This window comes from Zongyangia acetica, from assembly GCF_038739695.1.
Lineage (GTDB): Bacteria > Bacillota > Clostridia > Oscillospirales > Ruminococcaceae > Zongyangia > Zongyangia gallinarum.
This window is the reverse complement of the sequence record NZ_JBBEWN010000012.1, coordinates 1-54179: the sequence shown is the minus strand read 5'-3', so window position 1 is coordinate 54179 and position 54179 is coordinate 1. Positions and strand designations below refer to the sequence as shown.

General features: G+C 45.3%; 70 protein-coding genes and 1 pseudogene (1 of these 71 running past the window's edge). 36 read left to right on the top strand and 35 right to left on the bottom strand.

Annotation, left to right across the window (positions count from 1 at the left end; all coding sequences use genetic code 11):
* The 10 genes from WGC32_RS11550 to WGC32_RS11505 form a co-directional block, all read left to right on the top strand.
* Positions 1–388 carry the 3' portion of a flavodoxin domain-containing protein gene (locus tag WGC32_RS11550; RefSeq protein WP_342682111.1) on the top strand. 149 nt of this gene lie to the left of the window's left edge, so the window shows 388 of its 537 coding nt (coding positions 150–537); its start codon lies off the left edge, out of view; it ends in the stop codon at positions 386–388.
* A 111-nt stretch (positions 389–499) separates the two neighbouring features.
* On the top strand, positions 500–1297 hold the full coding sequence (locus tag WGC32_RS11545) for a class I SAM-dependent methyltransferase (protein WP_342682110.1): 798 nt from the start codon (positions 500–502) through the stop codon (positions 1295–1297).
* Between the two features lie 31 nt (positions 1298–1328).
* On the top strand, positions 1329–1778 hold the full coding sequence (locus WGC32_RS11540; protein ID WP_342682109.1) for a GNAT family N-acetyltransferase: 450 nt from the start codon (positions 1329–1331) through the stop codon (positions 1776–1778).
* 43 nt (positions 1779–1821) lie between these two features.
* Positions 1822–2793: a DUF3658 domain-containing protein gene (locus WGC32_RS11535; protein WP_342682108.1), complete on the top strand. Its 972-nt coding sequence runs from the start codon at positions 1822–1824 to the stop codon at positions 2791–2793.
* A 17-nt stretch (positions 2794–2810) separates the two neighbouring features.
* Positions 2811–3266, top strand: coding sequence for a flavodoxin domain-containing protein (locus tag WGC32_RS11530; RefSeq protein ID WP_342682106.1), 456 nt, complete (start codon positions 2811–2813; stop codon positions 3264–3266).
* A 43-nt stretch (positions 3267–3309) separates the two neighbouring features.
* Entirely contained in the window at positions 3310–4833 is a 1524-nt protein-coding gene (locus WGC32_RS11525; protein ID WP_342682104.1) for a Y-family DNA polymerase, read from the top strand.
* 62 nt (positions 4834–4895) lie between these two features.
* On the top strand, positions 4896–5240 hold the full coding sequence (locus WGC32_RS11520) for a YolD-like family protein (RefSeq protein ID WP_342682151.1): 345 nt from the start codon (positions 4896–4898) through the stop codon (positions 5238–5240).
* Positions 5241–5634: 394 nt separating this feature from the next.
* Positions 5635–6273, top strand: a complete 639-nt coding sequence (locus tag WGC32_RS11515) for a CPBP family intramembrane glutamic endopeptidase (RefSeq protein WP_342682103.1) — start codon at positions 5635–5637, stop codon at positions 6271–6273.
* A gap of 87 nt (positions 6274–6360) precedes the next feature.
* Positions 6361–7017, top strand: coding sequence for a VanZ family protein (locus WGC32_RS11510; protein ID WP_342682101.1), 657 nt, complete (start codon positions 6361–6363; stop codon positions 7015–7017).
* A 50-nt stretch (positions 7018–7067) separates the two neighbouring features.
* Entirely contained in the window at positions 7068–7781 is a 714-nt protein-coding gene (locus WGC32_RS11505) for a hypothetical protein (protein ID WP_342682100.1), read from the top strand.
* An 84-nt stretch (positions 7782–7865) separates the two neighbouring features.
* On the opposite strand, the gene WGC32_RS11500 is transcribed toward WGC32_RS11505, so the two are convergent.
* From WGC32_RS11500 to WGC32_RS11470, 7 genes are read right to left on the bottom strand one after another with little or no spacing between them, the layout of a single operon-like run.
* A complete protein-coding gene (locus WGC32_RS11500) occupies positions 7866–8276 on the bottom strand; it encodes a GntR family transcriptional regulator (RefSeq protein ID WP_342682098.1) in 411 nt (136 codons plus the stop codon).
* Entirely contained in the window at positions 8269–8439 is a 171-nt protein-coding gene (locus WGC32_RS11495; RefSeq protein WP_342682097.1) for a hypothetical protein, read from the bottom strand. The genes WGC32_RS11500 and WGC32_RS11495 overlap by 8 nt, the downstream gene beginning before the upstream one ends.
* Complete coding sequence (locus WGC32_RS11490; protein ID WP_342682095.1) at positions 8436–8918, bottom strand: hypothetical protein; 483 nt, start codon at positions 8916–8918, stop codon at positions 8436–8438. The genes WGC32_RS11495 and WGC32_RS11490 overlap by 4 nt, the downstream gene beginning before the upstream one ends.
* A gap of 5 nt (positions 8919–8923) precedes the next feature.
* Positions 8924–9211: a hypothetical protein gene (locus WGC32_RS11485; RefSeq protein ID WP_342682093.1), complete on the bottom strand. Its 288-nt coding sequence runs from the start codon at positions 9209–9211 to the stop codon at positions 8924–8926.
* Positions 9212–9216: 5 nt separating this feature from the next.
* Positions 9217–9987 carry an ABC transporter permease gene (locus WGC32_RS11480; RefSeq protein ID WP_342682091.1) on the bottom strand — a complete coding sequence of 257 codons (771 nt, stop codon included), beginning with the start codon at positions 9985–9987 and terminating at the stop codon, positions 9217–9219.
* Positions 9984–10709 (bottom strand): ABC transporter permease, encoded by a 726-nt coding sequence (locus tag WGC32_RS11475; protein ID WP_342682089.1) that lies wholly within the window; start codon positions 10707–10709, stop codon positions 9984–9986. Before WGC32_RS11475 ends, WGC32_RS11480 begins: the two co-directional genes overlap by 4 nt.
* Positions 10706–11461 carry an ABC transporter ATP-binding protein gene (locus WGC32_RS11470; protein ID WP_342682087.1) on the bottom strand — a complete coding sequence of 252 codons (756 nt, stop codon included), beginning with the start codon at positions 11459–11461 and terminating at the stop codon, positions 10706–10708. Before WGC32_RS11470 ends, WGC32_RS11475 begins: the two co-directional genes overlap by 4 nt.
* A gap of 150 nt (positions 11462–11611) precedes the next feature.
* On the opposite strand from WGC32_RS11470, the gene WGC32_RS11465 reads away from it, so the two are divergent.
* Together WGC32_RS11465 and WGC32_RS11460 are read left to right on the top strand one after the other, a co-directional pair.
* Positions 11612–12316 (top strand): response regulator transcription factor, encoded by a 705-nt coding sequence (locus WGC32_RS11465; protein WP_342682086.1) that lies wholly within the window; start codon positions 11612–11614, stop codon positions 12314–12316.
* Position 12317: 1 nt separating this feature from the next.
* Positions 12318–13715 carry a sensor histidine kinase gene (locus WGC32_RS11460; RefSeq protein ID WP_342682084.1) on the top strand — a complete coding sequence of 466 codons (1398 nt, stop codon included), beginning with the start codon at positions 12318–12320 and terminating at the stop codon, positions 13713–13715.
* Positions 13716–13829: 114 nt separating this feature from the next.
* Here WGC32_RS11460 and WGC32_RS11455 read toward each other — a convergent pair whose 3' ends face one another.
* From WGC32_RS11455 to WGC32_RS11395, 13 genes are all read right to left on the bottom strand, one after another.
* Positions 13830–14498 carry a phage head-tail adapter protein gene (locus WGC32_RS11455; protein WP_342682083.1) on the bottom strand — a complete coding sequence of 223 codons (669 nt, stop codon included), beginning with the start codon at positions 14496–14498 and terminating at the stop codon, positions 13830–13832.
* 33 nt (positions 14499–14531) lie between these two features.
* Entirely contained in the window at positions 14532–14756 is a 225-nt protein-coding gene (locus WGC32_RS11450) for a hypothetical protein (RefSeq protein WP_342682082.1), read from the bottom strand.
* A gap of 6 nt (positions 14757–14762) precedes the next feature.
* Positions 14763–15095: a DUF3795 domain-containing protein gene (locus WGC32_RS11445; RefSeq protein ID WP_342682080.1), complete on the bottom strand. Its 333-nt coding sequence runs from the start codon at positions 15093–15095 to the stop codon at positions 14763–14765.
* Positions 15096–15098: 3 nt separating this feature from the next.
* Complete coding sequence (locus WGC32_RS11440) at positions 15099–15500, bottom strand: SRPBCC family protein (RefSeq protein WP_342682078.1); 402 nt, start codon at positions 15498–15500, stop codon at positions 15099–15101.
* A 65-nt stretch (positions 15501–15565) separates the two neighbouring features.
* Positions 15566–17143, bottom strand: coding sequence for a hypothetical protein (locus tag WGC32_RS11435; protein WP_342682076.1), 1578 nt, complete (start codon positions 17141–17143; stop codon positions 15566–15568).
* Positions 17136–17843 (bottom strand): ABC transporter ATP-binding protein, encoded by a 708-nt coding sequence (locus WGC32_RS11430; protein ID WP_342682074.1) that lies wholly within the window; start codon positions 17841–17843, stop codon positions 17136–17138. Before WGC32_RS11430 ends, WGC32_RS11435 begins: the two co-directional genes overlap by 8 nt.
* 11 nt (positions 17844–17854) lie before the next feature.
* Entirely contained in the window at positions 17855–18244 is a 390-nt protein-coding gene (locus tag WGC32_RS11425) for a DUF2178 domain-containing protein (RefSeq protein WP_342682073.1), read from the bottom strand.
* Position 18245: 1 nt separating this feature from the next.
* A complete protein-coding gene (locus WGC32_RS11420) occupies positions 18246–18446 on the bottom strand; it encodes a helix-turn-helix transcriptional regulator (protein WP_342682072.1) in 201 nt (66 codons plus the stop codon).
* Positions 18447–18599: 153 nt separating this feature from the next.
* Complete coding sequence (locus WGC32_RS11415; protein ID WP_342682070.1) at positions 18600–19073, bottom strand: SLOG family protein; 474 nt, start codon at positions 19071–19073, stop codon at positions 18600–18602.
* Between the two features lie 124 nt (positions 19074–19197).
* Positions 19198–19539 (bottom strand): helix-turn-helix domain-containing protein, encoded by a 342-nt coding sequence (locus WGC32_RS11410; RefSeq protein ID WP_342682068.1) that lies wholly within the window; start codon positions 19537–19539, stop codon positions 19198–19200.
* A 226-nt stretch (positions 19540–19765) separates the two neighbouring features.
* Positions 19766–20068: a hypothetical protein gene (locus WGC32_RS11405; RefSeq protein ID WP_342682067.1), complete on the bottom strand. Its 303-nt coding sequence runs from the start codon at positions 20066–20068 to the stop codon at positions 19766–19768.
* A 9-nt stretch (positions 20069–20077) separates the two neighbouring features.
* Positions 20078–20284 carry a helix-turn-helix transcriptional regulator gene (locus tag WGC32_RS11400; protein WP_342682066.1) on the bottom strand — a complete coding sequence of 69 codons (207 nt, stop codon included), beginning with the start codon at positions 20282–20284 and terminating at the stop codon, positions 20078–20080.
* Positions 20281–20610 (bottom strand): DUF6442 family protein, encoded by a 330-nt coding sequence (locus tag WGC32_RS11395; RefSeq protein WP_342682065.1) that lies wholly within the window; start codon positions 20608–20610, stop codon positions 20281–20283. The genes WGC32_RS11400 and WGC32_RS11395 overlap by 4 nt, the downstream gene beginning before the upstream one ends.
* A 175-nt stretch (positions 20611–20785) precedes the next feature.
* Here WGC32_RS11395 and WGC32_RS11390 point away from each other — a divergent pair, with 175 nt between their 5' ends.
* The 5 genes from WGC32_RS11390 (at position 20786) to WGC32_RS11370 (ending at position 24480) form a co-directional block, all read left to right on the top strand.
* Positions 20786–21130 carry a PadR family transcriptional regulator gene (locus tag WGC32_RS11390; RefSeq protein ID WP_342682064.1) on the top strand — a complete coding sequence of 115 codons (345 nt, stop codon included), beginning with the start codon at positions 20786–20788 and terminating at the stop codon, positions 21128–21130.
* Positions 21127–22221: an HAAS signaling domain-containing protein gene (locus WGC32_RS11385; protein ID WP_342682063.1), complete on the top strand. Its 1095-nt coding sequence runs from the start codon at positions 21127–21129 to the stop codon at positions 22219–22221. The genes WGC32_RS11390 and WGC32_RS11385 overlap by 4 nt, the downstream gene beginning before the upstream one ends.
* An 82-nt stretch (positions 22222–22303) precedes the next feature.
* On the top strand, positions 22304–23212 hold the full coding sequence (locus WGC32_RS11380) for a helix-turn-helix transcriptional regulator (protein WP_342682062.1): 909 nt from the start codon (positions 22304–22306) through the stop codon (positions 23210–23212).
* 3 nt (positions 23213–23215) lie between these two features.
* Entirely contained in the window at positions 23216–23845 is a 630-nt protein-coding gene (locus WGC32_RS11375) for an MmcQ/YjbR family DNA-binding protein (RefSeq protein ID WP_342682061.1), read from the top strand.
* 2 nt (positions 23846–23847) lie between these two features.
* Positions 23848–24480, top strand: coding sequence for a GyrI-like domain-containing protein (locus tag WGC32_RS11370; protein ID WP_342682059.1), 633 nt, complete (start codon positions 23848–23850; stop codon positions 24478–24480).
* A gap of 76 nt (positions 24481–24556) precedes the next feature.
* On the opposite strand, the gene WGC32_RS15135 is transcribed toward WGC32_RS11370, so the two are convergent.
* Positions 24557–24691 (bottom strand): DUF4368 domain-containing protein, encoded by a 135-nt coding sequence (locus WGC32_RS15135; RefSeq protein WP_462933640.1) that lies wholly within the window; start codon positions 24689–24691, stop codon positions 24557–24559.
* 34 nt (positions 24692–24725) lie between these two features.
* Positions 24726–25331, bottom strand: a pseudogene (locus WGC32_RS11365) (recombinase family protein); the annotation flags it as partial.
* Between the two features lie 219 nt (positions 25332–25550).
* Between WGC32_RS11365 and WGC32_RS11360 the strand changes: the two are divergent.
* The 5 genes from WGC32_RS11360 to WGC32_RS11340 are packed head-to-tail and all read left to right on the top strand — an operon-like array spanning position 25551 to position 34975.
* On the top strand, positions 25551–28220 hold the full coding sequence (locus tag WGC32_RS11360; protein ID WP_342682057.1) for an SNF2-related protein: 2670 nt from the start codon (positions 25551–25553) through the stop codon (positions 28218–28220).
* The gene (locus WGC32_RS11355; protein WP_342682055.1) at positions 28201–28962 is read left to right on the top strand and encodes a hypothetical protein; all 762 of its coding nucleotides are present in this window, start codon (positions 28201–28203) and stop codon (positions 28960–28962) included. The genes WGC32_RS11360 and WGC32_RS11355 overlap by 20 nt, the downstream gene beginning before the upstream one ends.
* Positions 28946–30895: a site-specific DNA-methyltransferase gene (locus tag WGC32_RS11350; RefSeq protein WP_342682053.1), complete on the top strand. Its 1950-nt coding sequence runs from the start codon at positions 28946–28948 to the stop codon at positions 30893–30895. Before WGC32_RS11355 ends, WGC32_RS11350 begins: the two co-directional genes overlap by 17 nt.
* Positions 30896–30908: 13 nt before the next feature.
* Positions 30909–31823 (top strand): RES family NAD+ phosphorylase, encoded by a 915-nt coding sequence (locus WGC32_RS11345; RefSeq protein WP_342682051.1) that lies wholly within the window; start codon positions 30909–30911, stop codon positions 31821–31823.
* Positions 31820–34975 (top strand): type III restriction-modification system endonuclease, encoded by a 3156-nt coding sequence (locus WGC32_RS11340; protein ID WP_342682049.1) that lies wholly within the window; start codon positions 31820–31822, stop codon positions 34973–34975. The genes WGC32_RS11345 and WGC32_RS11340 overlap by 4 nt, the downstream gene beginning before the upstream one ends.
* 19 nt (positions 34976–34994) lie before the next feature.
* Here the strand turns inward: WGC32_RS11340 and mobQ are convergent, their stop codons facing one another.
* The 7 genes from mobQ to WGC32_RS11305 form a co-directional block, all read right to left on the bottom strand.
* Positions 34995–36701, bottom strand: a complete 1707-nt coding sequence (gene mobQ, locus WGC32_RS11335) for a MobQ family relaxase (protein ID WP_342682047.1) — start codon at positions 36699–36701, stop codon at positions 34995–34997.
* A 429-nt stretch (positions 36702–37130) separates the two neighbouring features.
* The gene (locus tag WGC32_RS11330; protein WP_002595091.1) at positions 37131–37337 is read right to left on the bottom strand and encodes a hypothetical protein; all 207 of its coding nucleotides are present in this window, start codon (positions 37335–37337) and stop codon (positions 37131–37133) included.
* Between the two features lie 4 nt (positions 37338–37341).
* Positions 37342–37551 carry an LLM class flavin-dependent oxidoreductase gene (locus WGC32_RS11325; protein ID WP_462933639.1) on the bottom strand — a complete coding sequence of 70 codons (210 nt, stop codon included), beginning with the start codon at positions 37549–37551 and terminating at the stop codon, positions 37342–37344.
* 393 nt (positions 37552–37944) lie between these two features.
* Positions 37945–39324 (bottom strand): DNA primase family protein, encoded by a 1380-nt coding sequence (locus WGC32_RS11320; protein WP_342682043.1) that lies wholly within the window; start codon positions 39322–39324, stop codon positions 37945–37947.
* Positions 39302–39922, bottom strand: coding sequence for a CHC2 zinc finger domain-containing protein (locus WGC32_RS11315; RefSeq protein WP_342682042.1), 621 nt, complete (start codon positions 39920–39922; stop codon positions 39302–39304). Before WGC32_RS11315 ends, WGC32_RS11320 begins: the two co-directional genes overlap by 23 nt.
* A 66-nt stretch (positions 39923–39988) precedes the next feature.
* Complete coding sequence (locus WGC32_RS11310; RefSeq protein WP_342682040.1) at positions 39989–41908, bottom strand: recombinase family protein; 1920 nt, start codon at positions 41906–41908, stop codon at positions 39989–39991.
* A gap of 1 nt (position 41909) precedes the next feature.
* Positions 41910–42113: a transposon-encoded TnpW family protein gene (locus tag WGC32_RS11305; RefSeq protein WP_007885061.1), complete on the bottom strand. Its 204-nt coding sequence runs from the start codon at positions 42111–42113 to the stop codon at positions 41910–41912.
* A 262-nt stretch (positions 42114–42375) separates the two neighbouring features.
* Here WGC32_RS11305 and WGC32_RS11300 point away from each other — a divergent pair, with 262 nt between their 5' ends.
* Genes WGC32_RS11300 through WGC32_RS11285 form a run of 4 tightly spaced genes read left to right on the top strand, consistent with a single transcriptional unit; the run spans position 42376 to position 45881 of the window.
* On the top strand, positions 42376–43239 hold the full coding sequence (locus tag WGC32_RS11300) for a sigma-70 family RNA polymerase sigma factor (protein WP_178227504.1): 864 nt from the start codon (positions 42376–42378) through the stop codon (positions 43237–43239).
* A gap of 15 nt (positions 43240–43254) precedes the next feature.
* Positions 43255–44160: a recombination protein NinG gene (locus WGC32_RS11295; protein WP_118638035.1), complete on the top strand. Its 906-nt coding sequence runs from the start codon at positions 43255–43257 to the stop codon at positions 44158–44160.
* A gap of 45 nt (positions 44161–44205) precedes the next feature.
* Positions 44206–44856 (top strand): type A chloramphenicol O-acetyltransferase, encoded by a 651-nt coding sequence (catA, locus tag WGC32_RS11290; RefSeq protein ID WP_118638037.1) that lies wholly within the window; start codon positions 44206–44208, stop codon positions 44854–44856.
* Complete coding sequence (locus tag WGC32_RS11285) at positions 44853–45881, top strand: virulence RhuM family protein (protein ID WP_342682032.1); 1029 nt, start codon at positions 44853–44855, stop codon at positions 45879–45881. The genes catA and WGC32_RS11285 overlap by 4 nt, the downstream gene beginning before the upstream one ends.
* Before the next feature lie 66 nt (positions 45882–45947).
* On the opposite strand, the gene WGC32_RS11280 is transcribed toward WGC32_RS11285, so the two are convergent.
* From WGC32_RS11280 to WGC32_RS11265, 4 genes are all read right to left on the bottom strand, one after another.
* A complete protein-coding gene (locus tag WGC32_RS11280) occupies positions 45948–46223 on the bottom strand; it encodes a DUF6809 family protein (protein WP_118638039.1) in 276 nt (91 codons plus the stop codon).
* Between the two features lie 13 nt (positions 46224–46236).
* A complete protein-coding gene (locus tag WGC32_RS11275; RefSeq protein ID WP_007885050.1) occupies positions 46237–46587 on the bottom strand; it encodes a TnpV protein in 351 nt (116 codons plus the stop codon).
* A gap of 103 nt (positions 46588–46690) precedes the next feature.
* Positions 46691–46840: a hypothetical protein gene (locus tag WGC32_RS11270; RefSeq protein ID WP_342682027.1), complete on the bottom strand. Its 150-nt coding sequence runs from the start codon at positions 46838–46840 to the stop codon at positions 46691–46693.
* Positions 46841–46843: 3 nt separating this feature from the next.
* Positions 46844–47101 (bottom strand): hypothetical protein, encoded by a 258-nt coding sequence (locus WGC32_RS11265; protein WP_342682025.1) that lies wholly within the window; start codon positions 47099–47101, stop codon positions 46844–46846.
* A 301-nt stretch (positions 47102–47402) separates the two neighbouring features.
* Between WGC32_RS11265 and WGC32_RS11260 the strand changes: the two genes are divergently transcribed.
* From WGC32_RS11260 to WGC32_RS11235, 6 genes are all read left to right on the top strand, one after another.
* Positions 47403–47777 (top strand): GntR family transcriptional regulator, encoded by a 375-nt coding sequence (locus tag WGC32_RS11260; RefSeq protein ID WP_054323360.1) that lies wholly within the window; start codon positions 47403–47405, stop codon positions 47775–47777.
* Positions 47764–48639, top strand: a complete 876-nt coding sequence (locus WGC32_RS11255) for an ABC transporter ATP-binding protein (RefSeq protein WP_342682021.1) — start codon at positions 47764–47766, stop codon at positions 48637–48639. Before WGC32_RS11260 ends, WGC32_RS11255 begins: the two co-directional genes overlap by 14 nt.
* Positions 48636–49280, top strand: coding sequence for an ABC-2 transporter permease (locus WGC32_RS11250; RefSeq protein ID WP_342682019.1), 645 nt, complete (start codon positions 48636–48638; stop codon positions 49278–49280). The genes WGC32_RS11255 and WGC32_RS11250 overlap by 4 nt, the downstream gene beginning before the upstream one ends.
* Before the next feature lie 9 nt (positions 49281–49289).
* Positions 49290–49478: a cysteine-rich KTR domain-containing protein gene (locus WGC32_RS11245; protein ID WP_082402094.1), complete on the top strand. Its 189-nt coding sequence runs from the start codon at positions 49290–49292 to the stop codon at positions 49476–49478.
* A 482-nt stretch (positions 49479–49960) separates the two neighbouring features.
* On the top strand, positions 49961–50389 hold the full coding sequence (locus tag WGC32_RS11240) for an RNA polymerase sigma factor (RefSeq protein ID WP_342682017.1): 429 nt from the start codon (positions 49961–49963) through the stop codon (positions 50387–50389).
* A 1-nt stretch (position 50390) separates the two neighbouring features.
* Complete coding sequence (locus WGC32_RS11235; RefSeq protein WP_342682015.1) at positions 50391–50627, top strand: helix-turn-helix domain-containing protein; 237 nt, start codon at positions 50391–50393, stop codon at positions 50625–50627.
* Positions 50628–51002: 375 nt separating this feature from the next.
* On the opposite strand, the gene WGC32_RS11230 is transcribed toward WGC32_RS11235, so the two are convergent.
* Together WGC32_RS11230 and WGC32_RS11225 are read right to left on the bottom strand one after the other, a co-directional pair.
* Positions 51003–51428: a lipoprotein gene (locus WGC32_RS11230; protein WP_342682014.1), complete on the bottom strand. Its 426-nt coding sequence runs from the start codon at positions 51426–51428 to the stop codon at positions 51003–51005.
* Positions 51429–51437: 9 nt separating this feature from the next.
* On the bottom strand, positions 51438–51986 hold the full coding sequence (locus WGC32_RS11225; RefSeq protein ID WP_342682013.1) for a helix-turn-helix domain-containing protein: 549 nt from the start codon (positions 51984–51986) through the stop codon (positions 51438–51440).
* Between the two features lie 232 nt (positions 51987–52218).
* Between WGC32_RS11225 and WGC32_RS11220 the strand changes: the two genes are divergently transcribed.
* The 4 genes from WGC32_RS11220 (at position 52219) to WGC32_RS11210 (ending at position 54054) form a co-directional block, all read left to right on the top strand.
* Positions 52219–52869, top strand: a complete 651-nt coding sequence (locus WGC32_RS11220) for a GOLPH3/VPS74 family protein (RefSeq protein ID WP_342682011.1) — start codon at positions 52219–52221, stop codon at positions 52867–52869.
* A gap of 19 nt (positions 52870–52888) precedes the next feature.
* Positions 52889–53146, top strand: coding sequence for a helix-turn-helix domain-containing protein (locus tag WGC32_RS11215; RefSeq protein ID WP_342682009.1), 258 nt, complete (start codon positions 52889–52891; stop codon positions 53144–53146).
* Positions 53073–53234, top strand: a complete 162-nt coding sequence (locus WGC32_RS15130) for a GNAT family N-acetyltransferase (RefSeq protein ID WP_462933638.1) — start codon at positions 53073–53075, stop codon at positions 53232–53234. Before WGC32_RS11215 ends, WGC32_RS15130 begins: the two co-directional genes overlap by 74 nt.
* A 178-nt stretch (positions 53235–53412) precedes the next feature.
* Positions 53413–54054, top strand: coding sequence for a CatA-like O-acetyltransferase (locus tag WGC32_RS11210; RefSeq protein WP_342682007.1), 642 nt, complete (start codon positions 53413–53415; stop codon positions 54052–54054).
* Positions 54055–54179 lie beyond the last annotated feature (125 nt).

Below are 54179 nucleotides of genomic sequence, written 5' to 3'. Positions count from 1 at the left end.
GTATGCCGGCGGAGTAAAAGGTCTCAAAACAACCATGAAGTATTTGCCGGAGAGTGCAGATCTTACGGTTGTCACTGTGGGCCTGGCGGATGTAAACGATCCTGTTAATGTTGAGAAGATCCTCCATTCACTTCGTTCGCAGCTGGCTCATGATCGATACATAAAGACAAAATTTTTTCACCTGCGAGGTGGAATAAACTATCGGAATCTTACTTTGCTGCACAGAACAATGATGTCCCTTCTTTATCAAACCGCTAAAAAGAAGGATCCCAAGCAGCTGACTGAAGAAGATAAAGTCTTTCTTGACTCATATAATCAACAGGTGAACTTTGTCGATTTTGATTCTTTAAAGCCAATTTGCGAATGGATAGTGAATGGATCCGAGTAATTATTTGAATGAATTTGGAAAACAAAAACATAAATTAAGTTGCTTGTTTGGATGTATCTGAGAAAATAACAGGCACAGTTTATTTCAGATTTAGAGGAAGAGGGTTTAGCTATGGACACAACATATATTGTTGATTTTTACAATCACTATGATGAAGATAACCGATTAGTACCAAAACATGGTACCGTGGAGTTTTTGACTACTATGCGCTATATTGAACGGTATTTGAAACCAGGCTGCAAAATCATTGAAATTGGCGCCGGTACAGGACGGTATTCACATGCTTTGGCACGAAAAGGTTATGTAGTCGATTCTGTGGAACTGGTAGAGCACAACATTGAGGTCTTTCAAAAAAACACCCTGCCAAATGAAACAATTACCATTCGGCAGGGAAATGCTATGGATTTATCCGAATTTGCTGACAACCAGTATGACATTACTTTGCTATTGGGTCCTCTATACCATCTTTACAGAGAAGAGGATAAACATCAGGCAATACGCGAGGCGATTCGAGTTACAAAACCAGGCGGAATTATTTTTGCTGCTTATGTTATTTCAGACGGCTGTCTTCTTGACGAGGGATTCCATCGAGGAAATATAAATGTTCTGGAATATATTCGGGACGGATTGATAGATGCTGACACATTTGCAACCAAATCTGAGCCCAAAGATCTCTTTGAACTTGTTCGCAAAGAGGACATTGATCATCTAATGGCTGCATTCCCGGTGACACGTCTTCACTATGTGGCTACAGATGGATGTGCGCTGCTATTACGAGAGCCCATTGATGCTATGGACGATGAAATGTTCCAGACATATTTGAAGTACCATTTCTCTACCTGTGAACGAGAGGACTTTCTGGGCGTATCTAGCCACGTAGTAGACGTGTTTCAAAAGAGACCAGTGTGAAAAGATTGAGAGAAGAGTGTAGGTGCATTCCGTGGAAATCAGAGAAGTAAAAAACAACAAAAAGCAATACTTATCTCTGCTGCTATTGGCGGATGAACAGGAAAATATGATTGACCGCTATCTGGATAGAGGTATTATGTATGTGCTAGAGGATGATGGTATAAAAAGCGAATGCGTCGTCACCGATGAAGGCGACGGTATACTGGAAATCAAAAATATTGCAACGGACCCAGAGCATCAGGGGCATGGATATGGAAAAGCGCTTATTACCTTTTTAGAAAAGACTTACAGCACACAATATTCTATTTTACAGGTGGGAACGGGAGATGTTCCGTCCACATTACTGTTTTATGAAGCATGTGGATTTCACCGTTCCCATAGGATTAAAAACTTTTTTATAGATCATTACGATCATCCCATCTATGAAGACGGTGTGCAACTGATGGATATGGTTTATCTGCAAAAAAACTTATCCGTCTGATGCTTTTATCAAGCTATTTCCGACTGAGGTAAAGGAGAAAAATATGATAGAAGTTGTATTCAGTGAAAGTGCAGCTGGATCTCTTTCTGTTGCCGCAGGAAAAAACCATATTGGCGGAGTCAGTTCTGCCATTATCATGAATACTGAGGGAGACAGTGAGATTCCATGTCAGGATGAAATTGAAAAAATGCTTAGGGAATCCGAAGAAAGGGAAAGACTCAACTGGGAGAATGCAATTCCCCTTGATGTTGAACGTAAAGATATTCTCAGTTTTCCGCTTGCTTTGAGTATAGGAAGCATCACAGAAGAAGAAATTGGAAAACAACGGGAAGAAACACTTCAAAATCTTGTCAGCTTTTATCCTGATGAAGAAAAGGAAGCTGCAGAGGAAATGCAGGAAACTGCCCGTAAAAACCTCGATAATTTGCTAATCCGTGCTCAGGAAGGAGAAGCCATCCGAGTTTGGTCAAGCGATCTCCCGGATGAGGCCTGCGGATTTTGCTGGTTGGTAGATCAATTAAAACCCATTGGCTTTGAGAATTTGGATATTACCTATGTAGAACTTCCGGATTATCATATGATGCCGGATAAAACAGTAGTCATCTATTCCGGATGGGGAGAGGTAGCTCCTCATCAGTGGGGCCATTTGGCATTGTTAGGAAAAAAACTGCCTGTGAACTATATGCATGCATTATCTTTCCGCTGGGAACAGTTGAAACGAGAAAATGCAACTTTGCGGGCGGTTGTGAACCGTCAACTTGTTAGTGTGCCGGACACATTCTATGATGCATTTATTCTTCGGGAGCTGGAAGCCCAAGAAGATGAGTTTATGGAAGCAGTGCTGATTGGGAAAGTACTTGGAAAGTATTCTCTTGGAATCAGCGACGGTTTGATCGCTTTAAGAATAGAGCAGTTTATCAAAGAAGGAAAGCTTGAAGTGATCACGCATGCTAAACCGCAGGATCCGTCTTATCATCGCATGCTGCGCAAACGCTGTTCGAATTTTGAAAAATAAAAAGGAGACTTTATTTAATGAAAAAAGCTGTCATCCTTTATGCGTCGGTACATCATAAGAACACAGAAAAGGTCGTGAACTATATTGCGTCTGCTATTGATGCGGATGTAATTGATCTATTAAAAAACAGGAACCCATCCATCGAGCAGTACGAATTGATCATACTGGCCTCGGGAATTTATTTTGGTTCATTCCATAAAGTTCTTCTGGAATACATGAAGGCAACATCATTTGAAGGAAAGAATGTTATTGTGTTGTATACCTGTGGGATACCCTATAGGAATTACGCTAAATCTTCAGAAAAAATCCTGCGTGAAAACAATGCCAATTATATTTCTGCTTTTCATTGCAGAGGTTACGATACATATGGACCATTCGGAAAGATTGGCGGGATTGCAAAAAACCATCCCAGTCAACAGGATATGAATCGACTGCTTCATAATGTGAGAATTTCTGCAGACAATATTCTATGATACTTGTTTTAATCTAAAAAAAGTGAGAGGAGCTGACTGAAGCATGGAAAATAAAACCTATCTTGCAATAGATCTAAAATCTTTTTATGCTTCAGTTGAGTGCATGGAGCGTGGGTTGGACCCAATGACGACTAACCTTGTAGTTGCGGATCAGAGCCGAACTGAAAAAACAATCTGTCTTGCGGTTTCTCCTTCGTTAAAGACATTTGGTATACCCGGGCGTCCTCGGTTGTTTGAGGTCGTTCAAAAGATTAAGAATGTAAATGCTGAACGCCAACGCAAAGCTCCCGGAAGAAAATTCACCGGATCCTCCTATCACTTTGCTGAACTGCAGTCACATCCGGAACTGGCAGTGGGTTATATCGTAGCGCCTCCTCAGATGGCAAAATACATGGAAATCAGCACGCAGATTTATAATGTCTATTTGAAACATATTGCGCCGGAGGATATCCATGTCTATTCCATTGACGAGGTTTTTATGGATGTGACTCATTATCTAAAAACATATGGATTAACCGCCAGAGAACTCGCAATGAGAATTATTTTGGATGTGCTTAAAACAACAGGAATTACCGCTACTGCAGGAATCGGTACCAATCTATATCTGTGTAAGGTTGCGATGGATATTGAAGCAAAGCATATTCCACCGGATGAAAACGGTGTGCGTATTGCAGAGCTGGACGAAATGAGTTACCGTCGAAAATTGTGGTCACATCGTCCTTTAACAAGCTTCTGGCGTGTAGGAAAAGGATACGCGAAGAAATTGGAATCGTGTGGGATATATACCATGGGAGATGTCGCGCGGTGTTCTCTTGGGAAACCTGGTGACTACTACAATGAAGATCTTCTTTATAAGTTATTTGGCATTAACGCAGAGCTATTGATTGACCATGCATGGGGGTGGGAACCATGTACAATAGCGGATATCAAAGCGTACAAGCCGGAGTCGAATAGTATCGGGTCTGGGCAGGTGCTGCAGAGTCCATATGAATTCGAGAAGGCAAAGCTGGTAGTGCGTGAAATGACGGAGCTTTTGGTCTTGGATCTGGTAGAAAAGAACCTTGTCACAAACCAGCTGACACTGACAATAGGCTATGATATTGAGAACCTGAGCGATCCGGAACGAAGAAAACAATATCATGGTCCTGTTACCACAGACCAATATGGCAGATCCATTCCCAAGCATGCACACGGGACGGCAAACTTAGATCGATATCTGTCTTCTACCAAGCTGATTACGGAAGCAATAATGAATCTGTTTGACCGCATTGTTGATCCAAAGCTTCTGGTGCGTAGAATTACCATTACTGCGAATCGAGTAATAGATGAGAAAGCGGCACAACGAAAGGATGAGTACCAGCAGCTCGATCTGTTTACGGATTATGAAGCGGAGGAAGCCCGGCAAAGAGAAGAACAGACGGAACTGGAACGAGAAAAAAGAATGCAAAAAGCTATGCTTGATATTAAGCATAAGTTTGGGAAGAATGCGATTTTAAAGGGAATGAATTTGCAGGAAGGTGCCACGGCTAAAGATAGAAACAGTCAGATTGGAGGGCATAAGGCGTGAGTAATAAAAAATATGACGATATCATTAACCTCCCCCATCATGTTTCGCTTACGCATCCCCATATGTCCAGACTGGATCGGGCAGCTCAGTTTTCTCCGTTCGCAGCCTTAACGGGTTATGATGCTGCTATTAAGGAAACGGCACGTCTGACCGATAAAAAAGTGGAACTGGGAGAGTATGAACTGGAAGAACTCAACCGAACACTGCTGGAGTTATCAGACCATATTTCACAGCACCCGCAGGTCATGGTTACGTATTTTGAGCCGGATAAGTGTAAAGAAGGCGGAGCCTATATTACAGTCAGCAAGGAGATAAAAAGGATTGACGAGATAGAGCAAGCCATTTATTTTACAGATGGGTCAAAGATCCCATTATCTGATATATTTTCAATAGAAATCAGCAATTGAGAGGAGTGTTAATGATGAAAGAGAAATGCAAAAAGGGTGTTGAAATTATCGTTGAATCCGTTAACTTTATTATTATTACTTATGCACTCTCAAGTGTCTCAATGTCCCTTCGCTCCAGTTGGGTATATATTTTGTTTTTTGCGTCGAATGTTTGGCTGATTACCATGTACTGTAATACAATCAATAAAACAGTAAAAAACAAGCTGATCACAACGGTTTTATGTCTAGCCTGTATTATCATTTTCTGTGTAATTGTATATTACTTCGGATACATAGATGGACAGCTTGTCAGATTTAAGAGTTAGTGGGATATTATATATGGAATCGAAAGAAAAATAAGTGATGGACAATAAAGATCAATACAATAAATGAAGGAAGGAGGAAAGTGCAGATAATGAAAAAATATTTAGGTCGAGTGGGCTTCGCAGTTTGCATTCTTGCGGCAATACAACTTTTAAGAATGGGAGGCAAGATGCTGCTTTTTCAATTTGCCGAGCACACCCTTATGGCAGACACAATCTATTCACTGATATTTATGCTGCTGTGCAGTATGGTAATGGTTTTACTTGCCCAAAAGAAACATCCTGAAGTAAATCTTTTTCCTAAAAAGATATCTAAACCGTATGTTGTTTTCAGCGTGTTAGTGCTACTGCTTTTTCTGGTAACACCTTTTATTACGCTTAGTACGACGGTTTACGATTGGCTCTTTTTGCTGTACGGGGCTTTAATAACTCCAATTTTTGAGGAACTGATTTTCCGTGCATATTTGTGGAAGTATTTTTCTTTTACAAAAGAGCCTGTAACATATATCACAGTTACTTTTTTGTTTGGAATATGGCATTTGGGGTACATAGATACAATTCTTTGGAGGACCTCATTGTTCCATCCTGACGCTAATATCCCTGAAATCATGTTCTGGAAAGTGATGACAGGCCTTGTTTTTGGAATAGTGCTTGGTGCAATGCGATATAAGTTCAAAAATGCATATGCATCATTCTTGCTGCATTGTGTGCTAAATACTTTTGGCGGATAAGCAAATCTCAAATATGTTGGCTATGAAAGAAAATTATTTACTTGGTGAGACGAGAGATGATTGAAAAAATATAAGGAGAGATAATCTATGCACGACTTTTGGGGATATATTTTACAATTGCTTCAAAGGGGAATAGTCTTTGCTGTACCTGCTATGTTATTTTTTGTTGTTGCTTTAGCTGTTGTATGGCTAATTGCCCGAAAAAAGAATCGTTCAATGCCATGGAAAAAGATAATTATTTCGTTTGTTTTATTAGGATGGCTTGTAGTAACTATATATGCTACCCTTTTAAGAGGAGAACCTGGGTATAGACAATGTAATTTTCATTTGTTTTTGGCATGGAGAGAAGCATGGAATCAATTTACGCTCCAAGTGTGGCTTAATGTAATATTGAATATTGCCCTCTTTATTCCACTTGGAATTTTACTTCCTTTGCTTATAGGAGTATTTAAAAAATGGTATTTCATGTTATTGGCAGGATTTGGAACCACGCTGCTAATAGAGAGTGCTCAGCTTGTTGCTTCAAGGGGTATTTTTGACATTGATGATCTATTTACAAATACTTTAGGAGCAATGCTTGGCTGGAGCGTGATTATGATTATTACTGTGATAGCCAAACGAAAATGGGAAAAGAGTAGTTTTACATATTTATGTGTACCAGCTGCAATTGTTATAGTCTTTGCAGGAATATATATCGGTTATATGGTTCAGCCATACGGTAATTTTCAGATGCGGCTACTGTAACTGCAAATTTGGATTCGGTAAAATGGAACCTCGAATTTGTACCCGAAGAAATGGCAACTACAGAACAAGTATATCAAGCTGGTCGGCTAAACAAGGAAGAGTCTGAAAAGTTTGGTGAAGAAATTGCCAAAGAGATGGGTATTGAATTCGATGATATTTATTATTATGATGATGAAATTATATTTGCAAATCATTCCACAGGGGATTTTTTAAATCTTAATCAGCGCGATGGGACATGGGAATATACAATTGGAAGGGAAAAGACTCCTGTTTATGAAAAACCTTTGTCTGATATCAATAATGATGATATTTTAGCTGCCCTATCTAGCTTAAATATCAAAATCCCAAACGATGCGCAGTTTGAAATAGAAATATCAGAAGAAGATGGATTTGGTACAGCAAATTATGTGGCGCAATTTGTTCCCGTAGGAGATAAATTGCTTTATGGAACATTGAGTTGCAACCTCCACTTTGAGAATGGCAAAACAACAATAGATCGAAAGATTAAATACAATATTGTTGAGCTTTCTCCATATAAAGAGGAGTCGATTATAACGCAAAATCAAGCACTAAGCGAACTGTATCAAGGCCATAGTTTTGAGGGAACGATTTTAGAGCGTTTGGATATTGGAGAAATTAGTATTCTTTCTTGCTCAATAGAATGGATTACAGATACAAAGGGTTTTTACCAGCCGGTATACCGTTTTGAGTTACAAATAAATGAACAGGAAATCATTACAGATTATGTTCCTGCTTTGAAATAAGATAAATAGTCATTCTTAAAAGTAGCGAACTTTATTTAACATACACAAGGGGCGATCGAGTTTACGATTGCCCCTTGCTTCAGTTTATGTTTTATTGTCTGTATAGTTTCTGCTGTTTTTATCAGGAAATTCCTTTATGAATTTCTGAATTATTATGTCAGATTCCTGTTTGGTGTACCCAAGATCGTTCATTCCGAAGTAGTAGGCATAACATAGGGATTTTGCAGCGCCTGTTCTAGCTTTTTTGATAAGGACTCTATCATAGATCACAGTGAAGCGTCCATGCTTCGTGTGTTGTACCAGTCCTTCCCGACACATATACGAATACGCTTTTGATACGGTATTAGAACTGATGTTTAGCATTTCCGCAGCTCTACGGATCGAAGGCAGTTCAGTTCCCGCAGACAATTTGCCGGAGAGGATTGAACACTTCAGCTTCGATTCAAGCTGCAAAAACACAGGATTGACATCGTGGAAGACCCAATTTTCAAACATTTGCCTCACCTCTTTCCAAAGAAGAAATGCACAGATCTGTTAATTTGCTAATCCATTCTACAAAAAATATTAGTACTCCGATCAGAACCATAGGCAGGATCATCAGGCCAAATCCAATAGATAAAACAATGTTGCCTGCTCTTTTCTTTGCTTTTGAGCTCATTCCACAACCACCTGTAGGGAACCGTAAAAATCATCGCCTTCTAAAGTAAGATAGTTGTCACCTTCATCAAGGGTAACGGAATATGTGTCGTTTTTGTCCGTATCAGCAATGAGCTTTTCCTCGCCCTTATCAAGCCAGTAAAGTCTGACTGTACCGGATTCAACTGTCAGTTCATAAGTTATAGTGAGTTTGCTGCCTTTATCCCGTTCCAGAGACGTACCACCAAAAATATATTCTTTACCATTGAAATCATCGTAGTTTGCCTCATAGGATCCTGTATAGGTGTCCTCACCTTTGGTTTTATCACCTTGCAGATCCTTTTCGTCCGTAAGGGCATACTGGCTGAAATGTTGTAGTAAGCCATTAAATCCGTCGATCAAATTGTCTTTAATATTGTTGTCATCAGCACTACATCCTGTCATACTGAAAACGAGACAAATGGCAAGCAGTGCTGCAACAATTGTTTTTGTTTTTTTCATGTTCATCACCCGTTAATTCTTGTAACAATGTTCATACCAATAATTGCGATTGCACCGACAGCATAAATGCTGTTGATTGCAACGCAAAGCTGCATAAGTTTTGATTTTACTTTTCCTTTTGTATAAGCAAGGATTGAAAAGATACCTGAAAAAATCATGAAGGCGGCGTAACTGTAAATCATAATTTCTGCTACCGGAGATTCCAGCGCCCAATCGAAGGTGCGTAATGGCAGGATCGTCCATGGGATAAACAGCATAATGGTAGAAATGGCGGTTAAAATTTTGTTTTTCATTGTAGTTATCTCCTTTCATGTGTACCGTATCGAACACAGGATACGGTAAGTGCCAAAATAGTAATTCCGATTGCAACTGGCAGCCACGGTAGCCAAGCAATTTGTGTTTCATAAATACCTTCAGCAGCTCGCCCATATGCCACCATGATCAGATAAAACGGATAGCTCATCGGATAAGCAAACCAAATTTTTGTATTGATCATAAGCACGGAAGGTACAATTGAAGCTAAGCCGATACCAACCGAAAAAATGGGAGACTGAATTAGAGTTGAAATTGCAAGGTATACAGCAGCCATTGGAATTGCTGCAGCATATATACTGAATACATTCTTACATACATACAACGGCTCAAGGATGAAGTTATAATCCTGCGTATGTGTGACAATCGCTGCACATATATAGTACGCTCCAATAGACATAACCATCTGAAATGCTGCCAATAGAATCAGGACTGTAAATTTAGCAAGACACAATTTTGCTGTGTTTACTGGTAGGGACAGCATTTTTAAAATACCTTTATTGGAGCGTTCCGTTTGATTAAGCAATACGGTGCAGATAACCAGCGATGCTGGGATCATAAACCAAACCATACCCATAAAACCTTGAATAAAAAAGTTGTTTTCTGGTGTGATTGGGATATCTTTTAAATCGAAGTTCATATCTGCATTGATAACGCTCGGGATCCACATTATAATAACTGGAATCAGCAATATCAAAAAAATTTTAGAACGGCGGATTTTTTTGAGTTCCACTCCAATCAATGATAAGAAATTCATTCAAAACACCTCCTTAATTTCAGATAAGCAGCTTCAGTAATACCAAACGCGACCGTTTCAATTCCACAAACAGTCGAAAATAAAACGGTGTGGTTATTTTCTGTTGCCGCAGAAATCGTTTGATACGGGGAAGCAAACGGTAATAGACTCAACACGATATTATCCTGCGGAAGAATAGAAAGCGTAAATACTAAAATCACGCCGATACCGAGGGATACCCACATATTCCTGCACGCAGATGCAATGACTAGCATGAGCATTACAGTGGGCAGTGTAACGATCAGTTGAAATCCTGCAGTTTTTAATATTTCGGTCATATCGAAGACATAGCTTGAAAACCAAAATTTAGCACAGCCAACTAAAACCGCCATCTCGATGACCACCATGGCGGATAGCACCAAAACAGCAATAAGGAATTTTCCGAAAAACATATTGCCTTGACTAATTGGTAGCACCGACATTTTCTGCATACCGTTATCGGCATATTCTGTGTGATACATCATGCACGCACCGCAAATAGAAATAAGAATATTTAACATCGCCATCATTTGCCAATTTGTAGACATCAATATGTTTATTGGATTGCCTGAAAGAGAAGTCATTTCCTCTGCTTTTACCATCATATAGGCAACTGGAAACGCTGCTGCAAGGATCCCGCCTACTAAAAACGCCGGAAGATAACCTGTTCGTTTCAGTTTTTTGGATTCGATTAAGAGGCTCATACTGTACCTCCTTTTCTTCGATTATCTTCATCTATCATAGCAAGGAAGGTATCTTCCAGATTGTCAGTTGGGAATCCAGAAGAACGAGCGCTTATTTTTAATTCTTCCATTGTTCCCTCAAACAGCAGATGTCCGTGATTCAGAATACCAATATCGTCAGCCATAAGCTCTACTTCAGGGAGCAAGTGAGAAGAAACCAATACTGTGCAGTCATATTTCTGCGGCAGAGAACGAATCAATGTGCGTATTTCGTGAATTCCGACCGGATCGAGTCCATTGGTTGGCTCGTCCAGAATCAGGATCGGCGGTCTACCAATTAGTGCGCCCGCCAAGCCCAAACGCTGTTTCATACCAAGAGAATATTTCTTTGCCAACCTTTTTCTAAACTCAGTTAAGCCGACTAGCTCCAAAGCGTCGGAAACGCTGCTTTTCGGTAATCCAAGAATTTTCTGTATAATTTCAAGATTTTCTTCTCCAGTCAGATTTCCGTAGAAGGCGGGCGCTTCAATAAATGAACCAACTTCCTTCAAAATGGAAACTCGGTCTGATGGATATGTTTTTCCGTCAATAGAAAAGCTACCTTCCGTTGGCTGTGTCAAACCAAGAAACATTTTCATCGTAGTAGATTTTCCTGCTCCATTAGGACCTAAAAATCCGTAAACGCTTCCTTTGCGGATGTGAAGATTCAGACGGGATACCGCAGTAAAATCTCCATAGGTTTTCGTCAGATTTTGAGTTTCGATTATATTCATATTACAGTGATCTCCTTTCTTTTGTTGTCTTTATTATAAGGATGCAACCTTGCGTCAACCTTCTGCCTGCCTTACATTTACCTTACATTTGAGATGGATTGCTGAAATGCGGGAATGATATGCTATAATATAGGAGAAGGAGAATCAGTTATGGACTACAGTTACTTAAAGTATAAAAAAATCCTCATCGTAGACGATGAGGTTGGTTTGCTTGATATGGTTACATCAATTTTAGAACAGGACGGATTCAAAGAAGTTCAGACTGCCGGGACAGTAGCAGATGCGCTGAATAAGTGCAGGGAATGGAGACCTGAACTTGCCATCTTAGATGTTATGTTGCCTGATGGGAATGGATTTTCTCTCCTTAAGCAGATGAGAACCTTCACAGAAGCACCTGTGTTTTTTCTGACGGCCTGCGGGGAAGACGAGGAAAAATTAAAAGGATTGGGGCTTGGCGCTGACGACTATATGACAAAACCTTTCCTGCCGAAGGAATTGCTTTTGCGAGTGGGGATCATTCTGCGACGCTACTATAAGGAGGAAAATCCTGTAGTGCAGCTTGCTGGAAGCCAGATTGACTTTGACCGTGCAGAAGTCATCAAAAATGGTGAGCATTTTCCTCTGACCGCAAAAGAACATGATATTTTGTCGGCTCTATGTCGCAATGCCGGAAGAATCGTTACCATAGACCAGCTTTGTGAAGCTGCCTGGGGAGACAATCCTTTCGGATATGAAAATTCTCTGATGGCACACATCCGTCGGATCCGGGAAAAAATCGAAGCTAACCCGTCAAAGCCTGTATCTCTTATCACGGTAAAGGGTTTGGGCTATAAGTTAGTATTAGCGGGGAAATGATATGAAAGATATTACGAAACTTATTCGGAGATTTGTAGGTATATTACTGTTAAGTACCGTATTGATTATCGTCCTTAACATTATTGTTCTTGCTGCTATCTCCGCAAATCAAACGGCTAACGGTAGACCGTGGACGATCGCAAAAGAAACTGCTGAAGCCTTGCAGGAAACTCAGTCTGGATATGTCTTGTCTGACGCTATGTCTGAACAGTTAAGGCAGGAAAATGCATGGGCAATCTATATTGATAATGATACATTAGAGGTAGAATGGCATACGGAAAATCTGCCGGATACAGTTCCGCTGCAATATACGATCTCTGACATTGCAAGTTTGACAAGAGGTTATATTGATGGATACCCTACCTATACGGGAGAATCTGAAAACGGATTAGTTGTTATCGGCTATCCGAAAGACAGATATTGGAAACATATGTCTCCAAGCTGGGATTATAATTTCATAAAAAATGCGCCGTATACTGTTCTGATTGTGATTGGCGTAAATGTTTTTTTGATTTTCCTAATTTATATGATTGCCAATTCCAAGTTGCTGAAATCCGTTAAGCCGATTACAAATGGTATACAAGCTCTGCCTTCAGGAGAGCCTGTTTATGTTAAGGAAAAAGGACTTTTATCCGACCTTGCAGCTAAAATCAATCAGACATCAGATATTCTCCAAAAACAAAAGCGAAACCTGCAAAGAAGGGAGACGGCAAGGGCAAACTGGATTTCTGGGGTTTCCCACGACATCCGCACGCCTCTTTCTATGGTCATGGGGTATGCAGGGCAGATCGAGGACAATGACGGTTTGCCGGCGGATGACCGAAAAAAAGCTAAAATCATCCGGCAACAGAGCGAAAGAATCAAAAACCTTATCAATGATCTAAATCTTGCGTCAAAACTGGAATACAATATGCAGCCAATGAATCCAAAGCCGGTAAACCTTGTCGCAGTGGCTAGGCAGAGCGTTGTAGATTTTCTCAATCTCGGTCTGGAGGAAAAGTATCCAATCGAATGGACAACGGATGACAAGTTGACAGCGTGCATTATAAACGGGGATAAAGATTTGCTTCACAGGGCCATCGGCAATCTGATTACCAATGCGCAGGTACACAATCCAGGAGGATGCTCCATTTTCGTTGGCGTAGAGAAAACTGATACAGAAACACTGATTCACGTGGAGGATAACGGTGTAGGCATTACCGATGAGAAATTGGAGGTGCTTCGAACAACGCCCCATTACATGATGAGTGACAGTGGGACTACAGAACCACGACATGGATTGGGACTTCTGATTGTACAACAGATCGTTGCAGCACATGAAGGATATGTTTCTTTTGATCATGGAGAACAGGGAGGATTTGCTGTTACAATTTCTTTCCCCAATCCAAAGGATAGTTAATTTCAATGAAGTACAAAAAAACCGCAGGGTCTAAATAGAATGAACCCTGCGGTTTTATTTTTTCTATAAATGAGCCAAATTATCATAGACTCACAAATTCCGGTTTATCACTTACTAAATAAACTGAGATGAATGTATCTTGTTCTTTATGCGCAGACAGGCTTCTGTGTGCATAATCCAATGTCTTGAAAACGGCATTTGAATAAGTCCACGAATATCTTTATTACACCAATAATCAATCAGCCAAATTGCTTCTTCACAGTCGTTTACTACATTCAACGATTTTAAGTATCCTTTTCTTTCTTCAGGTATTTTTCTTTTCAATTCATCATAAGGTAACCGTTCAAGCATTTTCTCAGTGCTTTCCCGCACTTCAAAAATATATGAATATAATTCTTCCAGATTAAGCTGTTTTGAAAAGTCAGCAATCTGCTGTTGAATAAGTTCATTTCCTGTTGTAATGATGGGTGAATTGATACGCTCTTGATAATTCCCTGAAAAAAACACTTGTTCATCTTCATTGATCACTGTATGCGCAACGATATCTTCAATGCGAAAAATATGCCAAATAGAATAAGCAATCGTCTTACTATGATAACCATCAGCGTTTATGAAGGGGATTGAGTTAAAATCGTCTCTGCATAATTCCTCTTTGAAAGATACTAAGGTTTGCATTAACTGACTACGTAAACCCAGTAAAGTATCAATGCCCATCTTATAAGTATCTTTCTTTTTTATTTGTGCCTGCATTGTTTTATTAAGTTCAGACCATTCCTTATTCATATTCAATTCCCTCTCAAATTCCAGTTTGCTATTTCATTTTTTCTTATCAAGCAGCCCCCAACAAGCTAATATTAAACCAACAACTGCAATGCCTAAAAAGATATAGATTGCAGGCATAAGACCATATCGAGAAATATTCCAAAAAGCTGAATGTTGTCCGTTAATTGTCCAATCGTTAGCCATTGAGCCAGCTAAAATTATTGCAGTAGAAAGTACTCCCGCAAGGAACATCATTGAGCCTAAAACTATTTTTTTCATAATGTATTATCCTTTCAAGTTTTCCATAGCAGAAGGATTATTCTCGAGGATCACACGAACAGTGGGGCAGGTTTCTAACTCTGGACAGTCACCACAGGTAGAAACACCTCTATTTAATGCACATTTCCGAATCCCGCACAGACTGTCGCAAAAAACCGTTTTCGCTCCATTCATCCGGCAGCCCTCACAGTTAATATGTTCAGGCTGAATAGGAGCATTATTTAACTCTGCCCACAGCTTCGCTGTTTTCTCACGCAAGGTTTGATCGTTGTTAATTGTCGCAAGATATGCGTCGCATTTTTCACAATCCAGCCCGCAATATCCGATCATATCTTTCATAGTTTATATTCCTCCTAATGCTTTTCTTATATCCTCAACAAACTGTGACTGTTGCTTTCTCAGATATGACTTTACAAAGGGTTTCATAAACCACTTTTTTGCTTCCACGAACTCCGTAAAATCAATCTCTGTTTCATTCCCTTTATCCGTAAAAACACCGATCCAATGACCTTTCATATTACTGTTTTCCATATCAAATTCCCATCGTCTGTATGGCTCGACAACCGTAACAGTAAATGTGGTAGGGTAGCCGTCTTTGGTATATTCGATAAATTGCGTGTCACTGATGACTTCTGTTTTACTTAGGTCACTTCTCCAAGTAGCGTAATTTTCGATATCCAGAACAAACTCCCACACTTTGTGAAGTTGGCCGGGGATCAACGCTTTTATATTTGAAGTAGCCATTTTCACACTCTCCTCAAATCAGTCGTATTACTCAATATAATTTTGTATTAACTCAATCTGCCTAATTATGTTCTGATTTTAAATGTTTTAGGTGCAAAGCGATATACCAAAATACTTGCCACAATACTGTAAAGGATACAGAACACGATCGTCATTACACCGAATACCATAATGGGCATGCGGAGCTTCATAATGTAAAAGCACACAAAGTAAGTTGCCCATAATATGATTTTATAAGTGCCGCTTTTGAGTTCTGTTCCTGCGTTATAAGGCTGGAGCAGATAATAAATCGTAAGATAATGAATTGAGAAGAACAAGCTCATACAGAGAATGGAAACAATCAGCACAACATAATTGAGTGGATTGTCTGTTCCTCCCGTAGCAAAGAGTATCAATGCCAGTCCAATACCGATTACCAATGCCGGAACAGCGTTGATCTTCATAATTTCACGCAAACGGATTTGAAATAGCCGTAATATAAATTTAGGCTGTTTGTAAAAGGAATAGGTAAGCAAGCTGTGATCGCAGTTCATAAAAAGTGCCTGTGTAAAACTTGTACCACGGTTGATTGCATACAGAATAAACACAAAATACGGAAGCCAAGTCATCACCATGCCGTTAATTTTCGGCTTTAAATCAGGGCTCAGAAAAGCAACCATCAAAACACCAATAACAAGGAAGGTACAAACATAAGAAATCTTTTTTGTGGAGTTCCAAAGAATCTTTCGGTGCCTTTTTATGAACAGCTCATTCAAATATTCAAAGCCTTTGCGATTACTGGTGATAGATGTATCCGCAGATATTTTCTTCTCATTTGCCTGTTTTATAATTTGTGTTTTCGCTGAGGAATCCATCTGATTGGTTAATCCGGACAACAATTCCTGATTGATTGCACGATAATCACCGAAGCTCAGTACCTTGATCGCCCCTGCCATACCCAACGGAATACAGGCCAAAAATATAATTATTGATATAACTGACGGCAAAACAAATCCAACCGCAGGCAGACCGTATGCTGCTGCTAACAGCAAAGCAATAGCGCCCCATACATATTTTGAAAGTTTACCTTCGTTATAGCCAAAGCCTCTTTTCTCATAATCCCACAGAGTGATACCAGCAGCAAACAGCTTCATCCCCGCTATGCCAAGCGGCAGGAGCAGACAAAACCATAACGGTAATCCTTTGTTCATACCAAACAAAATGGTAAAAGGAAGAAATCCGATAACAACTTTTATAATTTCGTAGGTATAGTTTACCAGCGTATATTCCCTTGCGTCCATTCGCATAAGGATCATTGCGTAATATTTATCTTTTGACGGGTTAAAAAGATGGGTATTCGTAAAACTGCCGATCACTGTAAGAATCAGTAAAATGTGCAGAAAGACATCGTTTTCAGGCAGTTCCTTATATAACATACCTACGCCGCATACAAATGTAAGAAAATAAAGAAGTTTTCCAAGGAACGTAGAAGCGATTTCCCACAGAACAGACAGTATGTTCGCAAAAACTTTAAGCCCTTTTACCTTATAAAGCGTTGCCGGAAGCAATCTTTTCAATAGCGGAATCTGCTTGAGGGAAAACAGAATTCCGTTCACCCGGTATGTATTTTTCAGGGAAAAAGAAATTTTAAGTGTTTTATTCATTTCCTTCCTCCCGCAATGCCGCAATAATCTTATCCTTAAATTCCTTGCTGTCCAAATCTGTTTTTTCTACGACTTCCAGCTCACCGTGATGAAGAAGTACAATTTCATCACAAAGGTCAAGCGCCAAATCCATAATGTGTGTAGAAAAAATAGTAATGCGATCTTGCTTCAGCGAGCGAAGCAGCTGCTTCATTTCTTCAGCAACAACTACATCAAGGGATGTCAGCGGCTCGTCAAGTAGTAAAATATTCGGCTGAGCAATGATGTTAATAAGCATTTGCATTTTGTTTTTCATACCGTGGGAATAGTCTTTAAGCAGTTTATCTCTGTCCTCTGGCTCAATGCTCATATATTCGAAATACTCATCGATGCTTTTCGGGTTTTTTATGGACTTCTCATTGATATCCATAAAGAACTTTAAAAACTCTCTGCCCGTAAGGAACTCCGGTACGGTAGGGGTAGACAGTACATATCCAATATCATCAGCCGTAACCTCACGGCGAACTCCGTCTGTATCTATGTAAAAGTTTCCGCTGTCTGTCTTGATATCCCGATTCAGGCAATTAAACAGTGTTGTTTTGCCTGCACCGTTTCTGCCGAGCAGCCCGTAAATTTTTCCTTCATCAAAGGTAAAATCAATATCTCTGAGAACTTCCTTTTTCTCAAAGCTTTTTGATAAGTGTTCAATTACAAATTTCATAATATTCTCCCTTACATTTTTTTCTCAATCATATTGCTGACAATAATCAGGATGACTGGTTGAACAGTAATAATTGCTCCGGTTACAATTGCCGGAAGTAACAAATCTAAGCAAATAAATATCACTGTTGCTAAGCCTAATAGGGTAAGAGTAATCATATTTGTGATATTTCCCGCCTTTTCCTTAATTGCAATATTGCGTTCATCCATAACATTATTCTTGTACTCTGTATCATTTTTCATCATTTTATTATGCAAAATTTGCGTATGCGAAACAGAAAATATTGCGCTAAACAAAACTGCAAGCCCTATGTCTACCATTTTGTTAAAATCTGTCAGAAAAATAATCAGCACGATACATAGCGAAATAATGTAACCCAAGTACCAAATTTTATTCTTCATATCAATTCTCCTCCTCATAAATAAAAATATCTTCAATGCTCATATCAAAATACCGTGCAAGCTTAAACGCCAAGATAATAGAAGGGTTATATCGTCCGTTTTCTAATGAGCCAATCGTTTGTCGGGACACTTCTAACGCAGCGGCAAGTTCTTCCTGCTTAATCCCTCGTTCTTTCCGAATTTTCTCTAAACGGTTTTTCACGGCGTTCCTCCTTCCTATGGAAAGCCAGCTTTCCATATTCTTATTATAGCAAGGAAGCCGTAAATGTCAAGTATGCTTTCCATAAAAATTATCTCTTAATTTAAATAAAACGCCCGCATTTTAACAAGCGTTTTATAAATATAGACCATACAGCTAATATTCTGCTAAATTGATCACTCGTATGTTTTTCTGCTTAGCATAATTTACTGTATAAGCTGTTCCTCCTCTTGTTTTGGTCAGATACGCCACGCAAACACTACTATAATCCACCAAATGGCGGTTTCTTTTAAACATACATTCCTTTGAATAATCTTTAGATGTATATACCACTTTATCTGCCTGATTTTTGATTTCCTCGTAAATAGCAATATCTTCTTTGTTCCATCCACTTGTTTGTGTAACACAGGGTAAAACCAATATCAACTTAATATGAGAATATTGCTTTTTCAAAAACAATACACATTGTGCCGCCAATGTGTCAAAACCAAGCGCACCGCCAGTGCCAAAATAACAGTACCTATCTAAAATAAGTTCTTCTATGGTCTGTTTCAAGCGTTCGGCAACATATCTCTGTTGTTCAAAGGCTATTTTTCTATGTCCTGTAAAGCAAGCTGTTTTATCTTTCACAACACCACTCCAAAACTAACGATTATAACGATAAGTTACGCTATTATCGTTAGTTTAACACACCATTGCGAAAAAATAAAGAGAATATAAAAAGAGTCTGCGGATTTCCGCAGACTCTTAAAATCTATTGATTCGCTTTACTTATAAAGACATCAAGAATAGCAAATGCTTTTTCTCTTTCCTCAGGTGGCAATTCTTCAAGACGCTCTGATAACTGTGAACTCTTAATTTTGTATCCATAATCAATTACATCTACGAATATATCATCTGCCGAACACTCTAAAGCATTTATTATTGCTACAAGCTTGTCCAATCGGGCAGAACTCTTACCTCTTTCAATATCCGAAAAGTAATTTGTAGATAACCCAATCATTTCAGCAAATTGTTGTTGAGTATAGCCTTTGGCTAGTCTGATCTTTTGAATGCGTTTACCGATTATTTCCTCAACTCGCTTTTCTTTTTGCATCCGTTCCACCTCCAATCACGATAAAACCGTAACAACTAATGCTCATAGTATTAGTATATTTGGAAGCTTCAACAGTATACACAAGCTAATAGCGAACTGCTAACGATACTATGCTGAATATATCGGAAAAATAAACTTTTTAGCTTATATTGTAAGTCGGAAATATAATTAAAGAGTAAAGGCATCGCAGAAGCAATGCCTTTTGTCCTTTGTCAAATTATTATATTTAAAATATCCCGCGATTGTACTTTATTTGCGCATATAGAATAAAAGCTAATCCAATGACGATCGCTGGTATCTCAATAAACACCATTATCGTAGTACTCCAAAATGTTGTAAAATAAGATACAATCAAAGAAACACCTATAATAAGCGTTCCAGTTCCAACTAGCTTTCCATATTTCGGAACATCTTCTTCTGAAACTTTTCTCCGGTTGTATGAGTGTATCGTGCTGATATTTCCTTTTATATTCACAATTCCAAGAATCGAAATAACTACACCTATAATCAATAACATCAAGTTACCCATAATATCCTCCTAAAAAAAGAATAATTCTTCAAACTTCTTATCCAATGCCGTACAAATGATTAGTGCTAATTTGGCTGTGGGATTAAACTGCCCTGTTTCAATAGAACTGATTGTATTTCTTGAAACACCGACCATTTCAGCAAGCTGTGCTTGAGATAGGTTTGCTGCCAAACGAGCTTCTTTTAAATTATTTTTCAGTTTTAACTCTTCGTTCATACTGTCACCTCTAAAAGGCGACGGATAAATCCAACTAAAGCTAAAACTGTAAGGCATAAAAACAATATCGCCACTACCAAATCACTCTTATGTTTCATCTTAATAAATCGAACTAGCCATTGTGTTGCAATCATACTGAAGTATATGATCCACGGGCTGTAAAGCATAGTATGTGCAAGCATAGAGGAAAGTAAGGACACCAGGCAACACGCTAATGCTCCTACTCTGCTTGCGTGGCTTCCTGCTTGGTACATAACCTCAATTTCAGCTAAATCCTTATTTTTATTTTCTTTTCGGCTTGCTTTTAAAATTTCTTCTTTGTTCATGAGCCCGCCTCCTTTGCCAAGTTTTCTTGTCATCATTATAGCACTGCCAAGTAAACTTGTCAACATGTGAATCAAACGCTTGTAATAAATGTATGAGCACTTTTAATTAAACTATATTTGATTATTGACAATACTGTATATTATACAGTATAATAGCAACAAGGAGGTGACGCAGATGGAAGAAGAAAAGGAACTGCTGTCTACTTTGCTTTTGGAACTTCGAAGAGGCACACTGACCATCAGCGTACTCAGCCAGATGAAAGAACCCAAATACGGGTATGCTTTGGTACAGAGCTTGGAACAAAAAGGTGTTGCCATTGATCCAAATACTTTATATCCGCTGCTTCGTCGGCTGGAAAGCCAGGGACTTTTGGAAAGCAAGTGGGAAACCGGCGGTGCAAAACCGAGAAAGTATTATCAGCGAACAGAATACGGGAAGCAAATTTACAAACAGCTCAAAACCTATTGGGAAAATTTATCTGCCGGTATAGAAAAGCTGTTAATGGAGGAAGAAACATGAAGCCAAGTGAAAAAGAGTATATGGGTCGATATATTTATCAGGTTATTCGTCGCCTGCCCAAAGCACAGCGGGACGAAGTGCGTATGGAACTGGAAGAATTGATCAGCGATATGTACGCAGACAAAGGTTCCATGGAAGAGGTGCTGACTGAACTTGGTGATCCGGCTGAATTTGCCAAGCAGTATCAGAATGACCGGCAATACTTGATCGGACCAGAATATTTTGAAACCTATCTGTGGTTTGTTAAGGTTGTTTTGATCTGTGCCGCTGCCCCCATACTGGCGATTTCTCTAATCAATGCTATAGGAGAAATGCCGGTGAAGACTTCGCAAAATGCTGTCCCGGTTATGATACGTGCGATTGTAGATGGTCTGACCAAGGGAATTACGAATGCTATTCTGTCCTGTATATCCGCATTCGGTGCGGTAACTTTAACTTTTGCCATTATGGAACGGCAAAAAGTCAAGATTGAGATGAAAAAGACCGAAAGATGGTCTGTGGAGAAACTATCAGAAGACAAAAAAACGGCGGAATTTAGATGGACACCGAAGTTTCTGGAACCTGTTCCTAATAAAAAGGCGATTATAAGCCGAGGCGACAGTATTGTAGGGATTATATTTATTGTTATTTTCAGTGTCCTACTGATTTTTTCTCCTCATTTCTTTGCTGCAATTTTCACACAAGGGGAAACGGTGACGACAGTGCCGATTTTCAATCTGGATCAGTGGGAGGTCATTCTTCCCATTTTTGTGCTCAGTTTGCTCATTGGACTTGTAGACGAGATTTTGCGTCTGGTTGTGGGGGTTTATTGTAAGCTGGTCATGATCAGTAATATTGTGTGCGGAACGATTCAAATTGCGTTAAGCGTGGTTGTATTAAAGGTTCTTCCTATCTGGAATCCGAATTTTATAACGGATCTTCAGTTGGCAGTGGGTGATAAGGCGGAATCAGCGGCACAATTTTTCACTCGTTGGGATGGGGACATGGTATCTAACGGACTTCTTGCCTTTATTGTTGTGATCACGTTGCTTGAGATCGGTACGACGATTTATAAGACGATTCGTTATGGTGCATCTACAAAGAAACTATAAAAAACATGGCTGTCGTGTGTAAACATGACAGCCTGTTGTCGTGTTTGATTTGCTATTCTGTTATTTGGGAAGAGGGTGAAGTATGAAGATTGACCGACTTATCGGGATACTATCTATTCTATTGCAGAAAGAACACATCACAGCACCGGAACTGGCGGAAAGATTTGAGGTTTCTCGTCGCACGATTAGCCGGGATATCGAGGCTCTGTGTAAAGCTGGTATTCCCATCGTAACAGCACAGGGGCAAAACGGCGGCATTTCCATTATGGAAGGCTATAAAATCGACAGCACGCTTTTGACTTCTGCCGATATGCAGGCGATTCTGGCAGGGCTTAGAAGCTTAGACAGTGTTAGTGGTACCAACCAGGTGGCGCAGCTGATGGAAAAGCTCTCTGCCGGCGCTTCTACGCTGATGCCGGGTGCCCAGAATATCCTTATTGATCTTTCTTCTTGGTATAAGGAATCCCTTGCGCCGAAAATCGATTGTATACGGAAAGCGATGGACGGGCACTATACCATATCTTTTCGTTATTATGCGCCCAAAGGGGAAAGTGAGCGGATTCTGGAACCATACTACCTGATATTTCGGTGGTCCAGTTGGTATGTATGGGGATATTGCAGAGAAAAGGAAGATTATCGCCTGTTCAAACTCAATCGCATGGAAGAACCTAGACTGGAAGGAACTTTCGAAGAACGCCTGGTACCGCTTCCGGATCTTAGCAATGAGCGGATTTTTCCGGGTGGCATCCGGGTGAAGGCTTTGTTTGAACCGGAATGCAAGTGGCGGTTGGTAGAGGAATTCGGCACCAGCTGTTTCGAGGAGCAAAAGGACGGCAAGCTACTTTTTCGTGCCGATTATACCGATGCAGAGAATCTGCTAACCTGGCTTTTGACCTTCCGGGATAAGGTTGTTTTGCTGGAACCGAAAGAATTGCAGGAAGAATTAGTGGATTCTCTGAAAAAGACGGCAAACCGATATGGGGAGGGATAAAAAGTGCGATACAATTGGTTAGATGAGTACTTGCTTAATAAGCGGAGCGTTACAAAGGATTTGCAGCCCAGTTGGAACTGGGTTCGGTATCATATCGGAGGAAAGATGTTTGCTGCCGTTTGTTTAGACGATCAAAATCAGCCTTACTATATCAATTTAAAAGTAGATCCGGCAGAGGGGGATTTTCTTCGAGAGCAGTATGAAGATATCATTCCAGGCTATTATTCAGACAAGCGAAACTGGATCTCTGTGAAACCAGACGGGGCGGTGCCGGATGAACTGCTAAAGGATCTGCTGGATAAAGCCTACCGCTTGATGCTTGGAGGATTCAGCAAGAAGCGGCAGCGGGAAATTCTGAATATCAGCTGCTGTGGAACGGAATGTGATGCCTGTGATTTTTATCAAAAGGAGTGCGCTGGCTGCAACGAGTGTCAGGGCAGGGTATTCCATGCGCCGAATGGAAAAGCGTGCCCTATCTATGCCTGTTCGGTGCAGAAACACCGCTATGCTACCTGTGCTGGATGTGAACAGTTGCCCTGCGCCATCTGGAAAGCAACACGCGATCCGCAGCTTTCAGAGAAAGAATTTGAGGAATCCATCTGTGAAAGAGTGGAAAAGCTAAGGAAGTGGTAAATATGGCATTCGATTATAAAAAAGAGTATAAGGAATTTTATCTGCCGCCGAAAAAGCCGCAGATTCTCACCATTCCGTCGATGAATCTTATAGCTGTAAGAGGAAAAGGCGATCCAAACGAAGAAAACGGCACCTATAAGGAATCTATCGGCCTTTTATATGGCATTGCTTATACTATCAAGATGAGCAAAATGGGCAAGCATAAAATCGAGGGATATTTCGATTATGTGGTCCCGCCTCTGGAAGGGCTCTGGTGGCAAGACGGCATTTATGGTGTGGATTATGCCCACAAGGAAACCTTCCAATGGATTTCTCTGATTCGCCTGCCGGAATTTGTGACAAAAGAAACTTTCCAGTGGGCTATAGGAGAGGCGACCGAGAAAAAACAAACTGATTTTTCAAAAGTAGAATTTCTTACCTATGAAGAGGGACTGTGCGTTCAGTGCATGCACATCGGCCCTTATGATAATGAGCCAGAAACCGTGCAGATGATGGATCACTTTGCCAAAGAACAGGGCTATGTACTGGATTTCACAAGTGGACGGTACCACCATGAGATTTACTTAAGCGATGTCCGGCGCTGCAAACCGGAAAATTTAAAAACAGTTATCCGCCATCCCATCCGATGCAGATAAAAGGAAAAGGCACCGCAGAAAGGCGCGCCCCCATAAGGAAGTAATTTGATTGTCGCAGGACGGCATGGCTGAAAGGTCATGCCGTCCTGCCTTTTCTTTGCCGTTCCACGGTCTGATCGTCGCCCGGCAGATTGACTTCTCCGATGAAGTTCCAGACCAGTTCAATCTTCTGCCTGCGGTGTCCGCTGGACTTATCCGGCGCATGGACGATAATCTTCTTTACAAACTCATTAACGATGGTGTGTCTGGGGTAACATTTGACCGTCCCGCTGGGCGTAGTGAGCCTTGACGGTCAGGACACGTTCGGCAGTCAACAGTTTGGCAATCTGCATAGGGCCTTTCCCCGCAATGCACAGGTCGAAAATCCGTTTGACGATCTCGGCGGCTTCCTCGTCTACGATCCATTTCTTTTTATCCGCCGGGTCTTTCTGATACCCGTAGGGCGGATTGGTGCAGAGGTGTTCCCCGGCGTTTCCTTTTGCCCGCATAACGGCCCGGATTTTCTTGCTGGTATCGCGGGCGTAGAAGTCATTGAACAGATTACGGAAAGGGGTAAAATCATTGTCCCCTTTGTCGCTGTCCACGCCGTCATTGATGGCGATATACCGAATATCCCGCTCAGCAAAGAAACTCTCGGTATAGTAGCCCACTTTCAGATAGTCCCGGCCCATGCGGGACATATCCTTGACAATGACGGTTCTAACCTTTCCTGCTTCGGCCAGCCGGATCATTTCATTCCAGCCCGGACGGTCAAATGTTACCCCAGACACACCATCGTCAATGAAGAACTTTGGATTAGGGAAACCGTTGTCGGTTGCGTACTTCAAAAGGATTTTCTTTTGGAAAGAGATTTGTCAAGGGTGTTTTACCATTCAGCAACGAATTAAGGCATAAACAATATCACATTTTTATAATGCTTTTTGACCACAATCAGTCCGGCACTGATTGTGGTCTTTATTTTGGAAATGACATTTTCCCCTTAAATAAAGGAATCAATCGTCGTTGCGTTTTTCGTCAATATCTGCCATAATAAAAAGAAGTGTAAATAAAAGAAAAAGGGGGGAATTGCCATGCCGCAAACACCGTTTCATGCCTATTACAAGGCCCGACTTTTGGAACAACTGCCGGAAGCAGAACAGTTCCTTCCGGTCTTTGCATCATCGGATATTGAAATCTATCCGTTTCAGATTGCAGCGGCCAGCTTTGCCCTGCGTTCCCCCTATCAGAAAGGTGCCGTTCTGTGCGATGAAGCAGGTATGGGCAAGAGCCACGAGGCCATGCTGGTCATCAATCAAAAGTGGCTGGAGGGATACAGCCGGATTCTGTTGGTCATTCCCAATGCCGACCTGCTGCACCAGTGGACGGAAATGCTGGAGCGATTCTATACCGTCCCATATGTGGTGCTGACCAATCGGGACCAATGGCGGCAGAACACCAGTGAGGACAACTCCAACGCTTTTATCCAAGATGCCATTGTTATTACTACCTACGACTTCGCCGCCGACAATGAGGAGGCCGCAAAGGTAGTTAACTGGGATCTGACGGTATTCGAGGAAGCCAATGCCCTCTCTCCAGTCTACCAGGAGGACAACAAGCAGGCCAAGGCCCTCAAGCGGATCGCCGGAGACTCCTTCAAGCTGCTGCTGACCGGCACCCCCATCGAAAAGAACATCATGGACTTGTACGGTCTGATCTGGTTCATCGACAAAACGCTGCTGCCGGGAGAAAAAGAGTTTCTGGCCCGGTATCTGCGCCGACCGGAGAACTACCCGGAACTCAGCGAACGGGTCAGCCGCTATTGTTTCCGTACTCTCCGTTCCCAGGCCAAACACTACGCCAAGGTGACGGAGCGTGTACTGCTGACCGTGGAATATACTCCCGGCAAGGCAGAGCGGCAGCTGTATGACCTGCTGTATGCCTACATCAACCAGCCGGAAAAGCGAGCCTTTCCCGAAATGAACCAATATGACCTGGCTCTGCGGCTGCTGGGCCTGTTGGGTTCCTCTACGGCGGCAATTTTGCAAACCATCAAAGGTATCGTCAAGCGGCTCCAGGGGCTGGAAAACGCAGCGGACGAACTAAGCCAATGGCAAGAGATTCAAACCGCAGCCGAAAGCATTCCCCAGGATGCCAAGGCCGGTGAGCTGCTGACCGTTCTCAAACAGGGATTTTCCCTGATGAAGAAAACGGGAGCCAAACAGAAAGCGGTTATCTTCACCGAGAGCGTGGAAACCCAGAAGATGCTCCAGAATCTTCTTTCTGACCGGTACCGCACTCTGGCCTACAACGGCAGCGCCGATTACTCCGTGATCCGCCAGTTCAAGGAGGATGGCGAGGTGCTGATTTCCACCGATAACGGTGCCAAGGGCTTCAATCTGGAGGAGGCTGCTTTCATCATCCACTACGACCTGCCGTACAACACCTTAAAGCTGGAGCAGCGTATCGACCGCTGCCACCGGCTGGGTCAGGAAAACGACGTGCTGTCCGTGGCCTTTATCGACAAGAACAACTTTGCCGACGTTCGCAAACTGGAGCTGGTCAATAAGCGGATGCTGGTGACAGACGGTGTCTTTGGTATTACCGATGACGTGCTGGGCGGTTTTACAGATGATGTAAAAGCAGCCTTTCCGGTCATTGCCCAGCGGTTGCGGCCCAGGGCGCAGATTGAGCAGGCATACCGCCAGACCCTGAGTACCCACGAGGAAGATAACCGGCAGACCGTCTCCGCAGCGGAGGATATTCTGTTTACCACCTTCACCAAGGAACTGGCCGACAAGGTGAAGATCAATCCCAAGTATGTGAATCGCCGTGGACAGGAGCTGAACAACGACCTCTGGGAGATTACCAAATGGTTTTTTACTCGTTATAATGAAAAGAACGATGATTGCCGTTTTGTGATTGACGAATCCAACCGTACGATCACGGCCACGGAGTACCGGGAACTGCCGGTGCTGTTCTACTACTGGACGGGGAGCCGGAACCGGCCCTATCGCAGCCAGAAGATGTACGGCATGGCAAAAGACTTCAAACCCAAGGCCGGACAGATTACCCTGTCCAGTATCATAGGCCGCGGGATTCCCCACGAGCTGGAGTGTGCCAACGAGGGAGTGCTGACCATCCCGACGGTGCAGGAGCCGTGCCAGATAGCCCTTTATACTGTCACCCTGGTTTCAGGCTCCAGCCGTACAGAACACGCCGTACTGTGCGGCCTAACGGAGAGCGGCGAGTCCCTGGACGATGTAGCTTGCCGCAGCATCCTGGAGCTGCCGGTGGAGAATTACACCGAGGATGAGCGGAGATCTCCCCACTGGTTAAAAGGGAGCAGCTGTCCCCACCCGCTGGATAATTTGGTGCCAAAAGAGGCGCTGCTGGAGGCGCAGTTGGAGCGATTATCTCCCGCCCAAGCCGAGGAAATGGAACGGATGAAGCAGCAGGTGTCCGCTGATAAGGCGGCATTGAGCCGTGTGCTGAACACACTGGACAGCCAGGTGCAGCAGGCACAAGCGGAGCTGGAGGCCGTCACCGGCGACCGGCTGAAACGTCTGGCCGCACAGAAGAAAATCAACCAGCTTCGGCAGGAGTACATGAAGCGGCAGGAAAGCCAGTTCTTTGACGCCATGCGGCTGGATATGGAGCTGGAAGAAAAAATAAAATCCTTTGCCGAAAAAGAAAAGCTGACGGCAAGGGTGCAGAGAGAATTTGTGGTGGTGATTGATAAGAATGCGAAAGAAAATAACTGATTTTTACAACAAATATTCGGTTGCTTTTAATATAATCAGTTTTCTTGTGGCTATCGGAAGCATCTGCCTTACAATCTGGATTTCCAAACAGCCTGTGACACTTCCGCAGAAAGAGCTTAGTTGTATAACGACAAATAGCAAAAGTCTTGTACTGATGCTGGGAAACGATAGTAACTTGAAATTATTGTACGGAGAACGTGAGGTTTCAAAACCGTGCATAACTTCGATTGTAATTCAAAATACTGGAGCTTACCCAATAACAAATAGTGACTTTTTACGGCCATTTATTATTGCTTTTGGGGAAACAGACGAGATATTATCGGTTAATATAGGCGATTGCTTCAATCAGTATATCAGGGAAGAAGTCGTCGAAAATAGTAGTTTTAGCAATCAGAAACTGACCATTGATAATTTTTTGCTTAATCCAGGAGAAATGTTCACGGTTGATATAATAAGTGATGGAGGTATCCCTCTTATTAACTTCGATTATCGCTTAGAGGGGATCAGCGAGTTAAATTTAATCAATAATCCCTCTAATCAGATCATTCTTACACGTAAAGAAAATCCTGTGAATATTTTGCCGTTTATGGCTCTACTGTGCCTGACGATAGTAGCTGTAATTATTGTAATGGTAATTGTTATGAAGAAACTAAATAAGCGGGATACAGCAATGTTTGACCGTTTAGAGGCAGCAATAAGGAAAGAAATGCAAGAGGAGAATCAGCATGAACAATCTGATTGATGGTTTATCCATGAACATAGAACAAACCAACCTGGACAAGCTACGCTCGGTGTTCCCGGAGTGCGTCAGCGAGGGCAAACTGGACATTGACAAACTGCTTTCTCTGTGCGGCGAGTACATCGACAATGACTTTGAGAAATACAGGTTTGAGTGGAAGGGCAAGGCGGACTGCCTGCGGCTGGCCCAGAAGCGTTCCACCGGCACTCTGCGTCCCTGCCCGGAGGAAAGCGTAGACTGGGACACCACCCAGAACCTCTACCTTGAAGGCGACAACTTGGAGGTCTTGAAGCTGCTGCAAAAAGCTTATTACCGCAAGGTAAAGATGATCTACATTGACCCGCCCTACAACACCGGCAACGATTTTGTCTATGCCGACGACTTTGCCGACCCCATGGCCCGGTACAAGGAAGTGACCCAGCAGACCACCAAGTCCAACCCGGAAACCATGGGCCGCTTTCACACCAACTGGCTCAATATGATGTATCCCCGCCTACGGCTGGCGGCAAATCTCCTGCGGGATGACGGTGTGATTTTTATCTCTATTGATGATGTTGAGATAGATAATCTTAAAAAACTATGCAACGAGATTTTTGGTGAAGAAAATTTTGTGGCGCAATTTATATGGCAGAGTAGGCAGAACAAGGATAATCGAAACATTACCGGTGTTTCAATAGACCACGAGTATGTAGTGTGTTATACAAAGCAATTTGGACACCGGGTATTCCGTGGAACCGACAGGAAAACAGAACAATATAAGAATCCTGATAATGACCCCCGTGGCCCCTGGACAAGTGCTAACATGGTAGGACTTGCTACTGCCGATGCACGTCCAAATTTGCACTATGATTTAATCAACCCGGCGGATGGAAGAAACTACGGATGCCCCGAAAAAGGCTGGCGATATGATCGAAACACCATGAATCGGCTCATTCAAGAGGGCAGAATTATTTGGCCTGATAACCCAGATGGGCGTCCACGCAAAAAATCATTTTTGAACGAGTTGTCAGACAATCTTCCTGGCTTTTCCTCTATTTTTAGCACTGGTGTTTATACAAATACTGCAACCAAGGAAATTGGAGGATTGTTTAATCGGTATTTGTTTGATTTTCCAAAGCCAGTCGAGATTATTAAGCAACTAATTTCCCAAGTGTCTAATACAGATGACCTTATTCTTGACTTCTTCTCCGGTTCTGCTACCACTGCCCATGCAGTGATGCAGCTCAACGCAGAGGACGGCGGCAACCGGCGCTTCATTCTGGTGCAGCTTCCCGAGCTGTGCGACGAAAAGAGCGAGGCATACAAGGCCGGGTACAAGAATATCTGCGAGATTGGCAAGGAGCGCATCCGGCGGGCTGGTAAAATGCTAAAAGATGCGCTTGAAAGTTCGGGGTTATTCGTTCGTGCAGCGAAACGCCATCAAGATCAGCATGATTCGCTTGAAGGATTTGCTTATGCAGAATGGGAAGAAAGTCCGGATGTAATCAATGCAAAAAAAGAAATGGCAGCAAAACTGGACGTGGGTTTCCGAGTTTTCAAACTGGATACATCCAATCTGGAAACCTGGGACGCCACCCCCATTGAGAATGAGCAGCTTGACCTGCTGTACCATCGGATGAACAGCATGATTCATCGGGTAAAACCGGAGCGCACCGACCTGGATATGATTTATGAAATCATGCTCAAACTGGGTGTGCCGCTGACCTACTCCGTGACACCGTTCTCCATCAACAATAAGACCGTCTATGGCGTGGGCGATGATTGCCTGCTGCTGGTCTGTCTGGCCGAGAATGTGCAGCCCGAGGATGTGGAGCAGATGACGGAATACGCCCCGGCGAAAATCATCATCTCCCGTGACAGCTTTGCCGACGATACCGCCATGGCCAATGCCTACTATATCCTGCGGGATCACGGCATTGAGTTGAAGCTGGTTTGAGGTGAAGATGGTTATGAATTTCGTTAGTGCTATCACAACCTATACAGACTTGTTTTATCAAGTTCATTGTTTGTGGAATCATGCTCTTAATGAAAATTCCCCAAAGGCTTTATCAGAAATAAACCGTATGCTGGATCGCGTCTTCGATAAAATAGTTATAGAACAAGGCCCTGGGGAATTTTATAGAGCAAGAATCGTTTCGCCAAAGGACTATGATAAAATTCAGTTGAAAAGTAAGATTGTTCTGGATTCAGAAGAATCTGGAATAAAAGGCTTCTGTTCAGACGAGATGGGGCCACCGCCATGCGAATATGTCGAGGATGGAAGGGCTAACAAGCCAAAAACGTCTTTTCTTTATTTAGCCAGTGACAGAGCTACTGCTTGTTCAGAGGTCCAACCTATATGTGGGGATTTTATATCCGTCGCTCCATTTGAGCTGCTCCAAACAGTGCAGGTAGCTGATTTGCGAAATATTCCAGATGATTTGAGCCGATTCACAAGTAATGATAATCTTGAGCAGCTGATAGACATGGTGTTTGCCTCTGTCCTTGTGGACTTTTTTAGTGTTCCTGTAAAGCAAAAAAACGCCAAAGAAATGTACAAGTATAGTCAGTACGCTTCCGACTATTTGCGGAAAAAAGGTGTTTCTGGCCTGATGTATAATTCTTCGCATAATTCAAATCCAGGAAGTTACAACCTGGTTCTTTTTAATCCATCTACTGCAAAATGTATGGTTGAGTATGCTGAAATGATAACCTGTCTTTCTGTTGCGGCTTCTTTCCAAAATATTTCTGAAAATGTTTATGGGGACGATGTAGCCGAAATCATGACAGCAAAAAAGGAAATTCCAGAATATAACTGGGCAAGTACGGCCGTATTACAGCGAGACCTACTTAAACTTAAGAAAAAGGCATGTGATCATACATGAAACTCAAATTCAAATCTCAGGACTTTCAAACCCAGGCAGTCAATGCCGTGGTAGACTTGTTTACCGGCCAGGAGAAAACGAAAAGCACCTTCTCCGTCATGGATGACCGCCAGACCAATTTTCTGAATGAGCTGGGCCAGGGTAATGCTCTCTACATTGACCAGGAAACATTGACCGCCAATATGCACACCGTCCAGAAGCGGAACAACCTGCCCCTGACCCCCACAGCGGAAGGCTGCCAGTTCTGTATTGAGATGGAAACCGGCACCGGCAAGACCTACGTTTACACCAAGACTATCTTTGAGCTGAACCGCAAGTACGGATTCACCAAGTTTGTTATCGTGGTGCCGTCGGTGGCCATCCGGGAAGGCGTCTACAAATCCTTTCAGGTCACGCAGGAGCATTTTGGCCTGCAATACGACAATGTGCCCTGCCGGTACTTTATCTATAACTCCGCCAAGCTATCCGATGTTCGGCAGTTCGCCACCAGTTCCAACATCGAAGTGATGATTATTAACATCGACGCTTTCAAGAAGGCGGAGAACATTATCAACCAGGCCCAAGATCGTTTGGGTGGCGAGACGGCCATGGGCTTTATTCAGAATACCCACCCCATTGTCATCATCGACGAACCCCAGAGTGTAGACAACACCCCAAAGGCCAAGGAAGCCATTGCAACGCTCAATCCCCTGTGTGTACTGCGGTACTCTGCTACCCACCGGGAAAAAATCAATCTGCTTTACCGCCTGACTCCGGTAGACGCCTACCAGATGGGGCTGGTCAAGCAGATCGCCGTATCCTCCAATCAGGTTGCCGGTGGCTTCAATCAAGCCTATGTGCGGCTGCTTTCCGTCAGCAACGACAAGGGCTTTAAGGCCAGAGTGGAACTGGATGTGAAGGGAAAGACCGGAGCCGTGACCCGCAAGGCCATGACTGTCAAGCCGGGCGACGATTTATTCCTGCTGTCCGGCGGGCGGGAACTGTACGAAGGCTACACCGTTACCGGAATTGACTGCACTCCCGACTTTGAACATATCGAGTTTGGCAACACCCAGGAGGTCAAGCTGGGCAAGGCCATTGGTGATGTGGACGAGAACATCGTCAAGAAGGCGCAGATCCGGCGCACCATTGAAACCCACCTGGACAAAGAGCTGCGGTATCTGGACAAGGGAATCAAGGTGCTGTCCCTGTTCTTCATCGACAAGGTGGACAAGTACCGCCACGAGGACGGAACACCCGGCATCTACGCCACTATGTTTGAGGAGTGCTATCAGGAGCTGATCGCAAAGCCCAAGTATGCGCTCCTACGAGAGCGATTCAGCACAGATGTGAGCAAGGTACATAACGGCTACTTCTCCCAGGACAAGAAGGGACGCTTGAAGGACACCAAGGGCGACACCCAGGCCGACGATGACACCTACAACATCATCATGCGGGACAAGGAGTGGCTTCTCAGCTTTGAGTGTCCGCTGCGGTTTATTTTCTCCCACTCGGCGCTGCGGGAAGGCTGGGACAACCCCAACGTGTTCCAGGTCTGCACCCTGATCGAGCAGAAGTCCACCTTTACCTGCCGCCAGAAGGTGGGCCGTGGCCTGCGCCTGTGCGTGAACCAGGACGGTGAACGCATCGAGGACAAGAATATCAATGTCCTTCACGTCATGGCCAACGAGAGCTTTTCCGAGTTTGCTTCCACCCTCCAGAAAGAGATCGAGGACGAAACTGGCGTCAAGTTTGGTGTACTCCAGCTCAGTTTGTTTGCTGGGATGACCTATCAGGAAGAAGTTACCCGTGAGCATACGATTGACAGAGAAGAGGCCCACGAGCTGGTAAAAACCTGGATGGACGACGGCTCCATTGACAAATGGATGGCCGACCCCGAAATGACGGCAGCGGAAGAAAAAATTACAGCGGAATTGGAATCAGGGAAAATCACCGAACCGCCCAGCCCCGTAACGGAAGTCATGCGCCAAATTAAAAACGGTGCGACCGCTGAACAGGCAGCAGAGGCAATTATTGGAATCACCAGTACAATCACTACCGTAGAGGAACATACCGTCACCCACGAGGAAGCTACGGAGCTGCTGGAGCATTTTGAGCAGAAGGGGTATATCACCAGCACCGGTAAGGTCAAGGATACCATGAAGAACGCTTTGAAGAACGGAACCCTTGACCTGCCGAAAAAATATGAAGCTGCCAGAGAGCGTTTTGAGCAGATTATCGCCAATGCCGACCGGAAGCCCCCGGTGCGGGATGCCTCCCGTGATGTGGTGGTACGGCTCAACAAACAGGTCATGCTCTCCCCGGAGTTCCTGGAGCTGTGGAGCAAGATCAAGCAGAAAACCGCCTACCGGGTGAGCATTGACACAGAGCAGCTGGTGAAGAACTGCGTCAAAGCCTTTCAGGAAATGCCCCATATCCCCAAAACCCGTCTGGTGTCCCAGACTGCCGATATTCACATCCAGCAGTCCGGGATCAGCCACATGGAACGGGAAATGCGGACGATGGAGATTGCCAACGATTATCAGGCCCTGCCGGACATCATCACCGCCATCAGCGATGAAACGCTGTTGACCCCGGCTACCGTCAATCGGATTCTGGTAGAGAGCGGACGGTGTGGCGATTTCCTCAACAATCCGGAGGCATTTCTGGAGCAAGCCGTAGAGCTAATCCGCAGCCACCGCCACGCCTTGGCTATCGACGGTATCCGTTATGTGAAGCTGGATGGCCAGGAATATTATGTGCAGGAAATCTTCGACACCACGGAGTTGCTTGCTAACCTGGATCGAAACGCCGTAAAGGTGGAACACAGCGTCTATGACTATGTGGTTTACGACAGCTCCACGGTAGAGAAGCCGGTGGCGGTGGCCCTGGACAACGACCCGGATGTGAAGATGTTCTTCAAGATTCCCAGCCGCTTCAAAATTGAAACCCCCATTGGCACGTACAACCCCGACTGGGCTGTGTATCTGAATAAGAACGGTGAGGAAAAGCTGTACTTCGTCCTGGAAACCAAGGGTGACACCAGCTTTATGCACCTGAAAACCAGTGAGCAGCTAAAAATCCACTGCGGCAAGGAGCATTTCAAAGCACTGGACGCAGGTGTGGAGCTGGAGACTGCAACCAGTTGGACGGAGCTGCGCAAGCGCATTTGACAGAGATAGAAAGAGCTTTTTATCTCACATCTCGTCCTTGATTCTTGCGCTTTCCCTTGTTGGAAATCTGCTGCTCCTTCTGCGTCTGGCGCACCATTCTCCGCACGGCCAGCCGCTCTGCATCCTCGTCCAGCATCCGGGACACCGCCTTTTTACTGTCAAACATCAGAAGTGGGCTGTACTTCTCAACGTAAACCTGCTGTACCTGGTGCTCCGCTTCCTGCTCCTTGCCGGGGCGGATGGACTGTTTTGTTTCGTAGAGCTGCACCAGGTCAAAGCCCTGGGCCTGCTCCCGAAGCCCAGCATACTCGTTCAGGGCAGCGTCCAGCTCGGCAGAATATTTCTGTTCCTGTTCTTCCAACCGTTTTAGGCTCTGTTCCATAGCTACAATGTCTTTGGGAAATTTATCGGCGGCATCTTCCTCGGTATATGCCAGCGAGGCCAGAAGCAGATTCTTTTCAGAACGCAGTTCCTCCAAATCCTCTGTCAGTGCCGTTATCTTAGTCGCAAGTTCACGGTGCCGGAACACATGGACAGCAGAGAGCGCCTTTTTCTCGGAAAGCAGACTGCGGCGCTCTTTCGCCTTATTCCGGATGTCTTTTGCAAGCTGATTGTACTGTGTGAGGGCAGGACGCAGCGTATTCAGCGAAGCGTTCAGGCGTTCTTTGCCTTTGCGGAGATACCCCATCTGATAGCAGAATAGCAGCAGATTTTTACGCAGGTTCTCCATGGCCTCGGCAAGCGCCGGGATGGTATTTTTGACCGTCTGCGCCAGCTTTTTGACCTGTCCCCTCAGCTCCCGGAGCAGGGCATTGTCCGCCTTGATCTGCCGGTTCAGCTCGCACCGGTCAGAGATAATGCCCTTTTTCTCCATGGCTCTGGCAACCACACCCTCATGGACCGTAGGCTGCTCCAGCAGCCCACGCTCGGCATGGCTGCGGTGGTCGATGCGTTCTTCGTGCCCGGTGCGCTCCAGATAGCGGTTTGCCACATCCGCCCATGCAGCCCGCCACAGAACAAGTTGCTCATCGCTGTTCCAGCGTTCCGTGATGGGGTTCTGTCTGCCAAATTTGGTGCTTTTGGGGTACTTGGACACCCGTTCATAGCCCTGCGCCTGCGCTGCGGACGGGGACATATACACCTTCTTTTTGCCCACTTTGTACTGGTACTGTTTCTCCCAGCCGTCGGCCTGCGCCTGCTTGAACTCGGCGGCGGTAAAGCCCCGTTCCTCGCCGTCTTTGACGCAGAGATATTCTTTCTCAGTCTTGTACTGCCATTTTCCCTTTTCATCCAGCGGGCGCACCGTCAGCAGGATATGGGCATGGGGATTGTGTCCGGGAGGATATGGGTCATGGATGGCAGCATCAGCGCACATTCCGTCTGCCACAAATTGCTCCTTGATGAAATCTTGCAGGAGCCGGATTTGTTCCTCCCGGCTCAGTTCTATGGGCAGCGCCGCCACAAATTCACGGGCGAGGCGGCTGTCCTTTGCGGTTTCGGTTTCCTCCACGGCGTTCCACAGGGTTTCCCGATCCTGCCACTCTGCGGGGGCGGTGGCTGGCAGAAAAACCTGCCGCCACCCAAGGCCCTGTTTGCGGGTGTAGTCGTGCTGCACCCCGTCATACTCGTTGAGCATCCGGGAACAGCTCAGATAGGCCGCAGCAGCTACGGCGGAGCGTCCGGCTCCACGGCTGACCATCTTGGCCTCCAAATGATAAATCGCCATAAATCACCTTGTCCTTTCTGAAAGGGGTGCCCCGAAACAGGGCACCCTTGTTTTCGCTCAGTGCGTCGTGAAATACGACGCACCACCAGCAGGGGTGGAACGATTCGTTCCACCCCTGTATCTGTGTCAAGCTGCCGGTGGCAGGTTGACACAGGCAGGCGGCGGGATGGGGGGGCAATATACCACCCCATGAACAGGGGCTTCCAAAACGGAAACCCCTGCGCCGACTGCATGGACAAGGCTGGCAGTTTGGCAGAAATGCAGCCTTGTCCAGCGGCTCCCGCAGGAGCCGCAATCCCCCTCGGAGAGCGCACGTGCCCGACCAACGGGAGGGCTACCACCGCCTGCTTTAGCAGGTGGTGAGTAAGTGCGCCCTTCGGGATAAAAAAGAGGAAGGCCCCCGGTTTCCCGGAGACCTCCCAGCCGTTTTCAATCGTGTCCTGTCAGCTTTCGCCGCAGGTATTCTTCCAGATTATCAAGCCCTACCGCCTGTACTTCCGGCAACACTTTTTCCAGTACAGCGCCCTCCTGAATGAGCCGCCTTGTCCGGGCTTTTCGCTCCTTCACCCGGTCCCGTGCCTGGGCTTCCTCCAAGCGGTGCTTTGCCTGCAACAGTTTCTTTTCTTCACTTGTCATAGATTTACCTCCGTTTCTGCCAGATCAGGTCATAGCCCAGCACATCGGCCAGCTCCACAATCTCCTTGTAGCGGATAGATTCCCGCTGGAGCTTGGCGGACAGGTTGGAAACGCTGTCCGACCAGCCGTATTCCTCATGGAGCCGGTCAACTACCTCCTGCATGGTGTATCCCGCCCGGACGATCTGTGCCTTAATCTCGTTGCGTACCGTCATCATAAAAAATCCTCCTAAATTTACTTGATAAAAAAGCGAAGCCGGTACGCCCTCTGGCATAACCGCTTCACTGTGTCGTGAAAAATTCTCTCGTCAACAAATCCGTTCAGAATTGCCGGTGTGATGTCCTGCCCATAGGTCGCACCTTCCGACTTTTCCGTTTCGTGTGACTTGGCTTGAAACCGTGCATTTTTCCATGATTCCATGCACCCGGTTCACCGGGGCGAGAATCACGGTTTCACAAAATGATTTCTTCCAACCGTCAAATACTTTTCGTTTCCCACTTGCCTTGATTTAACATAGGGATTTGACCGGTGATTCTGACTGCCATAGCCGCCGAATTGCTATAAAAGGGAGAACAAGGGTCAATCAAAGCGTACGTACGTACACGGTTCAGCGCCGCCATTCTTCCGGCACATCTTCCGGTACGTACGTACGCATCGAATCACCGGAAAACACTGATATATGATTTCTCACCAGTACCTCAATCCCCAGAAATCCACGCACCCGCCGTCCGGCTGCGTTGGTCACATTGTTGCAGTATTCCAGATTATAGCGGCTCTGGCAGGCGATCAGGGCTTCGCTGAAGCTGCGGGGTTTCAGGGCAGGCAGGTTGTTTTCGGTGCAGTAAATCTGGTATGCCTCATACAGTTCTTTGGAACTGGCAGATAGATCGGCTTTCAGGCGAACATATCCGTCAGAATCCAGAAAATCATAGACATTGTTGTTGTCCCGTTTGACTGCCTCCCGGTTTTCTCTGGTGCGGTCACTTTCGGTGAATTTGAAGTTGTTGGCGGCCAGCCGCTGCAACCCCTCAAAAGCCCACAGCAGAATGCCCTCTACCTCGGCTTTCATCTTCTCGGCCAGATCGGGATCATCCACACGGCCAGCAGGCTTTTCCTTTGTAGTCAGCACCAGTTGGCGGCGGTAAAAGCCGTCGCTCCGGTCAAACAGGGCCTGCAAATCTCCGTTGGAGAAGGCCAGCAGCCGGGCGCACATCCATCCCTGATAGCTCTGCTTGCCCTTGCGCTCCAGGTCCATCTTGCCCTGGGCGGTAACAATGGATTTTACATAGTTGGTCTGGCGCAGGGCCTCCATCCGCATATCATCATCCACGCACAGGAGGATATGTTCCAAATCGGCACGGGCAAACCGGTTCTCGGATATTTTCCCGATGCTGCCATCCTTCATGTTGGAACCGAACAAAGTTCCCAGCACAGCGCCGATTTGCGACTTTCCCTCGCCGCCGCTGCCCTTAATGACCATCATCCTTTGTCCCTTGTTGCTGGGAATCAGGCAGTAGCCGATATATTCCTGCAAGGTGGGGATGTCCTCCGGGTAGAGCAGACCATCCAGAAATTGCAGCCAGAGGACAGGTTTCGGAGCGTTGGGGTTGTAGGCCACGGGGAAGCGGTTTCGGACAATTTTCGGCTTTCCCTTTGCAAAGGTTCCGTTCAGAAAAAGTGTGCCGTTGGAAAGATGAATCCGATCCGGCTCCGGGGGAAAATCCTCCACCAGCGCCGCCAGTTTCATCAGCTCCACAATGTTGCTGATTTTGCGGGGAATGTTGCTGACCGCACAGCATTTCAGCTCCTCAAAAATTTCTCCCCGCAGGGGCAGTTCATCGGTCACACGGCCTTCGGGCGTGAAAAAAGCCCCGTTTGTGAAGATGATCTTATGCGTCTGCAAGAACTCCTCACAAAACAGGGCTTCGTTGATGCTTTTGCCATCGAACCAGACGGGCATCCCGTCAAGCTGCGCTTTGTTTTTCATGGGCACTATCCTCCTTTTTCAGCCTGTTCAGCCGTTCCTCCAAACCGGCAATCAGACCGTCCTTGTTCAGCATTTCTACGATTTTTACCCGCTGTTCCAGCTCGGCGGCAATCAGCAAATCCGCCAGATACTCCACGTAGTCCAGCATCTGGCAGGCTTCCACAAACCGGTCATCCAGAGCATCTTCCGGCGTCTTGGGTGCGTACTGCACCTTCCAGCTTTCCAGAAGATGCAGATAATCACACAGCACCCGCAGACAGCGCACTTCCTCCTGCCGGTATGCTTTCAGCAGAGGACGCTCCGGTTTGGGCAGGGCAGCCGCCGCAGGGGGCTTGTCCGGGTCAATCCCAAAATCCTGTGCCAGCTTCTGCACTGCCTCGTAACTGCTCAGGCCAAACAGCCTTGCCACAAGGTCGATCACATCGCCGGTGGCCCCGCAGCCGAAGCAGTAAAAATATCGTTCATTCAGCTTCATGCTGGGGTGTTGATCCTCATGGAACGGACAGCTGCACATCCCGTTTCGGTTGACTTGCAGCCCATAGTGTTCCGCTGCATCCGGCACACAAATATTCTGTTTTACCAGTTCAAAGAGTGTCATAAAAATCCCTCCGTTTCAGGGCATAAAAAAACGGCCTGCCCGGTTTGTTTGGGCAGGCCGCAGTCTTTATGCAGTTTGTGATGTTTCCATTTCCTTGGCTTTCCGCTTTTCCTGCCGGTAGAATTTCTCCCGGCAGGCGGGTTTGCAAAATTTAGCGTTGGGGCGGACAGACTGGAACGGCTCTCCGCAGCACTGGCATACCAGCTGGTACGGTTCACCCGGAACGATGAGCCCCTCGGCAATCTTCTGTTTACGCTCCTTCTGGCGCAGATACTTTTCATGGTCACGGATGCGCTTCTGGCGGCGCATTTCCTCCGCAGCCAGTTCTTCCTCGGTGGGTTCGGGCATGGGCACTTCAAACTTCCCGATAAAGTTCAGATAAATCTCGATTTCCTGCACCCGTTCCCCGGTGCTTCTGTCCGGGGCATGGACCAGAATTTTCTCCACAAATTCATGAATCATGGGTGCGGTCAGCTCGGTGAAATCTGTATATTTCTGTGCCAGCGCCAGAAAGTGGCTGGCACGGTCGGTGTCCTCGTGAAACTGGTCCAGCTGTGCCTGCTCGGAGGCAAGCAGTTGTTCCAGCTCGGCCTGTTCCTTTTCATACTCGGCACACAGCAGCTCGAACCGTTTTTCCTCCAGTTTGCCCATGGCATAGGTTTCATACAGTTTTTTAATCAGCACATCCAGCTCGGCGCTGCGCTTGCGCTCCTTGGCGACCTTGCGTTTCAGCTCCTTGGCCGCTTCCTGCTGGCGAACCTGTGAAATGCTGCGAACTTTCTGAATAAACTCCTCCTTGTTCTGGATAGCATAGCTGGCGGTAGTGCGGATGGTTTCCAGAATCAGGGCGTTCAGGGCCTTGGTGCTGACGGTGTGGGAAAAACACATCTGGGTTTCTCTCTCAAAGGTCAGGGTGTAGGTGGAGCAGTTAGAGAAGTCGGTTCCATACTCCCGCCCATTCTTTTTGCGTTTGCCCCGGTGGTTATACATCTTGGCTCCGCAGTCGGCACAGAACACAAGGCCGGTCAGGGGATTGGCGACGCCGGTGGTATCTGTCCGGCGCACCGTCCGTTTCACCTGCTGGGCCAGCTGCCAGGTTTCCGGGTCAACGATGGCCTCGTGGGTGTTCTCAAAAATCAGCCAGTCGGACGGGTCATTTTTTACCCGCTTATCCCGGTAGGACTTTTTGGAGGAACGGAAATTCACGGTGTGCCCCATATACTCCGGCTTGATCAGCATAGAACTGACCGTGAAGCCGTACCAGTCATAGGGGCGGCTGGTGTCCACGGTGTTCTTACGGCTGCCTCTGCCGTTGCGAGCCAGATAATAGGCGGGGCACTCCACCTTTTCCTGTGTGAGTATCTTGGCAATCTCATGGGGGCCGTGCCCCTCCACCGCAAGCCGGAAGATCCGCCGCACCACGGCGGCGGCTTCCTCGTCCACCAGCCAGTGGTCCTTGTCCTCTGGGTCTTTTTTGTAGCCATAGATGGCGTTGTTGGTGGTTGGCTTGCCCGCCTTGCCCTTGACACGGTATGCTGCCGAAACCTTTTTGGACTGGTCACGCAGATACCATTCGTTCATGATATTAAGAAAGGGGGCAAACTCGCCGCTGTCCTGTTCCTCGCTGTCAATGTTATTGGCGACAGCAACAAAATGAACCCCATTCTGCCGGAACATCACCTCGGTGTAAAAGCCGGTTTGCAGGTAGTTTCTGCCGATCCGACTTAGGTCCTTACACAGCAGGTGGGCCACCTTGCCCGCCTCGATGTCAGCCACAAGGCGCTTCCATGCGGGACGGTCAAAGTTGCCGCCGGACCACCCATCGTCAGTGTAGTGGACGATATTGGTGTAGCCCCGCTGTGCTGCATAGCTTTCGAGATACCGTTTTTGGTTCAGAATGGAGTTCGAATCACCCGTGAGGTCATCGTCACGGGACAGGCGCTCATAAAGCGCAGTGATTTTTTCTTCCGTCTGTCTGTTTGCCATATCAGGCGCTCCTTTCAGACGGACGGCTCATTTGTGGCAGTTCCATTATACCACATTCCGGCTGGTTTGCCAGCCCGTCGTTGCGGATCAGCCGCAAAATTTTATCTTCCATCGTTTCCTCGGCGGTTTCGCTGAGGTAGACACGAACTTTATAGGTGGTGTTGCCAATGTGCCGGGTCAGAAACACGGCGTTTTTATCTGCCATAGGACCTCTCTTTCTTGCGCTTTCGGCGCATCCGGTGTATACTGTTGTTATGGTTCCTCTATTTGTAATCTGCGATTGTGTTACTTCTTTTTTGTGTCAAGCCTGAACATGGCGAAAGCCCCCTTTCTCCAGTGTGAACGAGTCGTTGTAACCCAAGTAACTTGTTTTTAGATTACCCTTTCACTAATAGGAGAAATCCGGGGTGCAAAACGGAACCATTTTTGAAAAATCATAAAATATTTTTTTGAAAAGAGGTGGGGTCATGGCGTATCTGTCTGATGACGAGCTTCTGGATACCGAGGGTGGCTTCACCGGATGGGACGATGGGACAGGCGTAGGGGCGGAAGAAACGCTGGAACAGGCGCTTGCGGAAGAACGTCTGGCCGAGCTGGAAAGCGAGCTGGAGCAGGACGAGCATCCCATCGACTATGAAGCGGAGCTGGAGGACGAGGAGGAAGAAGCTGCCCCGGTCAGTGATAAACGGCTCAAACGGGAGATGCGGGCCGAGGCCATACGGCGGCTGGAGGAAGCAGCACGCACGGAGAAGGATTTCCGGGCCGTGGTGGAGGAATGGAACAAGCTGGACCGGAACCGGGAGCGCCGGGAACGGGACCACGAAAACCTCCGTGGGGATGTGCCGCTGGAATATCAGGCGGTGCCGGAACCAAAGCTCATTCCCCGCTGGATGAACACCCCCGCATACCGGCAGCTGATGGCCGGGAACTTTCTGGACATCCTGTTTGACTGCCCCTATGAGATGCACAACCTGACCGCTGATCCCTTTATTTCCCGCATGGTGGAGGAACTGAGCGAGGAACACAAGGAAGTTCTATATTTTCTCTCTTTGCGGCTGTACAGCACCACCCGGCTTGCCGCTGTGCGTGGGCAGTCTGACCGCAATATCCGCAAGCTGCGAAAGACCATCCACAAGAAATTGCAGCGCCGGATGTATGACCATCTGTGCGGCAAGCAGGAGCATGGCGGCAGCCTGACCTTGCGGGAACGCCAATTTTTGGAGGAATACTCGAAAATCGCAAGAAAACAGGGCAAGGACGCCGTGATCCGGCGGGAAAACAAGACCAAGCGCAGAAAAAAGAAAACCGCCCCTGATAATTGGGACGATTAAGGAGAAAGGGCGTGTATGATGAAAAATTTATTTGAACAGTCCCGTTCCCATTGGGTGCGGTACGATCACTATGAGCTGAAAGCAGCGGAAGATGGCAAACGGTACATCACCCCCGGCAAGAATGCAAAGCCGGATGTCTACAATCCGCTGAAAGAGGTCCCCAACATTGTGCTGGATGCGCTGAATGTGGGGATGCTGATGATGGGGCGCAAGCCGGAAGCAGAAGTAGAAAAGGCGGTAATGGAGTTTATCACCCGGTACGGCCTGCTGGGGCTGATGACCGCCCTGCCCACCACGCCGTCCTTTATGGATTATGAGGCGGTGTACCTGCCGAAAAACCACTTTATCAAGGAAGAATCCATGGCGACAGACAAATACCTGTCCCTGTTTTACCCCTTCGACCAGCTGGACGTGGTGAAGAAAGGCATTGAATCCACGTGGAATGTGTCCGGAGACCGGACCATGATCGCTCTGACCATGACCTTCATGGATGAGCCGATGGCCAAAAATATGAGCTTCCAACGGGAATATGCGGAACCTTACGACTGGGTTGCCCAGCAGTTCAAAGACTGGGCCTTTACGCTGACCACCGCCTTTTTCTACTACAATGACTATGCTTTCATGGGCGAGGACGAACGGGGGCTGCACCGCAAGGCCATGGCTGCGTTCGGCGGGATCGCCCCCAGCTACCACATTGAGCTGCTGGATAAGCCCACCATTTACTGGGATTTTCACTCCCTGCTGTTGGGCATCCAGATGATGTTCAGCTTCATGCTGGTGGACAGTGACCAGCCCCTGCGCCTGTGCAAGCACTGCCAGAAGGTGTTCCTGGGCAGCCGGTCCAACGCCGCCTTTTGCAGCCCACGGTGCAAGAACCAGTACAATGTCTACAAGAGCCGGGGAAAGAACAACAACATATAAATCATCTGCAACGGCTATTTGGATATGTATGATTAGGAGAAAATTATGGAATTTCGTTTGATTGATCTGAAAAGATGGAAAAGAAAAGCGTACTTTACGCATTATTTTGAATCTGTGCCTTGCACATATAGCATGACCGTAAAGCTGGATATTACTACGATTAAAACCGGTAAAGCAAAATTGTATCCCACCCTTTTGTATGCCGTTTCAACAGTAGTTAACCGGCACGAAGAATTCCGTATGGCTGTGGACGATGAAGGGCAAATCGGGATATTTAGTGAAATGATGCCGTGCTATACAATTTTCCATAAGGACACGGAGATGTTTTCAAATATCTGGACCAAGTATATCGGTGATTATACGGAGTTCTGCAAGCAGTATGAAAAGGATATGCAGCAATACGGTGAAAACAAGGGCATGATGGCAAAGCCAAATCCGCCTGTGAATACTTTCCCGGTCTCCATGATTCCATGGACGACCTTTGAAGGATTTAATCTGAATTTACAAAAGGGATATGGCTATCTGCTTCCCATTTTTACGTTTGGACGATACTATGAAGAAAACGGAAAATATTGGATTCCGTTATCTATTCAGGTACACCATGCGGTATGCGATGGATTTCATACCTGCCGTTTTATCAATGAATTACAGGAAGTAATCAAAAGTTTACCAAACCATGGAGGTGACGAAGAATGAGCGAGGAACAGGGACTGACCCCGTATGAAACCAGAGAAATCCTCTTTTACAAGACCGAAAACGGAGAAGTGCGGGTGGAAATCCTGCTCTTTCAGGAAAACCTCTGGCTAACACAGGCAAAAATGGCAGAGCTGTTCGAGGTACAGAAAGCGGCCATTTCCAAGCATCTGAAAAATATCTTTGAATCCGGCGAACTGAGCGAGGATTCAGTTGTTTCCAAAATGGAAACAACTGCGGCGGACGGGAAACGGTATCAGACCAACTATTACAATCTGGATGCCATTATCGCTGTGGGGTATCGTGTGAACTCCAAAAAGGCGACCATGTTCCGCATTTGGGCAAACAGAGTGTTGAAAGAGTTCATCATCAAAGGTTATGTGATGGATGACGCACGGCTGCGGGAGCCGGAGAACTTTTTCGGAAAGGATTATTTCGAGGAACAGCTGGAGCGTATCCGGGACATCCGGGCCAGCGAGAGAAGATTTTACCAGAAAATCACGGACATCTATTCCCAGTGCAGCGCCGACTACGATGTGGAAAGCCCTATTACAAAGGAGTTTTTCGCCACGGTGCAGAACAAGCTCCACTATGCGGTCACCCATCATACCGCCGCTGAGATCGTATATGGCCGTGCCGACAGCACCAAGCCCAACATGGGCCTGACCACATGGAAAAACGCCCCCAAAGGCCGCATCCGTAAATCGGATGTCACCGTTGCCAAAAACTATCTGAACGAAACGGAAATGCGAAACCTGAACGAGATCGTCACCATGTATCTGGACTATGCGGAACGGCAGGCCCGCCGGGGAAATGTCATGTATATGGCCGATTGGGTCACGCGGCTTGACGCATTTTTACAGTTCAACGAGGAAGATATTCTGCATGATAAAGGCAAGGTGACCGCTGCCATTGCCAAAGCCTTTGCCGAGAAAGAGTTTGAAAAGTTCCGGGTATTGCAGGATCGGACCTATCAGAGCGACTTTGACCGACTGGTTGCAGAGACTTCGGCTGATCAGACAGAATAACCGTATACACAGAAAGCCCACGCCTCCGGTTCTCTTTCCGGCTGCGTGGGCTTTTTGGGCCATCGCTTATTTCTTGTTTTGCAGCTGTTCATGGGCTTCCTGCTGGACAATCAACCCCGCCGAAAATCCATACTTGAAATGGCTTTCACTTTCCTCGCACTGGGCGATAGCGTTCTGCGCCCGGAGTTCCTCCACCAGCGCATAGTCCTCTTTGCTGAGCCGCTGGGATAACTGCTCCATCAACGCTGCACAGGTTTGGATCGCCTTGTGGTATTCCGGGGACGTGGGTACGACTGTTTCACAGGGATAAAACTCTCCATTATACATGGCTTCTAAAATCATGGTGTTCCCTCCCTCAACAGTAGACCAGCTCAGCCAGGACAATTTCCTCGGCTCTGTTGTGGATGGAGTTCATGGAGCGCACCCATGCCATCTGGTCGGCAGCTTTCAGGGCTTCTGTGACGCCCTCTTGCTGCATCATGGATTTTTCAATGATTTCCAGCCGCTCCCGGCAGGCGATGTCGATTTCCTCCAAGTGGGGAAGCAGCTTTTCAGTGACAATGAGATCGGTATACAGAATGGGCCGATGTTCTTTTAAGTAGGCACGGCGCATCCGGCCATATTTCCCGATATGGTACTCTTTGGTGTCTGCTAACACAAGGTTGGGAATGAGATAGTCGCCGCATTGGGTGTAAGTCAGTTCCATACAAGGCTCCTTTCGTGAGAATGTGGTTGACAGTTACGGTAGGTTTGAGGGCATCCCTCCTTTATCATAACTGTCTTTTCATTCGCCACAAATGAGCCGCCAGTCATGATGTAATGTTTTTTGGTGTAATCCACCCTCTATACATTACATCATGATTGGCAATACTGTTGCTCTCGCCGTCCAGCGCGTCCTCTTGGGACAGGCGGGCGTATAAAGCGGTAATGTTGTCGAGATAATTGGTGTTTGCTGTCATGGTTCATTCCTCCTGTAATGAACGCCCGACAAACAGGTTGCTGCCTTTATTATACTGCGGTTTGTCCTCTTTGTCAGCAAATGAGGCAATGGCTTCCGAGCGAATGAGCCTCACCATTTTATCATAGAGCGGTTCTGTACCGCCGCAGGAAGTATGTACTTCATAGACCGTCCCGCCGAGCCTGTAACAGACGGTTTCTTGCAGCGGATTTCCTCGTTTTGGGAGATAATCGCTCTCTTTGGTGTTTCGTTTCTTTTCCATTCCGTTCCCGTCCTTTCTGGGAAAGTCACAACAGAGCAAGCATAGGAAGTGTGGCTACACTTCTGCAAAATCTCTGTTTCCGGCCTGCTGCCGGGGCGGAGATTTTTGCTTGTTGGGAGCTTCCCAAACCCTTGTTTTTTGCTTCGCCAATAATACACTTGAAAGGGCGAAAACTACCCGCTAAATGAGCATTTTCAACGAACTAAATGATTTTGCAGTATATAGGTCATTGACTTTATTGTGATGATAGTGTATAGTGGGTATTATAGAACATCACACTAGAACAGGAGGTGATAGTCCTGTGAAGATCGTAATCTCAAATACTTCTGATACCCCCCTATACCAGCAAATCAAAGATCAGATTAAAGATGCTATTTTGAAAGAGGAACTGGTAGAAGGCGATCCCCTTCCATCTATCCGCACCTTTGCAAATGACCTGTCGGTAAGCGTTCTAACAATACGACGGGTTTACGAAGAACTGGAGCAAGAGGGATTTGTAACCAGCCAAGTTGGTATAGGAACCTTCATATCAACAAGCAATCTGGAGTTGTTGCGGGATTCCAAACGCAGACTTGTTGAACAGAAGATGCAGGATATGATTCAAACAGCGAAATCACTTAAAATCACAAAAGAAGAACTGAACATGATGATGGATATTTTGTATGAGGAGGTCTAATATGCAACCACTTTTAGAGATGAAAGGTCTTAAAAAGACATATCCCGGTTTTCAGTTGAATGGAGTATCCTTTTCAATTTATGAAGATTGTATCACGGGTTTTATCGGTGCAAACGGCGCTGGAAAAACCACTACCATACGCTCCATTCTTCACCTGATTTCACATGAGGCGGGCACCATAAAATTTAAGGGTAAAGACATATCAAAAACAGAAAAATCTTTCAAGGATTCTATTGGAGTTGTCTTTGACGAGGGATTCTTCTATGATGAATTAACCTTGACCCAGATGAAGAATTTGATTGCTTCTTCCTACTCCCATTGGGACAACGGGGCATATACGCATTACTTAGATGCTTTTTCTCTTAGACCCGATCAAACCATTTCTTCTCTCTCTCGTGGCATGAAAATGAAGTTCTCATTGGCATTGGCGCTGTCCCACCATGCGGAGCTGCTGATTATGGACGAACCCACAAGTGGCCTTGACCCTCTGGTGAGAAAGCAATTCATTGAAATTTTGAAAGAATTCATGGATCAGGGCGGAAAGGCTGTATTCTATTCCACGCACAACACTTCTGATTTGGATAAAGCTGCGGATATGCTGGTGATGATCGACAACGGCAAAATTCTGTTCGAGGAAGATAAAGATATGCTGTTGGAAGCCCATCGGCTCGTGAAAGGAAAGGGCCTGTTGCCCGCCGAAACCAAAAAGCTGTTCTTGAAAGTGGAGCAAACGAAATACGGTTTTACGGGAGTTACCAACCAAGTGGAAGAAGCAAGGAGGATATTCCCGGATGCTGTATTTGAACGAGTGACGGTCGAGGACATCATGCTTTCCCACATGAAGGAGGGTAAACCCGTATGATTTTACAACTGTTGAAGAAGGATTGCATTATTGCAAAGAACTATGTGGCTGCGGTTATTCTCATTGGGGTGGGCCTGCCGGTGCTCTTGGTCTGGAAACAACCTCAAATGCTTGAAGTGTTTGCACTTCCGGGAGCTGTCTTTATTTCTTCTGTTGCGTTCAATCTTGCGGTTTCCGAAAAGGAAAATATGTACCCTAAAGCAACGGCGCTGCTTTGTGCCACTCCTTATAACAGAGGGAAACTCGTAGAGGAAAAGTATCTGCTCTACTTTTTAATTTATCTTTATTGCTGTGTGGCATTCCGGATTGAAATGGAAGTTATCCCCCAGCTTGCCGCTGTTGATTTCGTGCGGTCTGTTGTCATTGTTTTTTGGATTCAGGTTATTTGTATGGGCATATTCCTTCCCATTCAATACCGATTCGGATATGAAAAAACAAAGCTGTTGGCAATGCTGCTGGTCGTTGCTGGCCCTGTACTTATGAGCGTGGCTAATTCTCTCGTAGTACCGGCAACAGTTACCCAATCGTTCTCTGCCGTTCCCGGTGTAATGTATATCGTGCTCTGGGTGATTGGGGGCGCACTTTGGCTTTTCTCTATGTTTGTATCCAAAAAAATCTTTTCAAGTATTGATTTGTTTTGAGGGTTTGGCATGGGTGAAACTCAATGGATTATGTGTCCCGTGTGTGGCAGTAAAACACGGCTGCGTATTCGATACGACACGGTGCTTGAACGGTTTCCGCTGTATTGTCCGAAATGTAAGCAGGAAACGCTAATCAGTGTACGACAACAAAATATTTCAGTTATTAAAGAGCCAGACGCTAAGACGCAGAGCCGATAACACTGAGGTAAAACCTCGGATGCTATCGGCTCTGTTTTACTTTATAACCAACAATAACAGCCTGCCCCGCCCGAGGGGGAAAAGAAAAAACCGTTGCGGGGCAGGTTGATTTCGTGCGCTCATTCTACAAATTCCAGCGGCGGTTTTGAGAAATCAAGGCTGCCGCTTTCCTCTTGCCCGGCGCAGGATCAGCGGCACGGAGGGAGCCGCCATGCTGATACGACTTACTTTTCACCAAAATAACTTCTTAAAAAAAGCCTATGCCCAGCAGGGGGCAGCTCCGACCACGAGTATGAACTATACCATGTAAGAAAACTTCATATTGCTTTCATTTTCGCCCAGTGGGTCTACGACCTGCCGGGCAAATTTTGTCGGTTCCTGCGGTCTTTCGGTGCGGGCTGGAGCTACCGCAGCAACATGGACACAGGGGACGGCACAACCGGCCCCGGCTTCTCACTCTCCCGCAGATCGGGGGTGAGAAGATGAAGTATATCTCTGATAGTTATGGAGAATGCTGCCGGTTTGACGCTTTCTGCAAAACCGTCCTCCGCAACGAAGCCAAAACTTATCTACGAGATTTGTGCCGCCAGCGAAAACGGGAAATTGAGTTCAGTGCCTTGTCACAGTATGAAATGGACAAGCTCTGCACGGTGGACGAATACCCAAGCGACAGCGTTGTGTTTACGGCCTTTGGCTGCAACCTGCATATCCGGGACGAGCTGGTGGCCGACGCCTTTGCCAGTCTGCCGGACCGGGAGAAAATTATTTTGATCCTGAATTGTGCGTTGGAGCTGACAGATGGTGAGATTGGTGGTATTGCAGGAATGTCCCGCAGTGCCGTCCAGCGGCACAGGACAAAGACACTGAATGAACTGCGAAAAGATTTGCAATCCAAAGGAGTGAGGCACTAACATGACGCAACCAACTTTTAACGGCAGAGTGCTTTTGCCAATGGAGGTGATCGAAGCGGCCCGCGCCGGTGATCCGTTAGCATTGGAGCGCGTATTGCGGTATTACGACCGATACATCAACAAGATTTGTACGCGAACGCTCTATGACAAAGATGGTCTACCGCACATCGGTATTGATGAGTACATGAAGCACCGCTTGCAGACAAAATTGGTGGATGCCATCGTAGTCAGGAAATAGCAAAGTCAAAGGAAGCCGTCAAGGGTCGAGATGAACGCTCCGCGCCCTTGACGGCTTCCTCCGCCTTTGCTGTGTGGTAACCAAGCGGGCTCAAGCAGAAATCTACTTGCGCCCGCTACTATTATGACGTTTATGCCTACGCACTTAGAGGGCAGAAAAGCCTGATGTTGCTGGGGCTTTCTGGAGTGATTGGATAGCCGGAGGTATCTTGCCATTCTTCCCTTGAAAATGCGGTTTGAAATGCGTAGAAAACCGGCGTGCCATTTCCTTACGAAATAGCACGCCGGTTCATTTAGCAACCCTGTTTGTCAGCCGTTAAGTTAGTACGTCTTTGATACTTCCTTATTGGCGTTCACCAAAGCAATGCCTTTCTTTTTATTCTGCAAACAGATTTATGGTATAATCCCCAAGGTTTATGATAAAAGTTGGCTCCTGACTGCCATCGTGATAGGAAGTCATTGCTACAACGGCCATTCCTTCTTTTCCATCCACAACAACTTCGTAAATGTTTGACTTGGGATCGGATTGCGTTAATTTATATGTCCCTGTATAGGTTTTGTTGTTTGTCTGATCAGCAAGGGTTAAATTTCCGTTTTCAGCCTTGCAGGTCATATTTATTTGTTTGGCAGATGATAATGTGCTGCTTCCGCGTTCTCCGAAAGCAATTGCCTGTCCATCTGCATCCATGCTCTGCACGGAAGTCATAACCCAGTCATACTCATCAATTTTTGGGACTTGGCTGTTGTTGCATCCAGTCAGGAACAATAGCAGAACTGCGAATAATAAACCGATTTTTCTCATTTAACCACCTTATTTCCTGCGAGTCTTATAAATGCCGATAATAGATAAGGCAGCCACCAATAGCGTTACAATCAGCGCGCCTATTTTAAGGGATCCATTGGATATATAGATATTGGTTGGACCGTCATATCCGCCGATAGATGAGACATTTTCATGAATCGCATCTATGGCTGTCCAATAATGGAGCATACCAGCCAATTCATAGAACAAGACAAAAACAACAATAACTCCAAGAATGATAAAAACGGTCCTCCATATTTTTCTCTGCCTTTCGTTGCGCTTGGCAAATTGCTCATTTAAGATTTCCAATTTCGCCGCGATTTCTTTTAGTTCCGTATTTTGAGCAGAGTGGTCATTTTGCTCCGTAAGTTCACCTAAAAGAATAGCCACAGTTGTATCCAGCTCATCTGCAATTCGGATCAGCATTTGGGAATCGGGAACAGAGAGGCCTTTTTCCCATTTAGAAACAGTTTGCCGAACAACATTTAGTTTGATAGCTAGTTCTTCCTGCGACCATCCTTTTGCTTTCCGAAGATTTCTTATATTTTCCTGTAACATTTCCTTCAATCCTCCTGAAATATAATATTATTATACCGACAGCAGGGCGTTGCATCAAGCAACGGATATTAACATTGAATGAGATAATAAAAAAATTAGAGAAAATCGACCATAGTGAGGGTATTTTGTTCTTGACAAAAAATATTTTATTTGTTATATTTATATCGTAAGTAGTAAGTGGTAAGTAGTAAGTAAACTTTATAATCAGAAAATAGAGAACGGAGGAGTATATATGAAAAACTTATCCATTACCCAACAATATTTGCTTTGCGTACTCAATAAAAACGGAAAGCTGCCTGCTTTTGGTCTTGAGAAAACGCTCTGCCTGTCTGCTGCAGGTGTGTTGGAGCTTTTAATGGAGGATGTTCTTGCTTTTGATGGCAAGAAACTGACGGTACAATCTACGCTGCCGGAAGAAAAAGGATATCTGCGTCCGGTTTATGAGGTTGTCGAAAGAAAGCAACCGGTTAAATTCGAGGCGATTGTCGAGTATTTCTCATTGACATTCACGGATAAACATATGGATGAGTTAATTGATTCGATTGGGGTATCTCTTGCGCAACAAGGCTGTGTAAAAAAAGAAAAGGGTGGACTTTTCGGTGGTAAGGATATCTATTTTCCTAATGAAACAGATGTAGATTCCGTTGTCCAGAACATTCGTGCTGAACTTCTGGAAGACGGAGAATTGTCTGAAGATATCGTTGCCTTAACAGTACTGCTTAATAAAAGCGGAGATCTGCAGAAATATTTCTCCGCCTATGAAAAGAAGGACTTGAAAAAACGTTTGAAGGAAATCAAAAACACTCCGCAGAATGAGATGATTCAAAAAGTGGTTGAGTATATTGACTCGCTGCTTTGTCTGATTATTGTTGCAGCCACCTGATAAAGGATGGTGAAAGTTGATGGCAAGACAAAGAAGTATGGAAGCCATTCTCGCTTCTGAATATGTCACGATAGGAGAGCTTGTTCGTCTGACGGAAACTCGGTACAGTACTCTGAAATTCTATACTGAGGAGGGATTTCTTCCCTTCAAACAGGAGGAACAGAAGCTGACACGCCGGTATCCAAGGGAAGAAGCGGTACAGCGTGTTGCATACATCAAAAAAATGCGAGAAGAAGGAAAAACAATTCCGGAAATCAGAGAGATATTATGTGGTTGATGTTTACCGCCATTTAGGGTTTCATGAGTTGGATAAGGAACAGGTGACAGATTGCATACGGTACACTCCCATGGGTTTTAATATATAAGCGGGATGATCTTAGTACTCAGTGACGAAGATCTATGTAAAAAGGATAGCATTATTATAATGAGAACGCTGGGAGATGTACAGCCGTATATATTTGGGCACAAGAAAGGAGTGAGAATATGAAACGCGGACTGGATGAAGCCTTCTAAAATAAAGCAATATTTTAGGAGGCTAATGACATGAACTTTAAAAAAATAAATATGGAAACATGGAACCGTGCGGATGTATTCCGCCATTTTATTGACGATGTACGCTGTGTAATGAGTTTGACGGTTGATATGGATATTACCGATTTTCTTTGCAGACTCCATCAAAAAAATTACAAATTTTATCCTACTATGATGTGGGTTGTCTCTTCTGCTGTAAACAGTAGAGAAGAATTTAGGATGGGTTATGATGAGCAGGGTAATGTGGGGATCTGGGATTATGTTTCTCCCTATTATACACATTTCCATAAACAAGACGAACAGTTTGTCAAACTGGTAACGGAGTATAATTCGGATTTTCAAACTTTCTATCAGCATTTCTTAATTGATCAGGAAAAATACAAGGATTACCGGGGCTTTGATTTAAAAGAAATTCCACCAAATGTATTTGATCTATCTTGTCTTCCGTGGGTTCATTACAGAAATTTTGATATGCACATTTTTGATTCCGGTACATATTTGGCTCCAGTAATTACCTGGGGAAAGTATAGTAAAAGCCCAGATGGTCGTACCCTTATGCCGCTTTCCATGAATATTCACCATGCTGCAGCAGACGGATTCCATTTATGCAGATTCTTTTCCGATATAGAATACTGGATGACACAAATTACTTAAATAAAGGAAGGGCCCGTTGCAAAATGATCCAAAAAAAACGAGCGAGGTTTGGAGCCCGAAAGGGTTTCCAAACCTCGCTCGTTGCTATATTCTTAGTTTGTGAAGACACAGAATAAGCAAGACCA

Excerpts from the sequence above, each read along its gene's own strand:
- WGC32_RS11545 (WP_342682110.1), top strand. The coding sequence starts at position 500 with ATGGACACAACATATATTGTTGATTTTTACAATCACTATGATGAAGAT.
- WGC32_RS11535 (WP_342682108.1), top strand. The coding sequence starts at position 1,822 with ATGATAGAAGTTGTATTCAGTGAAAGTGCAGCTGGATCTCTTTCTGTT.
- WGC32_RS11530 (WP_342682106.1), top strand. The coding sequence starts at position 2,811 with ATGAAAAAAGCTGTCATCCTTTATGCGTCGGTACATCATAAGAACACA.
- WGC32_RS11525 (WP_342682104.1), top strand. The coding sequence starts at position 3,310 with ATGGAAAATAAAACCTATCTTGCAATAGATCTAAAATCTTTTTATGCT.
- WGC32_RS11520 (WP_342682151.1), top strand. The coding sequence starts at position 4,896 with ATGTCCAGACTGGATCGGGCAGCTCAGTTTTCTCCGTTCGCAGCCTTA.
- WGC32_RS11515 (WP_342682103.1), top strand. The coding sequence starts at position 5,635 with ATGAAAAAATATTTAGGTCGAGTGGGCTTCGCAGTTTGCATTCTTGCG.
- WGC32_RS11510 (WP_342682101.1), top strand. The coding sequence starts at position 6,361 with ATGCACGACTTTTGGGGATATATTTTACAATTGCTTCAAAGGGGAATA.
- WGC32_RS11505 (WP_342682100.1), top strand. The coding sequence starts at position 7,068 with ATGGCAACTACAGAACAAGTATATCAAGCTGGTCGGCTAAACAAGGAA.
- WGC32_RS11500 (WP_342682098.1), bottom strand. The coding sequence starts at position 8,276 with ATGTTTGAAAATTGGGTCTTCCACGATGTCAATCCTGTGTTTTTGCAG.
- WGC32_RS11495 (WP_342682097.1), bottom strand. The coding sequence starts at position 8,439 with ATGAGCTCAAAAGCAAAGAAAAGAGCAGGCAACATTGTTTTATCTATT.
- WGC32_RS11490 (WP_342682095.1), bottom strand. The coding sequence starts at position 8,918 with ATGAAAAAAACAAAAACAATTGTTGCAGCACTGCTTGCCATTTGTCTC.
- WGC32_RS11485 (WP_342682093.1), bottom strand. The coding sequence starts at position 9,211 with ATGAAAAACAAAATTTTAACCGCCATTTCTACCATTATGCTGTTTATC.
- WGC32_RS11480 (WP_342682091.1), bottom strand. The coding sequence starts at position 9,987 with ATGAATTTCTTATCATTGATTGGAGTGGAACTCAAAAAAATCCGCCGT.
- WGC32_RS11475 (WP_342682089.1), bottom strand. The coding sequence starts at position 10,709 with ATGAGCCTCTTAATCGAATCCAAAAAACTGAAACGAACAGGTTATCTT.
- WGC32_RS11470 (WP_342682087.1), bottom strand. The coding sequence starts at position 11,461 with ATGAATATAATCGAAACTCAAAATCTGACGAAAACCTATGGAGATTTT.
- WGC32_RS11465 (WP_342682086.1), top strand. The coding sequence starts at position 11,612 with ATGGACTACAGTTACTTAAAGTATAAAAAAATCCTCATCGTAGACGAT.
- WGC32_RS11460 (WP_342682084.1), top strand. The coding sequence starts at position 12,318 with ATGAAAGATATTACGAAACTTATTCGGAGATTTGTAGGTATATTACTG.
- WGC32_RS11455 (WP_342682083.1), bottom strand. The coding sequence starts at position 14,498 with ATGAATAAGGAATGGTCTGAACTTAATAAAACAATGCAGGCACAAATA.
- WGC32_RS11450 (WP_342682082.1), bottom strand. The coding sequence starts at position 14,756 with ATGAAAAAAATAGTTTTAGGCTCAATGATGTTCCTTGCGGGAGTACTT.
- WGC32_RS11445 (WP_342682080.1), bottom strand. The coding sequence starts at position 15,095 with ATGAAAGATATGATCGGATATTGCGGGCTGGATTGTGAAAAATGCGAC.
- WGC32_RS11440 (WP_342682078.1), bottom strand. The coding sequence starts at position 15,500 with ATGGCTACTTCAAATATAAAAGCGTTGATCCCCGGCCAACTTCACAAA.
- WGC32_RS11435 (WP_342682076.1), bottom strand. The coding sequence starts at position 17,143 with ATGAATAAAACACTTAAAATTTCTTTTTCCCTGAAAAATACATACCGG.
- WGC32_RS11430 (WP_342682074.1), bottom strand. The coding sequence starts at position 17,843 with ATGAAATTTGTAATTGAACACTTATCAAAAAGCTTTGAGAAAAAGGAA.
- WGC32_RS11425 (WP_342682073.1), bottom strand. The coding sequence starts at position 18,244 with ATGAAGAATAAAATTTGGTACTTGGGTTACATTATTTCGCTATGTATC.
- WGC32_RS11410 (WP_342682068.1), bottom strand. The coding sequence starts at position 19,539 with ATGCAAAAAGAAAAGCGAGTTGAGGAAATAATCGGTAAACGCATTCAA.
- WGC32_RS11405 (WP_342682067.1), bottom strand. The coding sequence starts at position 20,068 with ATGGGTAACTTGATGTTATTGATTATAGGTGTAGTTATTTCGATTCTT.
- WGC32_RS11400 (WP_342682066.1), bottom strand. The coding sequence starts at position 20,284 with ATGAACGAAGAGTTAAAACTGAAAAATAATTTAAAAGAAGCTCGTTTG.
- WGC32_RS11395 (WP_342682065.1), bottom strand. The coding sequence starts at position 20,610 with ATGAACAAAGAAGAAATTTTAAAAGCAAGCCGAAAAGAAAATAAAAAT.
- WGC32_RS11390 (WP_342682064.1), top strand. The coding sequence starts at position 20,786 with ATGGAAGAAGAAAAGGAACTGCTGTCTACTTTGCTTTTGGAACTTCGA.
- WGC32_RS11385 (WP_342682063.1), top strand. The coding sequence starts at position 21,127 with ATGAAGCCAAGTGAAAAAGAGTATATGGGTCGATATATTTATCAGGTT.
- WGC32_RS11380 (WP_342682062.1), top strand. The coding sequence starts at position 22,304 with ATGAAGATTGACCGACTTATCGGGATACTATCTATTCTATTGCAGAAA.
- WGC32_RS11370 (WP_342682059.1), top strand. The coding sequence starts at position 23,848 with ATGGCATTCGATTATAAAAAAGAGTATAAGGAATTTTATCTGCCGCCG.
- WGC32_RS11360 (WP_342682057.1), top strand. The coding sequence starts at position 25,551 with ATGCCGCAAACACCGTTTCATGCCTATTACAAGGCCCGACTTTTGGAA.
- WGC32_RS11355 (WP_342682055.1), top strand. The coding sequence starts at position 28,201 with ATGCGAAAGAAAATAACTGATTTTTACAACAAATATTCGGTTGCTTTT.
- WGC32_RS11350 (WP_342682053.1), top strand. The coding sequence starts at position 28,946 with ATGAACAATCTGATTGATGGTTTATCCATGAACATAGAACAAACCAAC.
- WGC32_RS11345 (WP_342682051.1), top strand. The coding sequence starts at position 30,909 with ATGAATTTCGTTAGTGCTATCACAACCTATACAGACTTGTTTTATCAA.
- WGC32_RS11340 (WP_342682049.1), top strand. The coding sequence starts at position 31,820 with ATGAAACTCAAATTCAAATCTCAGGACTTTCAAACCCAGGCAGTCAAT.
- mobQ (WP_342682047.1), bottom strand. The coding sequence starts at position 36,701 with ATGGCGATTTATCATTTGGAGGCCAAGATGGTCAGCCGTGGAGCCGGA.
- WGC32_RS11330 (WP_002595091.1), bottom strand. The coding sequence starts at position 37,337 with ATGACAAGTGAAGAAAAGAAACTGTTGCAGGCAAAGCACCGCTTGGAG.
- WGC32_RS11325 (WP_462933639.1), bottom strand. The coding sequence starts at position 37,551 with ATGACGGTACGCAACGAGATTAAGGCACAGATCGTCCGGGCGGGATAC.
- WGC32_RS11320 (WP_342682043.1), bottom strand. The coding sequence starts at position 39,324 with ATGAAAAACAAAGCGCAGCTTGACGGGATGCCCGTCTGGTTCGATGGC.
- WGC32_RS11315 (WP_342682042.1), bottom strand. The coding sequence starts at position 39,922 with ATGACACTCTTTGAACTGGTAAAACAGAATATTTGTGTGCCGGATGCA.
- WGC32_RS11310 (WP_342682040.1), bottom strand. The coding sequence starts at position 41,908 with ATGGCAAACAGACAGACGGAAGAAAAAATCACTGCGCTTTATGAGCGC.
- WGC32_RS11305 (WP_007885061.1), bottom strand. The coding sequence starts at position 42,113 with ATGGCAGATAAAAACGCCGTGTTTCTGACCCGGCACATTGGCAACACC.
- WGC32_RS11300 (WP_178227504.1), top strand. The coding sequence starts at position 42,376 with ATGGCGTATCTGTCTGATGACGAGCTTCTGGATACCGAGGGTGGCTTC.
- WGC32_RS11295 (WP_118638035.1), top strand. The coding sequence starts at position 43,255 with ATGATGAAAAATTTATTTGAACAGTCCCGTTCCCATTGGGTGCGGTAC.
- catA (WP_118638037.1), top strand. The coding sequence starts at position 44,206 with ATGGAATTTCGTTTGATTGATCTGAAAAGATGGAAAAGAAAAGCGTAC.
- WGC32_RS11285 (WP_342682032.1), top strand. The coding sequence starts at position 44,853 with ATGAGCGAGGAACAGGGACTGACCCCGTATGAAACCAGAGAAATCCTC.
- WGC32_RS11280 (WP_118638039.1), bottom strand. The coding sequence starts at position 46,223 with ATGATTTTAGAAGCCATGTATAATGGAGAGTTTTATCCCTGTGAAACA.
- WGC32_RS11275 (WP_007885050.1), bottom strand. The coding sequence starts at position 46,587 with ATGGAACTGACTTACACCCAATGCGGCGACTATCTCATTCCCAACCTT.
- WGC32_RS11270 (WP_342682027.1), bottom strand. The coding sequence starts at position 46,840 with ATGACAGCAAACACCAATTATCTCGACAACATTACCGCTTTATACGCC.
- WGC32_RS11265 (WP_342682025.1), bottom strand. The coding sequence starts at position 47,101 with ATGGAAAAGAAACGAAACACCAAAGAGAGCGATTATCTCCCAAAACGA.
- WGC32_RS11255 (WP_342682021.1), top strand. The coding sequence starts at position 47,764 with ATGAGGAGGTCTAATATGCAACCACTTTTAGAGATGAAAGGTCTTAAA.
- WGC32_RS11250 (WP_342682019.1), top strand. The coding sequence starts at position 48,636 with ATGATTTTACAACTGTTGAAGAAGGATTGCATTATTGCAAAGAACTAT.
- WGC32_RS11245 (WP_082402094.1), top strand. The coding sequence starts at position 49,290 with ATGGGTGAAACTCAATGGATTATGTGTCCCGTGTGTGGCAGTAAAACA.
- WGC32_RS11240 (WP_342682017.1), top strand. The coding sequence starts at position 49,961 with ATGAAGTATATCTCTGATAGTTATGGAGAATGCTGCCGGTTTGACGCT.
- WGC32_RS11235 (WP_342682015.1), top strand. The coding sequence starts at position 50,391 with ATGACGCAACCAACTTTTAACGGCAGAGTGCTTTTGCCAATGGAGGTG.
- WGC32_RS11230 (WP_342682014.1), bottom strand. The coding sequence starts at position 51,428 with ATGAGAAAAATCGGTTTATTATTCGCAGTTCTGCTATTGTTCCTGACT.
- WGC32_RS11225 (WP_342682013.1), bottom strand. The coding sequence starts at position 51,986 with ATGTTACAGGAAAATATAAGAAATCTTCGGAAAGCAAAAGGATGGTCG.
- WGC32_RS11220 (WP_342682011.1), top strand. The coding sequence starts at position 52,219 with ATGAAAAACTTATCCATTACCCAACAATATTTGCTTTGCGTACTCAAT.
- WGC32_RS11215 (WP_342682009.1), top strand. The coding sequence starts at position 52,889 with ATGGCAAGACAAAGAAGTATGGAAGCCATTCTCGCTTCTGAATATGTC.
- WGC32_RS11210 (WP_342682007.1), top strand. The coding sequence starts at position 53,413 with ATGAACTTTAAAAAAATAAATATGGAAACATGGAACCGTGCGGATGTA.